The 41,318-nt window shown below is 68.6% G+C and carries 39 protein-coding genes and 1 pseudogene; 11 read left to right on the plus strand and 29 right to left on the minus strand.

Annotation, left to right across the window (positions count from 1 at the left end; translation table 11 throughout):
- Window positions 1-118: 118 nt before the first annotated feature.
- Window positions 119-367: pseudogene (locus Tchar_RS08020) on the plus strand (TSUP family transporter); the annotation flags it as partial.
- On the opposite strand, the gene mrdA reads toward Tchar_RS08020, so the two are convergent.
- Genes mrdA through Tchar_RS08040 form a run of 4 tightly spaced genes read right to left on the minus strand, consistent with a single transcriptional unit; the run spans window position 349 to window position 5,037 of the window.
- Complete coding sequence (gene mrdA / locus Tchar_RS08025; protein ID WP_144328547.1) at window positions 349-2,322, minus strand: penicillin-binding protein 2; 1,974 nt, start codon at window positions 2,320-2,322, stop codon at window positions 349-351. The pseudogene Tchar_RS08020 and the gene mrdA overlap by 19 nt on opposite strands.
- Window positions 2,323-2,332: 10 nt before the next feature.
- A complete protein-coding gene (gene mreD, locus Tchar_RS08030) occupies window positions 2,333-2,857 on the minus strand; it encodes a rod shape-determining protein MreD (RefSeq protein WP_144328548.1) in 525 nt (174 codons plus the stop codon).
- Window positions 2,854-3,744 (minus strand): rod shape-determining protein MreC, encoded by an 891-nt coding sequence (mreC, locus tag Tchar_RS08035; RefSeq protein ID WP_144328549.1) that lies wholly within the window; start codon window positions 3,742-3,744, stop codon window positions 2,854-2,856. The genes mreD and mreC overlap by 4 nt, the downstream gene beginning before the upstream one ends.
- A 48-nt stretch (window positions 3,745-3,792) precedes the next feature.
- Complete coding sequence (locus tag Tchar_RS08040; RefSeq protein ID WP_328592040.1) at window positions 3,793-5,037, minus strand: rod shape-determining protein; 1,245 nt, start codon at window positions 5,035-5,037, stop codon at window positions 3,793-3,795.
- On the opposite strand from Tchar_RS08040, the gene gatC reads away from it, so the two are divergent.
- Genes gatC through gatB form a run of 3 tightly spaced genes read left to right on the plus strand, consistent with a single transcriptional unit; the run spans window position 4,960 to window position 8,295 of the window.
- Window positions 4,960-5,259 (plus strand): Asp-tRNA(Asn)/Glu-tRNA(Gln) amidotransferase subunit GatC, encoded by a 300-nt coding sequence (gene gatC, locus Tchar_RS08045; RefSeq protein ID WP_144328551.1) that lies wholly within the window; start codon window positions 4,960-4,962, stop codon window positions 5,257-5,259. The two genes, Tchar_RS08040 and gatC, sit on opposite strands and share 78 nt — an antisense overlap.
- A complete protein-coding gene (gene gatA, locus Tchar_RS08050; protein WP_144328552.1) occupies window positions 5,256-6,788 on the plus strand; it encodes an Asp-tRNA(Asn)/Glu-tRNA(Gln) amidotransferase subunit GatA in 1,533 nt (510 codons plus the stop codon). Before gatC ends, gatA begins: the two co-directional genes overlap by 4 nt.
- Before the next feature lie 4 nt (window positions 6,789-6,792).
- A complete protein-coding gene (gene gatB / locus Tchar_RS08055) occupies window positions 6,793-8,295 on the plus strand; it encodes an Asp-tRNA(Asn)/Glu-tRNA(Gln) amidotransferase subunit GatB (RefSeq protein ID WP_144328553.1) in 1,503 nt (500 codons plus the stop codon).
- A 30-nt stretch (window positions 8,296-8,325) separates the two neighbouring features.
- Here gatB and Tchar_RS08060 read toward each other — a convergent pair whose 3' ends face one another.
- The 16 genes from Tchar_RS08060 to Tchar_RS08130 all read right to left on the minus strand — a co-directional run bounded on the left by Tchar_RS08060 (window position 8,326) and on the right by Tchar_RS08130 (window position 22,586).
- Complete coding sequence (locus Tchar_RS08060; protein WP_161595483.1) at window positions 8,326-9,015, minus strand: DUF4124 domain-containing protein; 690 nt, start codon at window positions 9,013-9,015, stop codon at window positions 8,326-8,328.
- Between the two features lie 109 nt (window positions 9,016-9,124).
- Window positions 9,125-9,829: an orotate phosphoribosyltransferase gene (pyrE, locus tag Tchar_RS08065; protein ID WP_144328555.1), complete on the minus strand. Its 705-nt coding sequence runs from the start codon at window positions 9,827-9,829 to the stop codon at window positions 9,125-9,127.
- A gap of 152 nt (window positions 9,830-9,981) precedes the next feature.
- On the minus strand, window positions 9,982-10,362 hold the full coding sequence (gene crcB, locus Tchar_RS08070; RefSeq protein WP_144328556.1) for a fluoride efflux transporter CrcB: 381 nt from the start codon (window positions 10,360-10,362) through the stop codon (window positions 9,982-9,984).
- A gap of 160 nt (window positions 10,363-10,522) precedes the next feature.
- Window positions 10,523-11,416, minus strand: a complete 894-nt coding sequence (locus tag Tchar_RS08075; RefSeq protein ID WP_144328580.1) for a 5'-nucleotidase — start codon at window positions 11,414-11,416, stop codon at window positions 10,523-10,525.
- A 14-nt stretch (window positions 11,417-11,430) separates the two neighbouring features.
- The gene (locus Tchar_RS08080) at window positions 11,431-11,907 is read right to left on the minus strand and encodes a hypothetical protein (RefSeq protein WP_144328557.1); all 477 of its coding nucleotides are present in this window, start codon (window positions 11,905-11,907) and stop codon (window positions 11,431-11,433) included.
- The gene (locus Tchar_RS08085) at window positions 11,904-12,203 is read right to left on the minus strand and encodes a nucleotidyltransferase domain-containing protein (RefSeq protein WP_144328558.1); all 300 of its coding nucleotides are present in this window, start codon (window positions 12,201-12,203) and stop codon (window positions 11,904-11,906) included. The genes Tchar_RS08080 and Tchar_RS08085 overlap by 4 nt, the downstream gene beginning before the upstream one ends.
- Before the next feature lie 149 nt (window positions 12,204-12,352).
- Window positions 12,353-13,135, minus strand: a complete 783-nt coding sequence (locus tag Tchar_RS08090; RefSeq protein ID WP_144328559.1) for a TylF/MycF/NovP-related O-methyltransferase — start codon at window positions 13,133-13,135, stop codon at window positions 12,353-12,355.
- Window positions 13,095-16,079 carry an O-linked N-acetylglucosamine transferase, SPINDLY family protein gene (locus Tchar_RS08095; protein WP_161595484.1) on the minus strand — a complete coding sequence of 995 codons (2,985 nt, stop codon included), beginning with the start codon at window positions 16,077-16,079 and terminating at the stop codon, window positions 13,095-13,097. Before Tchar_RS08095 ends, Tchar_RS08090 begins: the two co-directional genes overlap by 41 nt.
- The gene (locus Tchar_RS13740) at window positions 16,079-16,411 is read right to left on the minus strand and encodes a hypothetical protein (RefSeq protein ID WP_161595485.1); all 333 of its coding nucleotides are present in this window, start codon (window positions 16,409-16,411) and stop codon (window positions 16,079-16,081) included. The genes Tchar_RS08095 and Tchar_RS13740 overlap by 1 nt, the downstream gene beginning before the upstream one ends.
- A gap of 192 nt (window positions 16,412-16,603) precedes the next feature.
- The gene (locus tag Tchar_RS08100; RefSeq protein WP_144328561.1) at window positions 16,604-17,044 is read right to left on the minus strand and encodes a pilin; all 441 of its coding nucleotides are present in this window, start codon (window positions 17,042-17,044) and stop codon (window positions 16,604-16,606) included.
- A 323-nt stretch (window positions 17,045-17,367) separates the two neighbouring features.
- The gene (locus tag Tchar_RS08105) at window positions 17,368-18,951 is read right to left on the minus strand and encodes a sigma-54-dependent transcriptional regulator (protein WP_236640392.1); all 1,584 of its coding nucleotides are present in this window, start codon (window positions 18,949-18,951) and stop codon (window positions 17,368-17,370) included.
- Entirely contained in the window at window positions 18,948-19,313 is a 366-nt protein-coding gene (locus Tchar_RS08110; RefSeq protein ID WP_144328562.1) for a HepT-like ribonuclease domain-containing protein, read from the minus strand. Before Tchar_RS08110 ends, Tchar_RS08105 begins: the two co-directional genes overlap by 4 nt.
- Window positions 19,306-19,575, minus strand: a complete 270-nt coding sequence (locus Tchar_RS08115; protein WP_236640398.1) for a nucleotidyltransferase family protein — start codon at window positions 19,573-19,575, stop codon at window positions 19,306-19,308. Before Tchar_RS08115 ends, Tchar_RS08110 begins: the two co-directional genes overlap by 8 nt.
- Before the next feature lie 109 nt (window positions 19,576-19,684).
- Window positions 19,685-21,559: a sensor histidine kinase gene (locus Tchar_RS08120; protein ID WP_144328564.1), complete on the minus strand. Its 1,875-nt coding sequence runs from the start codon at window positions 21,557-21,559 to the stop codon at window positions 19,685-19,687.
- Window positions 21,531-21,776, minus strand: a complete 246-nt coding sequence (locus Tchar_RS08125) for a PP0621 family protein (RefSeq protein WP_236640393.1) — start codon at window positions 21,774-21,776, stop codon at window positions 21,531-21,533. The genes Tchar_RS08120 and Tchar_RS08125 overlap by 29 nt, the downstream gene beginning before the upstream one ends.
- 12 nt (window positions 21,777-21,788) lie before the next feature.
- Window positions 21,789-22,586 (minus strand): cytochrome C assembly family protein, encoded by a 798-nt coding sequence (locus tag Tchar_RS08130; protein ID WP_144328565.1) that lies wholly within the window; start codon window positions 22,584-22,586, stop codon window positions 21,789-21,791.
- A 25-nt stretch (window positions 22,587-22,611) separates the two neighbouring features.
- Between Tchar_RS08130 and ffh the strand changes: the two genes are divergently transcribed.
- The 3 genes from ffh to Tchar_RS08145 all read left to right on the plus strand — a co-directional run bounded on the left by ffh (window position 22,612) and on the right by Tchar_RS08145 (window position 25,302).
- On the plus strand, window positions 22,612-23,985 hold the full coding sequence (gene ffh / locus Tchar_RS08135; protein ID WP_144328566.1) for a signal recognition particle protein: 1,374 nt from the start codon (window positions 22,612-22,614) through the stop codon (window positions 23,983-23,985).
- Window positions 23,986-24,229: 244 nt separating this feature from the next.
- The gene (locus Tchar_RS08140) at window positions 24,230-24,853 is read left to right on the plus strand and encodes a hypothetical protein (RefSeq protein ID WP_144328567.1); all 624 of its coding nucleotides are present in this window, start codon (window positions 24,230-24,232) and stop codon (window positions 24,851-24,853) included.
- Between the two features lie 230 nt (window positions 24,854-25,083).
- Complete coding sequence (locus Tchar_RS08145) at window positions 25,084-25,302, plus strand: nucleotidyltransferase family protein (protein WP_144328568.1); 219 nt, start codon at window positions 25,084-25,086, stop codon at window positions 25,300-25,302.
- Here the strand turns inward: Tchar_RS08145 and Tchar_RS08150 are convergent.
- A complete protein-coding gene (locus Tchar_RS08150) occupies window positions 25,295-25,831 on the minus strand; it encodes a dihydrofolate reductase (RefSeq protein ID WP_144328583.1) in 537 nt (178 codons plus the stop codon). The two genes, Tchar_RS08145 and Tchar_RS08150, sit on opposite strands and share 8 nt — an antisense overlap.
- Window positions 25,832-25,960: 129 nt before the next feature.
- On the opposite strand from Tchar_RS08150, the gene alaS reads away from it, so the two are divergent.
- Entirely contained in the window at window positions 25,961-28,600 is a 2,640-nt protein-coding gene (gene alaS / locus Tchar_RS08155) for an alanine--tRNA ligase (protein WP_144328569.1), read from the plus strand.
- Between the two features lie 11 nt (window positions 28,601-28,611).
- On the opposite strand, the gene Tchar_RS08160 is transcribed toward alaS, so the two are convergent.
- The 7 genes from Tchar_RS08160 to Tchar_RS08190 are packed head-to-tail and all read right to left on the minus strand — an operon-like array spanning window position 28,612 to window position 35,421.
- Window positions 28,612-29,178: a TMEM165/GDT1 family protein gene (locus Tchar_RS08160; RefSeq protein WP_144328570.1), complete on the minus strand. Its 567-nt coding sequence runs from the start codon at window positions 29,176-29,178 to the stop codon at window positions 28,612-28,614.
- Between the two features lie 36 nt (window positions 29,179-29,214).
- Window positions 29,215-30,192, minus strand: a complete 978-nt coding sequence (locus Tchar_RS08165; protein WP_144328571.1) for a pseudouridine synthase — start codon at window positions 30,190-30,192, stop codon at window positions 29,215-29,217.
- A gap of 14 nt (window positions 30,193-30,206) precedes the next feature.
- Window positions 30,207-31,406 (minus strand): bifunctional diaminohydroxyphosphoribosylaminopyrimidine deaminase/5-amino-6-(5-phosphoribosylamino)uracil reductase RibD, encoded by a 1,200-nt coding sequence (ribD, locus tag Tchar_RS08170; protein WP_144328572.1) that lies wholly within the window; start codon window positions 31,404-31,406, stop codon window positions 30,207-30,209.
- Complete coding sequence (gene trmB, locus Tchar_RS08175; RefSeq protein WP_144328584.1) at window positions 31,387-32,181, minus strand: tRNA (guanosine(46)-N7)-methyltransferase TrmB; 795 nt, start codon at window positions 32,179-32,181, stop codon at window positions 31,387-31,389. Before trmB ends, ribD begins: the two co-directional genes overlap by 20 nt.
- A complete protein-coding gene (gluQRS, locus tag Tchar_RS08180; RefSeq protein ID WP_144328573.1) occupies window positions 32,169-33,134 on the minus strand; it encodes a tRNA glutamyl-Q(34) synthetase GluQRS in 966 nt (321 codons plus the stop codon). Before gluQRS ends, trmB begins: the two co-directional genes overlap by 13 nt.
- A gap of 17 nt (window positions 33,135-33,151) precedes the next feature.
- Window positions 33,152-34,291: an NAD(P)/FAD-dependent oxidoreductase gene (locus Tchar_RS08185; RefSeq protein WP_144328574.1), complete on the minus strand. Its 1,140-nt coding sequence runs from the start codon at window positions 34,289-34,291 to the stop codon at window positions 33,152-33,154.
- Between the two features lie 38 nt (window positions 34,292-34,329).
- Window positions 34,330-35,421 carry a LysR family transcriptional regulator gene (locus Tchar_RS08190; RefSeq protein ID WP_144328575.1) on the minus strand — a complete coding sequence of 364 codons (1,092 nt, stop codon included), beginning with the start codon at window positions 35,419-35,421 and terminating at the stop codon, window positions 34,330-34,332.
- Window positions 35,422-35,554: 133 nt separating this feature from the next.
- Here Tchar_RS08190 and Tchar_RS08195 point away from each other — a divergent pair, with 133 nt between their 5' ends.
- The 3 genes from Tchar_RS08195 to dnaE all read left to right on the plus strand — a co-directional run bounded on the left by Tchar_RS08195 (window position 35,555) and on the right by dnaE (window position 40,596).
- Entirely contained in the window at window positions 35,555-36,304 is a 750-nt protein-coding gene (locus Tchar_RS08195) for a pirin family protein (RefSeq protein ID WP_144328576.1), read from the plus strand.
- An 85-nt stretch (window positions 36,305-36,389) separates the two neighbouring features.
- Window positions 36,390-36,944 carry a flavodoxin family protein gene (locus tag Tchar_RS08200; RefSeq protein WP_144328577.1) on the plus strand — a complete coding sequence of 185 codons (555 nt, stop codon included), beginning with the start codon at window positions 36,390-36,392 and terminating at the stop codon, window positions 36,942-36,944.
- A gap of 85 nt (window positions 36,945-37,029) precedes the next feature.
- The gene (gene dnaE / locus Tchar_RS08205) at window positions 37,030-40,596 is read left to right on the plus strand and encodes a DNA polymerase III subunit alpha (protein ID WP_144328578.1); all 3,567 of its coding nucleotides are present in this window, start codon (window positions 37,030-37,032) and stop codon (window positions 40,594-40,596) included.
- Between the two features lie 51 nt (window positions 40,597-40,647).
- Here dnaE and tolA read toward each other — a convergent pair.
- Window positions 40,648-41,318, minus strand: a 671-nt coding sequence (gene tolA, locus Tchar_RS08210; RefSeq protein WP_236640395.1) for a cell envelope integrity protein TolA, incomplete at its 5' end; no start/stop codon positions are given.

The raw sequence follows: 41,318 nt of genomic DNA on the forward strand, positions 1-41,318 counted from the left end.
ATGCTTGCTCGTGGTCATGGTTTGCCCTCCTTCAGGGTTCAAGGTCGATCTCGCAATCAACCTCTTACCATGACCACCCGCCCGCTTACTACCCCAGGCGATTTTGCACACAAGTCAGCACACTACCGCCTCGGCCAAGCTGCTCAATACCACCTCCAACGTGGCGGCGGTGGCGCTGTTTGCCTGGAAAGGGCACGTGTGGTGGCACTATGGGGCCGCGATGGCGCTGGCCAACGTGGCCGGCAGCCTGCTGGGCGCGCGCCTGGCGATCAAGCACGGGGCCGGCTTCGTGCGCGGGGTGTTTTTGCTGGTGGTGACGGCGTTGATCGCCAAGACCGCCTGGGACGCCTACGGTGCCGTGCTTTGAATGGGTGGCGGCCAGGGTACGTCGGCGATTCGGCGCGGGGTGCCGATGGGAGCGGCGCTTTGGCCGCGCTGGGTGGCGGCGATGTCGTCTTCGCTCGGGTACAGGCCCAGCAGCAGATAGTCGAACACCCGGCGCGCGATGGGGGCGGCGTGGGCGGCGCCAAAGCCGGCGTTTTCCACGATGACGGCCAGCGCGTAGCGCGGCGCCTCGGCGGGGGCGAAGGCCACGTATAGGGAGTGGTCGCGTTGAAATTCAGCCAAGCGGCGTGCATCGTATTTTTCGCGCTGGCCGATGGTGACGGCTTGCGCCGTGCCGGTTTTGCCGCCGCTGCGGTAGGGTGCGCCGGCAAAGGCGCGCGCCGAGGTGCCTTCGATGGGCACTGCCGCCATCGCCTCCAGCACCACCTGGATGTTTTCGGGGCGCAGCGCCAGCCGCTGGCCCGCCGGTGGCACGCGCGTGGCGGGCGCCGCGGACTCGGCCCCGGGCGCTTGCGTGTCCATCACCACGTGCGGGGTGGGCCGCTGGCCACCGGCGGCCAGCGTGGCCATCGCGGTGGCCAGCTGCAGCATCGTGAAGCTGTTGTAGCCTTGACCGATGCCCAGTGAAATCGTCTCACCCGGATGCCAGCGTTGCTGCTCGGCGCGGCGGTAAGTGGCGCGTTTCCAAGCCGGGCTCGGCAGCACACCACGCGCTTCGCCCGGCAGGTCGATGCCGGTGAGCTGGCCAAAGCCCAAAGGGGCCATGAAATCGTGGATGGCCTGCACCCCCATCTCATGCGCCAAGGTGTAGTAGTACACATTGCTGGACAGTACGATGCTGCGCCGCAGGTCCACCGGGCCCAGGGCGGTCTCACCATGGCTGCGAAAGCGGTGATTGCCCAGGACCCAGTAGCCGGGGTCGTTGACGACGGTCTGCGGCGTGCGCAGACCCAGCTCCAGCGCCGCCAGCGCCATGAACGGCTTGTAGGTGGACCCGGGCGGATAGGTGCCGCGCAGCGCGCGGTTGAACAGCGGCCGCTCGGGCGCGTCGTTGAGGCTGCGCCAGGTGTCGGCGTCGATGCCATCGACGAACAGGTTGGGATCAAAACTCGGCATGCTCACCAGCGCCAGCACCTCGCCGCTGTGCACGTCCAGCGCCACCAGTGCGCCACGCCGCTGGCCGTACAGGCGCTCCACCAGATGCTGCAGCCGAATGTCCAGCGACAGGCGCACGGTCTCGCCCGGCTGCGGCGGCGTCATGTCCAGGCGGCGCACCGCCCGCCCCGTGGCCGACGTTTCCAGGCGCTCGAAGCCGGTGCGTCCATGCAAGCGCTCCTCCTGGGCCGCCTCCACGCCCAGTTTGCCGATGTGCGTGCTGCCGCGGTAGTTGGCCACGCGTTCCTCGGGCCAGTCTTCCATCGCCTCCCGATCGCGCTGGCTGATGCGGCCGATGTAGCCAATGACGTGCGCCGCGGTCGGCCCCAAAGGGTAACGCCGCTGTTGGCGCGCCTGGATGTCCACCCCAGGCAAAGCCCACAGGTGTGCGGCCACGCGTGCCATCTCGTCTTCGCTCAGCCGGGTTTTCAGCGGTATCGACTCGTGGCGCTTGGACTCGGCCAACAAGCGCCGGAAGCGCTGCAGGTCGCGCGGGGTCAGCGTCACCAGTTCGCCAAGTCGCTGCAGCGTTGCGTCCAGATCGGGCGTGCGCGCCGGCACGACCTCCAGCGCAAACACCGGCAGATTTTCCGCCAGCACGATGCCGTGGCGGTCGACGATGCGCCCGCGCGGCGGCACGATGGGTACCACGGCGGTGCGGTTGCCCTCGGCTTGTTGCGTGTAGCGTTCGTGCTCGCGCACCTGCAGATGCCAGGCCCGCAGCGCCAACAACGCCAGGGCTGCGACCACCGCCGCCAGCGCCAGCCAGGCGCGCCAGCGAAAGCGCACGATGCGCAGATCGGTGTCGTGAACAGCGGCCATCGGGCAACGCTCACAGTGGGCGCGTCTCGTCCGGGTCGGGCGCGCGGCGTTGCGGCGCCAGCAACACCCAGGTGGCGGGTGCCCACAGCAGGGCCGTCAACACCGGCGCCAACGCCAGCGCCAACGGTGGCTCGCCATGGCCGGCGAGCCACCGCACCAGGGCCTGTACCGCGGTGGCCACCAGAAACAGCGGCAGCACGTGCAAGGTCTGGCCACGCAGGCCAAACCACGGCACGCGCCGGTGCAAGGCCACGGCCAAATAGCCCATGATCGTGTAGGCCAATGCGTGCTGCCCCAACAGCACCCCTTGGTGCACGTCCACCAGCAAGCCTGCCACGAAGGCCACCCCCACGCCGATACGCAGCGGTTGGTGGATGGTCCAAAACACCAAGGTCAGCGCCATCCAGTCGGGCAGCCAAGGGGCCGCCGTGAGTTGCCCCTGGGCCATCTGCACGGCCAGTGCCGCCACCAGCGAGCCCCACACGAAGGCGGGGTTGGCCGGCAGCAGTAAGGTCTGTCCGCGAGGTAGCATCATGGCCGGCTCTCTGGTGCCGGGGGTTGCCCGTCGGTGGACGGCAGGCGCAGTACCAGCACGTGCTGGGCGTCACCCACGCGTGCCGCCGGCTGTGCCTGAACGTCGGCGAATCCCTCGCCGCCAGCAGTGCCAACATGGCTGATGGTGCCCACCGGTAGCCCCGGTGGGTACACACCGTCGAGCCCGCTGGTGACCAGCACGTCGCCCACCTCGGTGGGGGTGTGCAGGGGCACGAAGCGCAGCGCCAGCGCGGGCACCTCGCGTTGGCCCGTGCCATAGGCCAAATGGCGCTCGCCGGTGCGGGTATTGAGCACTGGCACCGCCAGTTGACGGTGGATCAGCAGCGTGACTTCGCTGGTGGCGGGGTACACACGGGTGACCTGCCCCAGCACGCCGAAGCCATCCAGCACCGGCGCCCCCAACGAGACCCCGTGTAGACGGCCACGGTCGATCACCACGCCGGGTACATAAGGGTCGGGCAGCACATGCAAAACCTCGGCTGCCAGTGCCGTGGGTGCGCTGCGCTCGCGCAGTTGCAGCAAGCGCCGCAGCGCCCGATTTTCCTGCGCCAGGTATTCCACCAGGCCCGCCCGTTCGGCTTGCTGCATCAGCAAAGCGCGCGCTTCTTGCGCGTCGCGCTGGGCGGCCTCCAGTGTGGTGAAATAGTGTCCGGCCCACTGCAGCGCGCGCACCGGCTGCAGCACCACCCACTGCACCGGCGTCAGCGCCAGCGCCAGTGCGCTGCGCACAGGCGCGGCCCACTGCAGGCGGGCGTCCACCACCATCAGCAACACCGCCAAGGCGCTGAGCAACCACAATTTGGTGCGCGCCGGTGTGCCCTGCTTGAAGAAGGGCGGGGGGGTGCGATCGACGGTGCCCAGCGGCATGGCAGTGCGCGCGGTTGCGGCCGGCGTGGCGCGGGGCCGAGCGGCGCCTTATTCGTGGGTGAAGATACTCTGCCCGAGTCGATCCATCTGCTCCAACGCGGTGCCGCAGCCGCGCACCACACAGGTCAGCGGGTCTTCGGCCACGAACACCGGCAGTCCGGTTTCTTCGTTGAGCAAGCGGTCGAGGTCGCGCAGCAGCGCGCCGCCGCCGGTCAGCATCATGCCGCGATCAGCGATATCGGCGCCCAGCTCCGGCGGCGTTTGTTCCAGCGCCGTCTTGACGGCGCTGACGATATTGTTGATCGGGTCGGTCAGCGCCTCCAGCACCTCGTTGGAGCTGATGGTGAAGCTGCGTGGCACGCCTTCGGCGAGGTTGCGCCCCTTGACCTCCATCTCCTTGACTTCCGATCCAGGGAAGGCGCTGCCGATGGTCTTTTTGATCAGCTCGGCGGTGGGCTCGCCGATCAGCATGCCGTAGTTGCGGCGGATGTAGTTGATGATGGCCTCATCGAACTTGTCGCCGCCGACGCGCACGCTGCCCTTGTAGACCATGCCGCCCAAGCTGATGACGCCGACTTCGGTGGTGCCGCCGCCGATGTCCACCACCATCGAGCCGGCGGCCTCGGCCACCGGCAGCCCGGCACCGATCGCCGCGGCCATCGGTTCCTCGATCAGGTAGACCTCCGAGGCACCGGCGCCCAGCGCCGACTCGCGGATGGCGCGCCGCTCCACCTGGGTGGAGCCGCAGGGCACGCAGATGATGATGCGCGGGCTCGGGCGCAGCATCGAGCGCGGGTGCACCATCTTGATGAACTGCTTGAGCATCTGCTCGGTGACGGTGAAGTCGGCGATCACGCCGTCCTTCATCGGGCGGATGGCTTCGATGTTGCCCGGCACCTTGCCCAGCATGGCCTTGGCCGCATGGCCGACGGCCTGGATGGTTTTTTTGCCGGTGGGGCCGCCCTCGTGACGAATGGCCACCACCGAGGGCTCGTCCAGCACGATGCCCTTGCCGCGCACGTAAATGAGCGTATTGGCCGTGCCCAGGTCGATGGCAAGGTCGGTCGAAAAGTGCCGACGCAGGGATTCGAACATGGTGTGTAGTGTCCTGTGCGGCCTGCCTGCAAGGGTGGGCGCCAGGGCATACGGGCAGGCTTGATCGAGAAACCCGGGATAATACCGCAACGAACCGTCCTCTACCGTTTTCACACCACCATGTCTTTGACCCTGACCGACGTCGAACGCCTGGCCCGGCTGGCGCGGCTGGCGCCCGACCGCGCCCAGGCCGAGCACTGGCTGGGCCAGCTCAACGCTTTTTTCGCTATCGTCGAGCGCATGCAAGCGGTTGACACCGCTGGCGTGGCGCCGCTGGCGCACCCGGCCGAGTTGTTTGGCGAGGTGGCGCTGCGCCTGCGCGACGATGTCGTCACCGAGCCGAACCGGCGTGCCGAGTACCAAGCCTGTGCGCCCGCCGTCGAAGATGGTCTGTACCTGGTGCCGAAGGTGATCGAATGAGCGCGGCACTGCATGAATGGGGGGTGGCCGAGCTGGCCGAGGCGCTGGCACAGCGGCGCGTGAGCAGCGTGGAAGTGACGCAGGCGCTGCTGGCGCGCGTGCAGCGGCATGCGGCGCTGGGGGCCTTTTTGGCCGTCGATGAGGAGGCGGCGCTGCGTCAGGCGCGTGCCGCCGACGAGCGGCTGGCGCGCGGTGAGCGTGCGCCGCTGCTGGGCGTGCCCATCGCCCACAAGGACGTGCTAGTCACGCGCGACTGGCCGACGACCGCGGGCAGCCGCATGCTGGCCGGCTACCGCAGCCCATTCGACGCCACCGTGGTGGCGCGGCTGGGCGCCGGCGGCGATGGCCACCCCGGCGCGGGTGCGGTGACGCTGGGCAAACTCAACTGCGACGAGTTCGCCATGGGCTCGGGCAACGATCTGTCGGCCTACGGGCCGGCGCGCAACCCGTGGGACCCGAGCCGCGTGCCCGGCGGCTCCTCGGGCGGATCGGCAGCGGCGGTCGCCGCGCGCCTGGTGCCGGCGGCCACTGGCACCGACACCGGCGGCTCGATCCGCCAACCGGCGGCGTTTTGCGGCGTCACCGGCATCAAACCCACCTATGGGCGCTGCTCGCGCTACGGGCTCATCGCCTATGCGTCCAGCCTCGATCAGGCCGGGCCGATCGCGCGCTCGGCACGCGACTGCGCGCTGCTGCTGTCGGCCATGGCTGGGCCCGATCCGGAGCGCGACTCCACCAGCCTCGATCATCCGGCCGAGGACTACGCGCGCGGGCTGGACGAAGCGCTGCCCGGCGCCAGCGCCGCGCGCCCGTTGCAGGGTCTGCGCATCGGCGTGCCGGTCGAGTATTTCGACGACCGCTGCAGCGCCGACGTGCTGGCTGCGGTGCGCGCTGCGCTGGCCGAATTCGAGCGGCTGGGCGCGACCTTGGTGGAGGTGCGCTTGCCGCGCACCGAACTGGCCATCCCGGCCTACTACATCATCGCTCCGGCGGAGGCCAGCTCCAACCTCAGTCGCTTCGACGGCGTGCGCTACGGCCACCGCGCCGCGCAGTACGCCGATCTGTTTGAAATGTACTGCCGCACGCGCGGCGAAGGCTTCGGGCCCGAAGTGCAGCGCCGCATCCTGATCGGCACCTATGTGCTGTCGCACGGCTACTACGACGCCTACTACCTCAAGGCGCAGCAGATCCGGCGCCTGATCGCGCAAGACTTTTTACACGCCTTCGAGCGCTGCGACCTCATCGCCGGCCCGGTGGCGCCCACGGTGGCGTGGCGCATCGGCGAGAAGGCCGACGATCCCGTATCGGCCTATTTGGCCGATATCTACACCCTGCCGGCGTCGCTGGCCGGCTTGCCCGGCATGAGCGTGCCCGCCGGCTTTGGCGCCGATGGGCTGCCCGTTGGCTTGCAGCTCATCGGCCCGCACCTGGCCGAGCGGCGCCTGCTGCACGCCGCGCACCAATTCCAGCGCGCCACCGACTGGCACACGCGCGCCCCGGCCAGCGTCCCTTCCTCGCCCCAGGCCTGACCCCATGAGCCACGCATCGTTTCTCGTCCAGGGCTACGAGGTCGTCATCGGCTTCGAGACCCACGTGCAACTGTCCACGCGCAGCAAGATTTTCAGCCGCGCCGCCACCGCCTTCGGCGCCGCCCCCAACACCCAGGCCTGCGCGGTCGATTTGGCCCTGCCCGGCACCTTGCCGGTGATGAACCGCGCCGCCGTAGAGTGCGCCATTCGCTTCGGGCTGGCGGTGGGGGCCTACATCGCGCCGCGCAGCGTGTTCGCGCGCAAAAACTACTTCTACCCCGACCTGCCCAAGGGCTACCAGATCAGCCAGTACGAAATCCCGGTGGTGCATGGCGGCGAGCTCGGCTTCTTTTTGGAGTGGGGCAAGGGGGCGGATACACAGCGCCTGTGGCGTACCGTGCGCCTGGTGCGCGCGCATCTGGAAGAAGACGCCGGCAAGAGCCTGCACGAAGACTTCCACGGCATGAGCGGCATCGACCTCAACCGTGCCGGCACCCCGCTGCTGGAGATCGTCACCGAGCCCGACATCCGCTCCAGCGCCGAGGCGGTGGCCTACGCCAAGGAACTGCACAAGCTCGTCACCTGGATCGGCATCTGCGACGGCAACATGCAGGAAGGCTCGTTTCGCTGCGACGCCAACGTCAGCGTGCGCCGGCCCGGCCAGCCCCTGGGTACCCGGCGTGAAATCAAAAACTTGAATTCATTCAAGTTCATGCAGCAGGCCATCGACTACGAGGTGCGCTGGCAGATCGAGCAGTTGGAGGAGGGGCGCGCCATCGAGCAGGCCACGGTGCTGTTCGACCCTGACAGCGGCCAGACGCGCGCCATGCGCAGCAAAGAGGACGCCGCCGACTACCGCTACTTCCCCGATCCCGACCTGCCGCCGCTGGTCATTGCCCACGACTGGGTCGAGCGTGTGCGCACGACCTTGCCCGAGCTGCCGCGCGCCATGGCCCAGCGTTTCGTGCAACAGTATGGCTTGCCCGAGTATGATGCCGCCCTTCTCACGCAGTCCCCAGCCATGGCGGCCTACTTCGAGGCCACCGTGGCCGCAGGCGCCGCGCCGAAGGCGGCCAGCAATTGGATCATGGTGGAGCTGGCGCGGCGCCTCAACGCCGCCGACCTGGGCATCGAGGCCTGCCCGGTGATCCCGCAGGCGCTGGCGGTGCTGCTGGGCCGCGTGGCCGACGGCACCGTCAGCCACGCCGCGGCCAAGCAGGTGTTCGATGCCTTGTGGGCCGAGGGGCCTGCCGCCGACCCCGCGGCCCAGGCGGCGCGCGTCGATGCCCTCATCGAGGCCAAGGGCCTCAAGCAAATGAACGACACCGGCGCACTGCAAGCCATCGTGGCGCAGGTGATTGCCGCCAACGAGAAAAACGTGGCCGAATACCGTGCCGGCAAGGAGAAAGCCCTCAATGCGCTGGTTGGCCAAGTGATGAAGGCCACCCAGGGCAAGGCCAATCCGCAGCAGGTCAACGAGCTGTTGCGCCGCGCGCTCGGTGGCTGAGCGCGGCGCCGGAGGCACAGCCGGGCGCGCCTAGCGCCGCTGCTGGGCGGTGTCGTTGCCGGCGTTCGTCGCCGCAGCGCTCCACAGCCGCTCCAAGGTGTGCCGCTCGGCCTCGAAGCGCTCGTCGATGCGGCGGCGCTCTCGCTGCAGGTCGGCAATGAACTGCGCCTGCTGCAGGCGCTGCTGGGCGTTTTGCGCCAGGCGCTGCTTCAGCGCGGCCGGCGCGCGGGCCGGGTCGCGTCGATAAAACGCCAGCTCCTCGTCGATGCGCTCGCGCTCGTGCTCCAGCGCTTGCGCGTAGGCCTGGGCGGCTTCCAGGGTCGATTGGACTTGCTGCAGGGCCGCCTCGTGCGCACGCTGGTGGGCTGTGGCATCCGGGTAGCGTTGCAGTAACAGCGATTCGCGTCGCCGCTCGTTCGCCTCACGCGTCGCTGCCACGGCTTGCTCCCGCTGGCGAGCTGCGGCGCGTTCGCGTTCCTCCGCCGAGGGCGGCGGGGTGATCACGCGGCGCACGGTGCCCGTTGGTCCCAGTTCGCGCTGCTCGCGGTCACTGCACTCGGGTATCGGCCGGTCGGACGACAGCAGTCGCCCTTGCGCATCGATGCAGGTATAAATGCCGCGGGTCGAGGGGGTCGTTTGCGCGCCCGCAGCGGCAGCGTGCAACGCCGTGACCGCAACGACGGCAACGCCCGCCAACAATCGGGCGCGGCGGCAGGTCACGATGGCCAGGGGTGTCCGAGGCAGGCACATGGGCGATGTATGGTGCGACACGATGCCGAACGGCGCAGGCCACGAGGTGCGTCGGCCGCCTGCGGTGTGCGAGCCCCCCTTACGCCACCCCGTAGCGGGCGCGATAGGCCCACACTTGGGCTTTGTATGGCGCCAGCTCCGAATCGGCTTGTTGCTCCAGATAGTGCAGCAAATCGTCCAATTTGGCAATGGCGCATACCGCCAGGCCCAGCTCGCGCTGCACATACTGCACCGCGCTGTACGGCACGTCGCGCACCGTGCCGTCGGGGCCGACTTCGGTGGCCATTTCCTGTCGGTCCAAGGCAATCGCCATCGCGTGCGGCGTGGCGCCGGCGCCACGGATGAGCGCGATCGACTCGCGCGCCGCGGTGCCCGCGCTCATCACGTCGTCGATGATGAGCACCCGCCCGCGCAGCGGCGTGCCCACGAGTAGGCCCCCTTCGCCGTGGTCCTTGGCCTCTTTGCGGTTGAAGGCAAAGGGCGCATTGTGGCCGCGCCGCGCCAGTTCCACCGCCACCGCCGCCACCAGCGGAATACCCTTGTACGCCGGGCCAAACAGCATATCGAAGGCGATGCCGCTGTGCAAAATGCGCTCGGCGTAGCACTGCGCCAGCTGGCCCAACTTGGCACCGTCGTCGAAGCCGCCGGCGTTGAAAAAATAGGGGCTCAGACGCCCCGCCTTGGTTTTGAACGTGCCAAAGCGCAGCACCCCAGCGTCCAGGGCAAACTGCACGAAGCGCTGCGCCAGCGCGTCGGACTCGGGGGCGGAGTGGGCAGATGACATCGACGAAGGCAGGTGGCAAACCGAGCGTTGGGCCCCGATTGTAGGGGCGCATCGCGCCGCGCCCCGGGCGGTTCTGCGCAGGCGTTGGACCTGCCGGGTGCTGTGGCTGCCATGGGCCCGCCCAGCGCTGCAGGAGCCGCGGGTCGTCGCACTCAGGCGCGCAGCCAGGCCCAGGTGGCAAACCCCAAGGCCGTCAGCGCCAGCGACCCGCCCACGTGCAGGCCCATCGCCAGCAGGGCCCAGCCCAGACGGCCTTGTTGCAGGAGGCTGACCACCTCCACCGAAAAACTGGAAAACGTCGTCAGCCCGCCCAGCAGGCCGGTCACCAAAAACAGTCGCCACACCGGCGCCACCTCGGGGTGGTGCAGCAGCGCGGCCACGACGACGCCGATTGCGTAGCCGCCCATCCAGTTGGCGGCCAGCGTGCCCAGCGGCAAATGGGGCAGCACGGCATTGAGCGCCAACCCCAACCACCAACGCAACAAGGCACCGACGGCCGCGCCGCTGGCCACGGCAAGTATCGACGACATCATGGGGCAATTATCGCCCGCTTGCGCGGCGCCGCGCCACGCATCCCCGCCCGCTGCGGCCGGTGCTCCGGCGGCGGCCGGTGTCCCATGCAGTGCCCGGGTCGCGCCGCTGGGTGCCGCTCGCGCGGGCTGCGCCCCAGCGCCGCTGTCGCGGGCCCCGTCGTCAGCCACCCACCACCCCGGCTGCCACGTGGCCAGCGGGCACGTGTTCGGCGGCGCTGGCGACGTGACGCGTCTGGTCGTCGAAAAAGAAGTCCGGCTCGAATTCGCGCAAAAACTCGCCCTTGGGCAGTCCGCCCAGAAACAGCGCTTCGTCCACCTCGATGCGCCAGTCCATCAGCGTGCGGATGGCGCGCTCGTGGGCCGGTGCGCTGCGCGCCGTCACCAGGGCGGTGCGGATGCGCATGGCCTCCGTCCCCTCCTGCTGCAAGCGGTGCAGCGCCTGCAGCAGCGGCTTGAACGGGCCGCCCGGCAGCGGCTGCGTCACCTTGCTGGCCTCGTGTGCCTGAAAGGCATCCAGCCCCTCGGCCTGAAAGACGCGCTCGGCCTCGTCGGAAAACAGCACCGCATCCCCGTCGAAGGCGATGCGCACCTCGTGCGGGTGGGCGTCCGAGGCGCGCTGGGCGTGTGGGTACACCTGCGCCGCGGGAAAGCCGGCTTGCAGCGCGGCGCGTACATCGTCCAGATTGGCCGACAGGAATAGGTTGGCACGCAACGGCCGCAGATAGCGCCAAGGCGGCGCCCCGCGCGTGAATACCCCGCGCAAGATGGGCAGCCCGTAGTGCGCCGCCGAGCGAAATACGCGCAGCCCCGACACCGGGTCGTTGCGCGACAGAATCACCACCTCCACCCGCTGCGCCTGCGCGTCGTTGAAGCGCAGCAGCTTGTGCACCAACGAAAACGCCACCCCGGGGCCGGCGGGCTCATCCAGCCGCTGCAGCTGCAACTGCATGTACGCGCGGTCGTCGCCCTGCTCGAAGACACGGTTTTCCGCCTCGAAATCGAACAGGGCGCGCGAAGAAATGGCCACCACCAGGCGGTCTTGCAGCGCGGGCATCATCGAAAGCGGCTTCACAGGGGGGTGAGTCGGCGTCGTGTCTCCTCGACTAGGCGCTGGGCAGTCGATATCAGCAAGGTCACCCGTTGATGGGCCGTATTCAAGGCGTCAACAAGCACATCTTCATCCAGCTCATACTCGTGGATCAAACGGTTGCGCAGCTGCCGCGTTTCCAGCCAGCCCTCGGCGTCCTGCAACCAGCCCCACTTTTCCAGTAGCCGAAGGTTATCGATCATGGGGCCCGGAGCATTCCCAACCCAGCGTAGCAAAGCGGGTATCAACTTGTCCCCCAACGTGTCCTGCAGTCTGCCGAAGCGGGCAACGAACGCGTCCACGCTCTCGGCCCCTCGCTCGTCCTCACGCAAGGAGGCGACCCGCTCCGCAGTGAAGGGGCGCTGGAACAGGTAGGCGTCGGTCGCTCGCAATTGCTGCACCTCGCGCTCCACGACTTCGCACAGTTGCAGCAAACGTTCACGGTCTCTATCGGTCACAGCAATACTCCCTGCTCGTGGGCGACGCGGTGGACGGGCCGTGGCGGCAGGTTCGGTGCTTCCAGCACGATGTCGATGTGCTGCTCGCCCAGCGCCGCCTGCAGCCGCGCGCCCAAACGGCTGGCCAGCAGGGCGGGGTGCGCGATGGGCTGGGCGACGGTGACGAGCAAATCGATATCGCCGCCCCGTGCGCCGTCGTCCACCCGCGAGCCGAACAGGCGCACCTGAACCTGCGGGCCGAAGACGGCCCGCGCCTCATCGACGATGCGCTGGGCGTGATGGGGATCTAGCCGCATGGTGCCGATTCTGGCACAGTAAGCGCCACGCCGGCGCTGCAGTTGCTGGCCGTGACGCGCCCAGCAGCCGGCGTTTGTCGCAGAAGGTCGGTGCGGGCTGCGACAACCGCAGGCGCCGTGACAGGGCGATCACCGCCACGCATACCTCGCTATCGTTTGAATACCAAGCCTTGTCCCGTGGGCAGTGGCATCACGCGATAGTTTCGGCTTTGAAACCACTGATCTTCGGCCAGTTTTTGTGCCCGATACACGCCCGACCATTCGTAATCATCAAGGATGATCATACCGCCGGGCACGACGCGGTCGAAAAGAACATTCAAGACCGCGATCTCGGCTTCCGCGTGATTGAGGTCGATATGCAAGTAGGCGATACGCTGTGGCGCGCCTTGCTGAAAAGAATCAGGCAACAGGCCTTGTATCAAGCGCACCTGTGGATAGGCCTGGAAGCGCTCGCAGATGGCGTGAAAAAATCCTGGTGCCTGTCCGGGGAAGGCGTGACCTTCTACAGGGTTATAATCGAATGTATCATAACCCCAAAATGTTTTGGGGAATTGCGGGCCGCCCAGGTAGTCAATGACGGTTTTGACGCCAGTGCCGGCATAAACGCCACACTCGACGAAATCGCCTTCGAGGTGAATGGCATGCGCGGCGGCGCAAGCCAATATATAGCGACGCCATAATATGGCTTCGTCTGAATCATTGATTGCATTATTTTGCCAGGCGGTGACGAAGTGAGGATCCTCTAGTGGAGATACATTGCGGCACCAGGTAAATAGATTATCGCCGAGGTAATAACCGGGGGCCACCAACTGACGCGCTTCATCCAATAGGGCATGGAAACGTTCAGGATCGGTAATGCCCCAGGAAACGGTTGTCTGAAAAATCTTAAGCTCATCGGCAGGGGGTTGAGGCAGCGGAGGCAATGGTATCATGCGGAAAACCTCTGTCAAAAAGTGTTCGAACCAGGAGCAGTTGATTGGTGTCCTTTACAGGTATCGACATAATGGTGTCGTCACTTTCCAAGTCGGCCGCTGAATCGAATCCATAGCGTTCGATTAGATGTGCAGAGGCGTCGGCGGTATGCAACCATGGTGTGTCGTCGGTTTCATCGATGATAAGTTCCAGATGCTGCGCGGTTGTCAAGCGCAGCCGTTGCTCGCGTCCCAGCCGATAGACCCATTCCTCCCACGGCAGACTGGGAATACCCACCAAATGCCAGTCGAGCGCCACGGCCTCGCGCGGCAGTGCGAGTAGGGTGGCCTTGCCCATCGCCAGCCAACGCCCATCTAGGATGGCCCATCCGTTGTCGATGGCCTGCAGCGACGCCCCGCTTTTGCGCAGTTCGACCGTCGCGCGACCCATCTGGGCGGCCACCGCGTAGCAGGAGACCTTGTCATCAAACGCCGCACGGCGCCAGTGTAAACGATTCCATTGTCGGGCGCCGCCGAAGGAGACCACGTCGCCGTGGCGCAGCGCTTCTTCGCAGGCAAGCAAGGCGTTTGCGGCCACGATGCGCACGCCAGCGCTGGCGAACAGCACGAAGTCCACCGGCGTTTCGTTCAGGTCATGCAATACGCGGTCGAAATCCCAGGGCAGCGTGGCCGTGCAGCAGGGAAAAAAATGAACGTGGGACGCCTGCTCGCCCAGCGCCGTTTGCCATTGCCGGCGGCACTCATCAAAGCGCTCGTGATCGCGCGCTTCGATCACGATGGCCCAGCGAGCGGTCGCTACGGGGCTGGCGACGTTCGGCCGCCCGTCGGCGCCCATCATCGCATCGATCCAGCGCACAAGCCAGGTGAGATAGGTACGATCGATCGAATCGGACGTGTCATCGGGCGCGACGCGCGGGCGCCAAATGGCCAAGGTGTCACGCGCATCCAGCGCCAAAGCGGCACGCAGCAGCGCAATCAGAGCGGCGGCTGTATCATGCGCCGCGTTTGTCGTTTCAAGCAGCGCCTGGGTTTCGCGCAGGATGCCGGCATAATCGCCGTCGAGTTCGCGTTGCAAAATCGGCAGCAGGCGCGCTGGTAAATAGTGTGGATCGAGGCGCAGTGCGTAGTCGATGATGCGGCGCGCCACGTCGCTTTGCCCGTGTCCCCAGGCTTGATAGGCACGCCGCGTGATTTCCTTGACGGGCAGGTGCGGCGGGGGAAACGCCGGGCGCGGTGGTGCACCGCTGGCGGCCGCCTGCCACCATTCGCGATAAGCGGTTTCAACCTGGCGGCAGTAACGCTCGCCATCGCCGAGCGCCGTGGCGGCAAAGCGTTGCGCGGCTTCCGCGCGGAAGCGACGCACGATGGTGCGCTCGCGGTACAGCGCCACGGCACGCTCGACATAAGTATCCCAGTCGGCGACCGCGCACTCCGACAGCCCGACGTTGCACAACATGGACAAGCCCATGCGGGAGCGCAGTCCATCACCATACCGGCTGACCATCGCAACGCCCATGTACAGCGCAAACGCGCTGGTGGTGCCGCCGTTGAATGGGTAGGTGTCGAGCAGCACATCGATTTCGTTGAATGAAGCGAGAAACTCATTACTTGGTACTGGGTCAACCAGTTGCAAGCGGTTGACATCGAGCCCAGCGCGCTGCGCCCGACCGAGAAAAGCCCGCTGTGCCGCCGGATCGATGAAATTAGGCGAGCGCACCAGCAGCCGTGCGTCGGGGCACTGACGTAAAATGTCGGCCCATACCGATAGGATGGTGGTGGTGACTTTGGATATGTTGCCCACCGACGCAAAGGTGAACGTCTGGCCGGCGTCGCACGGCGGCTGCGTGCGGCGTTGCGTGACGGGCCAATATGGATCGAAGCACCAGAATGATTCCGGTAAACAAAAAGGCGCCTCGGTGTAGAATTGATCGAAATACGGGCCGGGCGTGATGTGGCGATCGCTGAATTTACCGTCGATGCTGGTCAGGCCAGTGGTCGGTGGATAGCCCAGGCCGGTCAATTGAATGCGCGCCAGGCGGGTCTTTAACAAATGCAGACGATTGGTGGATGTGTGTCCAGCGAGCTCGACCAGGATATCGAGGTCGTGCGAAGCGATGAGACTGAGCAACTGCTGATCGCCCATTTCGCCGACCGCGTGAAAATGATCGACACAAGCGCGAATGACGTTCGTCAGTTCGTCGCTGGTGGTGAAATCATGGTACGCGTAAATTTCAAAGCGCTGGCGGTCGTGGTGCTTCAGCAGTGGATAAACAAAATAAAAGACGGAATGGTTTCGAAAATCGGGCGACCAGTAACCGACGCGAAGGCGCCGATCGGCGCGGCGTTGCGCTTTCGCAGGGCGCGCGGGCACGGCTGGATCAGCGGCCAAGGGTGGCAAGGTTTGTGCCCAAAAATGGTGTTCGGCGGTCAGGGTCGATTCGGGTATCTCGGCATATGCGCTGTCAAATAGCCAAGCCTCGGCCTGCAACGGGTTGTCGAATGCCTTCAGCCACGCACGCAGTCCCGCTTGGCGCGCTTTTTCAACGTCACCGCGGCTGTGCAGCAGCGTGGCCAGTACCTGGTCCAAACCAGGAAAATGCGGGTCCAACAGCGGCATCCGCCGAATCAGCTGCCAAGCATCATCGCTGCGATGTGCTTCGGCCAGAATACTGGCTTGGTTGATGAGCGCGGGGGCAAACGTATCGTTCAGTGCCAACGCCAATTCGAATTGCTGCGCCGCCCGCGCTTTGTCGCCGATCTGGGCCCAGCACAGGCCCAGGTCACAGCGAGCGGCCGCATCATCGGGGTGGCGGCGCAGGTATTTCTCCAGGTACGCGATAGCGGTGCGAAAGTCGCGCGCCTGCAGCGCTGCCCGAGCGCGCTGCAGCCCAGAGGGGCGTTGCAGAAGGCGGCGCAGGCGCTCCCAAAATGATGTCTGCGCCATCATTGCGTTTTGGCAGGAGCGCCCGTGCGCCGGCGGCTCAGTTCCACGAGTAAGGCTTCGGTGGCGATGCGAATGAAGGACTCGGGGTAGCCGAAGTCGGCCAAGCGCGCGCGCAAGCGATACAGCAAAGCGACCTTGCCCAGGTATCCGATACGTTTGCCCTGCTGCGCCTGCAACGCCAGCGCGCAGGCGTGCTCGATGGTCCGCGTGATTTTGTTCGCCGATACCACCCCGGCTGGCGCCGTCAACAGCGCGGCGGGCAGCGTGTGGTGGATGTAATCGACGATGCGCTGTGCCAGCGACCATTCGGTGTCAAAGGACCACCAAGCCATGCGTTGCCTCGAAGTGGAAGGGTAAACGGGTGGATGGGGGAGGGTGCTACCGTCCATCAAAACCCAGGGGCGCGCCGGACAAAGCGGCAGATATACCGAGCGCCGCGGCGACCTGTAGACGCTGCGGCGCGCGCCAGTGATCCAAACGCCTGCGGAGTGGACGCCACGGTGCCCACTCCGCACCACGACACATCAACCGCGACAGCTGCCGGGCATGTACTTCGCCGGCGTTCCGCTGCAACGCCAAGTCAACGTTTGACCTGCAGCGGGCGCCGAGCCAGTCATCGTGATACTCACGTTGCTTGGAGCACCCAGAGCACTTGATGCGCCGGCAACGGTGACTGCTACTGCGCTGGCAGCTACCGAGGATACGCCTCCACCCAATACTTTCCCATAAGGTGTGATCGAGCAGGCTGATGCGACTGATGCCAGCGCAGGAAAGCTACCATTTGCCTGGTACGTCTCGGTCAGGCACGTACGCACAGAGCTCGCGGCCAAAATCAGCTCAGAGACCTTGGCGCGCACCGAATAGTCCTGGTAAGCGGGCAATGCGACCGCCGCCAGAATACCGATGATCGCGACGACGATCATCAGCTCGATGAGCGTGAAGCCCTGTTGTAAGCGTCGTTTCATGAAGAACCTCCATCCGGTTAAGGGTTGCGTGGGTATGACCTCGAGGATATCGTGGTCAACCCTGATCATGCAAGAAGCGTGCCATCGGCAGGGGCGGCGTGCGCGGCGCACGCGGCCACGGGTGTCGAGCGCCGCGTAGCCCGTTGACGTCGTCCTGCCAGCGCCACTGGCAGCAAAACTTCACGTCAAATATTGATGCGGCCGCAGACAGCCGGTGCGCGCGGGGGCGCGCATCCCTGAGGATGCATGGGCTGCGGTGTTGTCGGTATGCGGGGCGTGCCGGTCGGGGGGCAGGGCGCGGCCGGCCGGTTCCCCCAACCCGCTCACGCCAACCCCAAGCGCTGCATCCAGTAACGCAGCTTGGCCAGTGTCCAGCCCAGTTCGCGCGCGGTGCGGGACTGGTTCCAGCGGTTGCGCTGCAGCAGGGCTTCGAGCTGCGCGCGCGGCAGCGGCGCCGTGGCCGCATCGCTGACGCCGGGCGTGCCGGGCGCTGCTGGCTCGGCGCTGCCGCCTGCGTCGGTTTGGGGGGTGTGGCCCGGGGTCGCGGCCTGCTCCCCCTGGCTGGCGGTGGCGGCGCCGCTGGCAGCGGGGAATGGGCCGTGGTGGGCTGGCCCGCCGCCGGCGGGCGCGGCCAGGCTGGCTGGCAGGTCGAACGCGTCGGCGTCCAGCGCCGGGCCGGGGTGCAGGGCGAGCGCGCGCTCCAGCAGGTTTTCCAGCTCGCGCACGTTGCCGGGGAAGGGGTGGCGTTGCAGCCGTTGCACGGCGGCGGCGGTAAGGGTGGGCGCGCTCGCCCAGCCATCGCGCCGCGCCAACTGTTGCAGGATGGCGGCGGCGATCGCGGGCAGGTCTTCGATGTGCGCGCGCAGGGCCGGCGCGTGGATGGGGATGACGTTGAGCCGGTAGTACAGGTCGTGCCGGAAGTGGCCGCTTTGCACCAGCCGGGCCAGGTCTTTGTGGGTGGCGCTGACGATGCGCACGTCCACCGCTTCTTCGGCGGTGGCGCCCACGGGGCGCACCGCGCGTTCCTGCAGGGCGCGCAGCAGCTTGACCTGCATCGGCAGCGGCAGGTCGGCCACTTCGTCCAAAAACAGCGTGCCGCCGGCCGCCGCTTGAAAGAGCCCCGGTTTGTCGCTGCTGGCGCCGGTGAAGGCGCCGCGGCGGTGGCCAAAGAGTTCGCTCTCGAGCAGTTCGGCGGGGATGGCGCCGCAGTTGACGGCGACGAAGGGGCCGCTGGCGCGGTGGCTGCAGGCGTGCAGCGCGCGCGCAATGAGTTCTTTGCCGGTGCCGGACTCGCCGGTGATGAGCACCGGGGCCATGGTGCGGGCCACGCGGGCGATGGTGGCGCGCACCGCCTGCATGGCGGCCGATGCCCCCACCAGGCGCTGCAGGGCCGCCGGGGTGCTGGCCGCGGCCGATCCGGCAGCATCGCCCGGCGCCAATGCGGGCTCCGCGTCTGGCCCACTGGGGCCGGGGCGGTCGTCGGCGCCGGCTTGTCCGCGGTGGGGGGGCACGGCGCTGGCCGCTGCGTCGGCGCCGCGCGCTGCCGCCAGCGCGGTGCCGATGGCCTGCCGCAGCCGCGCCGGGGTGACGGGTTTGGTCAGGTAGTCGAACGCGCCGGCCTTCAGGGCTTCCACCGCGTTGTCGGCCGAGCCGTAGGCGGTGATGACGAGCGCGCGTTCGCCGCGCCGCGCGGCGGCCAGCTCGCGCAGCAGCTCCAGTCCAGTGCCGTCGGGCAGGCGCATGTCGGTCAGCACCGCCGCATAGCGCCGCTGGGCCAGCCGCTGGCGCGCCTGCGCCAGGTCGCCCACGGCGTCCACGTCCAGCCCCACTTTCACCAGCGCCATTTGGTAGAGCTGGCGCAGGTCGGGCTCGTCTTCGACGATCAGAAGGGCGGGGCTGGAGGTCAATTTTGTGAACCCTCCCTGCTATCGTTTTTTCCCAAGAGTGCCCGAACGGCATTGAGCAACGCTGGCAACTCGTCGTGGATGGTATTCCACACGATCAGCAAGTCGACACCAAAATAGGCATGAATGAGGAGGTTGCGGAAATCCTTGATTTCCCGCCACGCAATGTCAGGGAATTGGGACGTCAGCGATTGCGGGAGTTTGCCAGCCGCTTCTCCGATAATTTCGAATTCCCGGATTACGGCTGACTGGCGTAGCCGCTCGGAGCGAAAGGTATCGAAGTCGATATCGGCCACATAGCACTGGATGGCTTCTCCTGCCTCGAGGATGTCTTGCAGATAAAGAATAGGGGGGCGCTCATGCATACAGCGCTTCGCGTTCGACATGGGCGCGGACGGCGGGTTTCAAGGCGTCGAGCGTGGCCAGATCGACGCGTGCCCCCAGGGCCTGTTCCAGGAAGTCACGCAGCCGGAAGAAATTGCGCAACGTGTGGTGAGAGGGGCGAAGCTGGACGAGCAGATCCACATCCGAGTCGTCACGGGCCTCTCCGCGCGCCGTGCTACCGAAAACGGCGATCGCTTCTACGCCAAAGCGGTCTGACAGCTCGGCGTGATGTTGGCGCAGCACGGTCAAAACGCGGGCGCAGTGCATGGATGGAGCGGAAAGCTGACGTGGTCGAAATGGTAGCAAAGGCGCGGCGGACCGTATACGTTTCTGCGAGACCTCCGTTGCCGCACTACCGCAAGGGCATCCGCACCACGAAGGCGTTGCCGGCGCGCTGGGCGCGCAGGCTGCGTTCGTAGCCCAGGTCGGCATGGTAGCGCCGGCACAGCTCGCGCGACAGGTACAGCCCCAGGCCGCTGGAGCGCGGGTGCGCGCTGGCAAAGGGTTCGAATAGGTGCTCGCGCACCGTGGGCGCAATGTCCGGCCCTTCGCTCCAGACGGTCAGCAGCGCGTGGCCGCCCAGCAGCCGGGTTTCCACGCGGATGGCGCCCAGCGCGGCGCTGGCGTGCCGGTCGGCGTTGTCGAGCAGGTTGACCAGCACGCGCCGCAGGTGCTCGGGGTCGAAGGCGATGCGCGCCTCCCACGCCCCAGGCAGCCAGTGCAGGCGCTCGCCCTGCGGGTGTTGGCGCAGCCAGTCCTGCACGATGGCGGTGATGGTGGCGTCCAGTGGGATGGCCAGCGGCGCCTCGGGCGCGGCGGGCAGGCGCACCGCCTCCAGCACGTCGTTGACGGTGCGGTCGAGCCGCTGCACGTTTTGTTCGATGATGGCCAACAGTTGGCGCTGGGCGGGGGAGGGGTCGTCCTCGGCCAGCAGGGCGCTGGCCTGGGCGATGGCGGCCAGCGGGTTGCGGATTTCGTGCGCCACGGCGGCGGTGACGCGCCCCATGGTGGCCAGGCGCTCGGTGCGCAGCCGCTGCTCGATGGCGTGGGTGTCTTCGAGCAGTAGCACGGCCAGGCGGTCGCCCGCGTCGGTGACGATGGGGTGCAGCCGGGCGTGGATGCGGCGCAGCCGGCGCTCGCCCAGCGGCAGGTCGAGCGTGCGCTCCAGCACCGGTGCCGGTGCCGCTGCGGCAGTGGGCACAGCGGACAAGACGTCGTGTACCCAGTGCGCGAGCACGGGCCAGGCGGGCGTTTGGCGCACGGGCAGCCCGGCGAGGCCGGGGGTGGCCGCGCCGTCGTTGCGGGTGGCCTGGTCAGCGGCCACGGCCGCCGTGGCGACGCCGACCGCATCGACGCCGCCTGCCGTGGCGTGGGCGCCGGCGGATGAGGCAGCGGGGCGTGCTTCGCTGGGGTCGGATCGCGCCGGCTCACCGTGCAGGATGCGCTGCGCCGCTGGGTTGGCATACCAGGGGTGGCCCTGGGCATCCAGCACCACCACGCCTTCGCTGAGCCCGGCGGCGATGATGCGGTTGACGTGGCTGTGCAGCTCGGCCAGCTGCCGGCTGCGGCGCGCGGCGGCCTGGGCGCTGCCCAAGCGCGCCGTCAATTGCCCGGCCAACCAGGCGGTGGCGAACAGCCCCGTGCCGGCGATGGCGGCCTGCAAGGCGTCGCCGCTGCCCCAGTTGGCGGGCGTCTGTCGCCATAGCGGCGCCAACAACACCAGGGTGCCGGCCGCCGCCACCCCCAGCGCCAGCAGGCGCGGCCCGACGACGGCGGCCAGCAGCACGGGCCAGACGAACAGCGGCACGAAGCTGACGCCGCCGGGCGCTGCCCAGTGCAGCACGGCGATGACGGCCAGATCGCTCCAGGCGGTGAGCACCCACGGCCAGGACAAAGGACGGCGCACCGATGGCGTCTGGGTCGGGCGGGGTGGCCGAAACACCAGCGTCGCCGCCGCCAGCAGCGCCAGCGCGCCACACATCGCCACCAGCCACCCCGCCCCGTTGCCGGCCCGCCAGGCGTGCCACTGCAGCGCCAACAACGCCAGCGCCAACAGCAGGCGTGCCGCCATCAGCAGCCGCCAGCGGCGCAGGGGCATGGCGTCGTCATCGTGGCCGTTGCCGGCCCAGGCTTCGGCCGCCGCGCTGCCCGGCGCCACCACCCACGACGGTGCAAAGTCCGTGGCGTCGGCGGGGTACTCAGCCTTCGGCGAGGCGGCGGTGTTCATCGTTGCAATAGGGCCCCAAGGTGCCGCGCACGGCCTCGTTGGCGGGCAGGTGCACGCCACAGTGACGGCAGCGCAGCATGGGGGCGGGCGGTGCAGGTGCGGGTGGCGCCGCGGGGCGTTGGCGGGCGGCGCGTTCGGCGCCTTCGGCCTGACGCTGATGACGCCACCAGACGTAGCCCAGGACGACCACCGCCAACACCAGCAGCCACTTGATCATGCGCACCTCTGTTCAGACGCCGCGGCGCAAAATCACTTCGAGCACGAAGTGCGAACCCACATAGGCCAGCAGCAGCAAAACGCCCGCTGCGTACAGCATACGCACCGCCAGCCGCCCGCGCCACCCCCAGCGCCAGCGGCCCCACAGCAAGGCCCCCAGCACCGCCCACGACAGCGCGGTAAAGACGGTTTTGTGGGTGATCCAGCCGGCGGTGGGGTGCAGCAGTGCGGTCAACACCCATCCGGCCAGCAGCGTCAGCGTCAACAGCACGAAGGCGGCGGCGACGAAGCGAAAGGTCAGGCGCTCCAGCGCCAGCAGGGGCAGCCCGGCCGGGGTGGCGGCGCCACGGCGCAGGCTGGCTTCGGTGCGCTGCATCATCCAGCCGTGGGCCACCGCCACGCCCAGCAGGCCGTAGGAGGCAAAGCCCAGCGCCCAGTGCAGCGGCAGCCATGGCGAGGGCAGCCCGGGGTAGGCGCTACCCGGAAACAGCAGCGTCAACAGCACGGCCGGGGCCCCCAGGCCGGCCAGGGTCCAGCGCGTGGCCAGCTGCGGGTACAGGCGGGTTTCCACCGCGTACACCGCCAGCACCAGCCAGGCGGTGACGGACAGCATGAGCGCGAAGCCGAAGCGCACGGGCTGCTCGGTAAACGCCGCCAGCAGCGCCAGCGCGTGCAGCAGCAGCGTGCCGACGGTGAGGGCGCGGGTGACGCTGCGGCCAGCGCGCGCCGCCCCGGCCGCCAGTGCGGCATAACCCGCCGCCGCGCCCCACGTCAGCACGGCCGTCCACCAGGGGCTCACCGGTACAATCATTCGCTTAGTGTAACGAAGGCCCGCCATGGCATCCGCGCTCACCGAAAAACTGTCGCGCCTGGTCAAGGAGATTCGCGGCCAGGCCCGCATCACCGAAAGCAACGTGCAGGACATGCTGCGCGAGGTGCGCATGGCGCTGCTGGAGGCCGACGTGGCGCTGCCGGTGGTGCGCGACTTCATCGCCCGCGTCAAGGAAAAGGCGCTGGGGCAGGAGGTGGTGGGGTCGCTGACGCCGGGGCAGGCGCTGGTGGGCATCATCCACAAGGAGCTGGCCGCCACCATGGGCGCTGGGGTGGCCGACCTGAATCTGGCCACGCAGCCGCCGGCGGTGATTTTGATGGCCGGCCTGCAGGGCGCCGGCAAGACCACCACCACCGCCAAACTGGCCAAATGGCTCATCGAGCGCCGCAAGAAAAAGGTGCTCACCGTCAGTGGCGACGTGTACCGGCCAGCGGCCATCGAACAGCTCAAGACGGTCACGCGCCAGGCCGGCGCCGAGTGGTTTCCCAGCTCGCCCGAGCAGCAGCCGCTGGCGATTGCGCTGGCGGCGCTGGCGTATGCGCGTACCCATTACTTCGACGTGCTGATCGTCGACACCGCCGGACGGCTGGCCATCGACGAGGCGATGATGCGCGAGATCCAGGCGCTGCACGCGGCGCTCAAGCCGGTGGAGACGCTGTTCGTGGTCGATGCCATGCAGGGCCAAGACGCGGTCAACACGGCCAAGGCGTTCGCTGCCGCGCTGCCCTTGACCGGCATCGTGCTGACCAAGCTCGACGGCGATGCGCGCGGCGGCGCGGCACTGTCGGTGCGCGCGGTCACCGGCGCGCCGATCAAGTTCGCCGGGGTGAGCGAAAAGATCGACGGCCTGGAGTTGTTCGACGCCGAGCGCCACGCCGGGCGCGTGCTGGGCATGGGCGATATCGTCGCCTTGGTGGAGCAGGTCACCGCCGGCGTGGACCTGCAACAGGCACAAAAACTCGCCGCCAAGGTCAAGAGCGGCGGCTTCGATCTGGAGGATTTTCTGGAGCAGATTCGCCAGATGAAGAAGATGGGGGGCTTGTCCAGCCTGCTGGACAAGCTGCCGACGCAACTGGCGGCCAAAGCCGGTGAAGCCGACCTGAGCCGGGCGGAAAAAGACATTCGGCGCAAAGAAGGCATCATCTGCGCGATGACCCCTGAGGAGCGCCGCCGGCCCGAGATCATCAAGGCCAGCCGCAAGCGCCGCATCGCAGCCGGGGCGGGGGTGCCCGTGCAAGAGGTCAACCGGTTGCTCAAAGAGTTCGAACAGATGCAGGCCGTGATGAAAAAAATGAAAGGCGGCGGCTTGATGAAGATGATGAAGCGCCTGGGGGGCTTGAAGGGCCTGGGTGGCCTGCCGGGGCTGCCCGGGCGTTGAGGGAGGTGATCCGGGCATTGTCCCGGACCGAGGGCTGGTGCGGTTTGGCTTTCGGCGCGGTGTTGTGCCGCTGCCGGCCGTGTGCGTCTTGCCGGCACCGTTGGCTGGCGTGGGTCATGAAATGGTCGGCCGCAGACGAGCGAGGGCCGCGGGGATGCTGGGAGCCTGTCCTTCGGTGGGGCACCCGTGGCGCTTGATGTAACGCAAGGCGCGGGCAGGCGCGGCCCGGTACCATGCGCATACCGTGTGGTTGTTGGAACTTGCGCTGGCCGTCGTGGCCCTGCTGGCTGCCCTGCTGGTGCAGCCGTGGCGCTTGCTGCGCGGCCCGCTGCTGACACCGACGCTGGCGGCGGTGGCGCTGTTGCCGTGGTTTTGGCTGCTGCCGCAAAAGCTGCCGCAGGGCATGGCGGTGCAGTTTTCCGGCGCCAGCCTGCTGGTGCTGATGCTGGGCTGGCCGCTGGCGGTGCCGACGCTGGCGCTGGTGGCGGTGCTGGTGTGGGCACTGGGCGCGCAGCCGTGGCTCGCGGTGCTGTCGCAATTTACCTGGGTGGGGCTGGTGCCCGCTACCCTGGCCCTGGCCATCGGCTGGGTGCTGCGCCGCTGGTTGCCGCCCAATCCCTTCATCTACACGCTGGGCCGGGGCTTTTTGGGCACGGCGGTGGCCTTGTTTGCGTCCGGCGCGCTGTACGAAGGCATCCACCACCTGATGGGCGGCGTGACCCTGCACGACGCACTGGTGGCGCGCTGGCTGATGGCCTGGGGCGACGCTTTCCTGACCGGCTTGTTTGCGGCGGTGTTCGTGGCCTTCGCCCCGCAGTGGCTGGCCACCTGGTCCGACGAGCGCTATCTGCGTCCGCCGGCGCGCTGACGCCGACGGATGGCGCCCGCCCCGTCGGCTGCGCTACGTTGGACCGGGTGATGGTGCGCACATGGCTCGTCGAGGTTGCAGGAGGTACCGCACCGCCGGCGGCGATCGCTCGCTTGTAGAATGAAATTATGAGGCGCGACGATGCCATCGGCCAGATCGATCCACGGGATCGCGCGGCCCTGATCCGCATTTTGCAACCGCTGGTGCGGCAGTACGGCGCCCAAGTGTAGTTGTTTGGTTCGCGTGCCCGGGGGGATGCGCGCCCGACCTCCGACATCGACCTGGCGCTGAAAGCCCCGATGGCGATCGATCCGACGGTCCTAGCGCACGTGCGTGAGGCGCTGGAGGAGTCGCACATTCCGCTGCTGGTCGATCTGATCGATTACGAGGCCGTGGCGGAGCCGCTGCGGCGCGCCATCGACGCCGAAGGGGTCGCGTGGATCAACTGACCCGCTCGTAGGTGACGAAGGCAAAGGGCAGGCCGTCGGCGCTGCGGTGGGACTCGCGCGCCACCTCGCGCCACGCCGGCCCCAGGGTGGGGGCGTAGGCGTCGCCCTCGTAGGCACGGTCGATTTCGGTGACGACGGCGCGCTGCGCCCAGGGTTCGGCTTGGGCATACACCTGGGCGCCGCCGATGACCCAAACTTCCGCCGGCGGCTGACCGTCGGCGCCGCGCAGCGCGCGGCAGTGTGCCAGCGCCGCCTCCAGGCTGGCCGCCGGCACGGCCCCGGCCGCCTGCAGCGCAGCGGCGCGGTCCGGGTCGCGCGTCAGCACCAGGTTGACGCGGCCCGGCAGCGGTCGAAACCGCGGGGACAGCGACGCCCAAGTGGTGTGCCCCATGATGACCGGGCAGCCCTGTGTGAGCCGGCGAAAGTGGGCCAAGTCTGGCGGCAGATGCCAGGGCAGCGCAGGCTGCCCAGCGCGGGTGCAGCCGATGACGCCGTTGGCGGCGCGGGCATAAATCAGGTTCAGTCGCATCGCGGCCGCAGCATAGCGCAGTCGGGCCGGCACGGCTGGCGGACGGGCCGCGCCAGCCGCCGCGGCGTGGCGAGCGGCGCCCCGATGGCCCTCGTAAAATGAAGGGTTACCCCAATCCTTTCGACCGACATGAGCCAAGCCGCCGACCGACCGTTTTTTTCCGTGGCCGACATCCGGCGCACGTTTTTGGACTTTTTTGCCCAGCGCGGCCACACGGTGGTGCCGTCCAGCCCACTGGTGCCGGGCAATGACCCGACGTTGATGTTCACCAACTCGGGCATGGTGCAGTTCAAGGATGTGTTTCTGGGCACCGACCGGCGTCCCTATGTGCGCGCGGCGTCGGTGCAGGCGTGCCTGCGCGCCGGCGGCAAGCACAATGACTTGGAAAACGTGGGCTACACCGCGCGCCACCACACGTTTTTCGAGATGCTGGGCAACTGGTCGTTTGGCGACTACTTCAAGCGCGAGAGCCTGAAGTGGGCCTGGGAGCTGTTGACCGAGGTCTATAAGCTACCGGCCGAGCGCCTGTGGGCCACCGTCTATATCGACGATGACGAGGCCTACGACGTCTGGACGAAAGAAATCGGCCTGCCACCCGAGCGCGTGGTGCGCATCGGCGACAACAAGGGTGGCAAATACCAGAGCGACAACTTCTGGATGATGGCCGACACCGGTCCCTGCGGCCCGTGCTCGGAAATCTTCTACGACCATGGCCCCGAGGTGCCGGGTGGGCCGCCGGGCAGCCCCGACGCCGACGGCGACCGCTACATCGAAATCTGGAACAACGTGTTCATGCAGTTCGACATGCAGCCCGACGGCTCGGTGCGGCCGCTGCCGGCGCCCTGCGTGGACACCGGCATGGGGCTGGAGCGGCTGGCCGCCATTTTGCAGGGCGTGCACAGCAACTATGAAATCGATCTGTTTCGCACCCTGATTGCGGCCGCTGCGCGCGAGACCGGCGCCAGCGATCGGGACAGCCCCAGCCTGCGCGTGATCGCCGACCACATCCGCGCCACCGCCTTCCTGGTGGCCGACGGCGTCATCCCAAGCAACGAGGGGCGCGGCTACGTGCAGCGGCGCATCATCCGCCGCGCCATCCGCCACGGCTACAAACTGGGCCGCACGGCGCCGTTCTTCCACAAGCTGGTGCCCGACCTGGTGGCGTTGATGGGCGAGGCCTACCCCAACTTGGCCGCTCAGGCGCCGCGCGTGATGGAGGTGCTGCGCGCCGAGGAAGAGCGCTTCTACGAGACGCTGGCGCACGGTATGGAGATTTTGGACGTCGCGCTGGCCGGTGGCCAGACCGTGCTGCCGGGCGAGGTGGCCTTCAAGCTGCACGATACCTACGGGTTTCCGCTGGACTTGACGCACGACGTTTGCCGCGAGCGCGGCGTGGGGGTGGACGTGGCCGGCTTCGAGGCGGCGATGGAGCGCCAGAAAGCCCAGGCGCGCGCTGCCGGCAAATTCAAGATGGAGCGGGTGCTGGACTACGCCGGCCCGGCCAATGCCTTCGTTGGGTACGACGAGCTGCAGGCGGCGGCCAAGGTGGTGGCACTGTACGTGGACGGCACGCCGGTGGCCGAGCTCAAGCACGGCCAAAGCGGCGTGGTGGTGCTGGATACCACCCCGTTTTATGCGGAAAGCGGCGGCCAGGTGGGCGACGCTGGCGTGCTCGTCAGCGGCTCGGCGCGCTTCGAGGTCACCGATACGCAAAAGATCAAGGCCGATGTCTTCGGCCACCACGGCACGCTGGTGCAGGGGACGCTGGCGGTGGGCGACCATGTGCAGGCGCAGGTGGACCTGGCGCGGCGCGCCGCCACCATGCGCAACCACTCGGCCACCCACTTGTTGCACAAGGCGCTGCGCGAGGTGCTGGGCGAGCACGTGCAGCAAAAAGGCTCACTGGTGGATGCGCAGCGCACGCGCTTCGATTTCTCGCACAATGCGCCGCTGACGGTGGAGCAGTTGCGCGCCATCGAGGCGCGCGTCAACGCCGAGATCCTGGCCAACACCGACACCCAGGCGCGCCTGATGGATCTGGAGTCGGCCAAAGCAGACGGGGCCATGATGCTGTTTGGCGAGAAGTATGGCGAGACGGTGCGCGTGCTCGACATTGGCAGCAGCCGCGAGCTGTGTGGTGGCACGCACGTGCGGCGCACCGGCGACATCGGTCTGTTCAAGATCGTTGCCGAGGGCGGGGTGGCAGCCGGCATCCGCCGGGTCGAGGCCGTCACCGGCGACAACGCGCTGGCCTACGTGCAAGGGCTGGAAGCGCAGATGCAGGCCGCAGCCGACGCGCTGCGCGCGCCGGCCACCGATGTGGTGGCGCGCATCGGCCAGTGGCAGGAACAAATGCGCGCGCTGGAAAAGGAAGTGGCCGCCCTCAAAGCCAAGCTGGCCGCGCTGCAAGGCGGTGAGCTGGCGGCGCAGGCGGTGGACGTCAAAGGGCTGAAGGTGTTGGCGGCGCGCGTGGATGGCGCCGATGCCAAGACGTTGCGCGAGACGGTGGATCAGCTCAAAGCCAAGCTGGGCCACGCCGTGGTGGTGCTGGCCAGCGTGGACGCGGGCAAGGTGCAACTGGCCGCTGGTGTCACCCCCGACGCCGTGGCGCGCGGGCTCAAAGCCGGCGAGCTGGTCAACGCGGTGGCGCAACAGGTGGGTGGCAAGGGCGGCGGCAAGCCCGACCTGGCCATGGCCGGCGGCACCGATGCCAGCCGGCTGCCGCAGGCCCTGGCCAGCGTGGTGGACTGGGTGGCCGCGCGCGCCTGAGTGCGGCGCGCTCAGGCCCCCAGCAAGGCCCACAGGCCCAAGGCGGCCAGCAGCGCCGCGGCGCCCAGGTGGATCGCACGCACCGGCAGCCGGTGCGCCAGGCGGTCGCCCAGCCAGACGGCGGGGGCGTTGGCCAACATCATGCCCAGCGTCGTGCCCAGCACCACCGCCGTCCAGGCCTGAAATTGCGCGGCCAGCGCCACCGTGGCCACTTGCGTCTTGTCGCCCATTTCGGCGATGAAAAACAGCAGCGTGGTGGTGCCGAACACGCCCCAGCGGCTGCGGCGGTCGGCGTCGGCGTCCTCGTCCAGCCGGTCGGGTATCAACATCCACACCGCCATCGCCAGAAAACTCACGCCGAGTGCCCAGCGCAGCACGTCGGCGGTGAGCCAGCGTGCCAGCAGCACGCCGATGCCACCGGCCAGCGCGTGGTTGAGGACGGTGGCCGTCAGAATACCCCAGACGATGGGCCAGGAGCGCTGGTAACGCGCTGCCAGCACCAGCGCCAGCAATTGGGTTTTGTCGCCGATTTCGGCCAGTGCCACCAGCGCGGTGGACAGCAGGAAAGTGGTGAACATGGTCAGGCAGCGGTGAAAGAAAAACCGGGCGCGGCGTCACGGCGCGGGTGTGACCGAGCCGACTGTGTCGGGCCCGCTGAGCCGCAGGCGGCTGTGAAATTGCCGTCGCTGGCCGGTGATGGGGTCGTCGAAGGCGATGGCCTGGGCCAGCAGTTGCAACGGTGTCGCGTAGTCCGGGGGATCGTCCGGCCCGATGCGCACCACTGGATACCACGGGTCACCGACGATGGGCAGGCCCAGGGCGCACAGGTGGACGCGCAGCTGGTGACGCTTGCCGGTGACGGGGCGCAGCCGGTAGCGCGCCCAGCGCCCCTGCGGGCCCAGACGCTGCAGGGGTTCGATCCAGGTTTCGCTGTTGGGTGGCAGCCCCTCCTCGGGGGCGGCCTCGCGCATGCGAAAGAAGGCGTGCTCGTCTTCGCGCAGGTGGCTGAGGCGGCGCTGCGGCCAGGGCAGATCGTCGCGCCAGGGGGCGATGGCTTCGTAGATTTTTTCCACGCGCCGCTGGCGAAACAGGCGCTGGTAGGCGTCGCGCTCGGCGGCGCGCACGCTCAGCACCACGAGCCCTGCGGTGTCGCGGTCGATGCGGTGCAGCGGGCTGAGTTCCGGCAGGTTTAGCGCGCGCCGCAGCCGCACCAGCAGGGTCTCGCGCACATAGCGCCCGCCGGGCGTCACGGGCAGGAAGTGTGGCTTGTCCACCACCACCAGGTGCGCGTCGCGAAACAACACCTGTTCCTGGAAGGGAATCGGGGGCTCGTCCGGCAAGTTGCGCCAGTAATACACGCGCTGGCCATGCAGATAGGGGGCGTGTTCGTCGAGGGGGCGGCCGTCTTCGTCCAGTACCTGGCCGGCGCGCAGGCGCGCCAGCCACTGGGCGCGCGAGGCGCCGCGCAGCCGCTCGGCCAAAAAGTCCAGCAGGGTGGGCCACGGGCAGTGGCGCAGCCGCGGCAGGGCCACGCAGCTGGGCGCGACGCCGTCGCGCAGCGCCAAGGCCGGGTTTTTGGGCGGGCGGGCCATGGGGCGAGGGCGACTCAGAGCACAGCGCTGGGTTCGACCAGCGCGGGGGTGCGGCCCGGCACGCGCGCCAGCACCCGTATGTCCGGGCCGACGCTGTGCACCGACACGAATGCGAGTGGCCAGCCGTCCTCCAGCCGCGTCAGCGGCCCCAAGGTCGTCAGGCCCGCGCCGGCGCCGAGCAGGCGCGGCGCCAGATACAGCAGCAGCTCGTCCACCCCGCCGGCGCGCCACCAGGAGGCGTTGAGTTCGGCGCCGGCTTCGATGTGCAGTTCGTTGACGTCGCGCGCAGCCAGGTCGGCCAGCACCGCAGCCAGATCGACCTTGGGGGGGCCACCCGGGGTTTTCGGGGGGCCGGGGCGGTCCACGATGGTCACCCCCATCGCCTGCAGGGCATCGCGCTTGGTGCGCTGCGCGGCGCTGGGGTGGGCGCCCAGCGCGGTGTAGAGCAGCGCCGCCCCAGGCGGCTGCAGAATGCGCGCCGTCGGGTCGATGTCGAGCGCGGAGTCCAGCACCACGCGCAGCGGCTGGCGCGCGCTGGGCACCAGGCGCACGTCCAGGCGCGGATCATCACGGCGCACGGTGCCGATGCCGGTCAGAAGCGCGCCGGCGCGGCGCCGCCAGGCGTGCCCGTCGGCGCGGGCCGCCTCCTCCGTGATCCACTGGCTGACGCCGTTGGGCAGGGCCGTGATGCCGTCCAGCGACGCGGCGATCTTCATGCGCACCCAGGGCCGTCCGTGGCGCATGCGTTGCCAAAAACCGATGTTGCGCTCGCGTGTGGCCAGCGCGGCCGGATGATCGGTGGGCAGTACCTGCACGTCGATGCCGGCGGCGCGCAGGCGCTGCACGCCGGCGCCGGCCACGCGCGGATTGGGGTCGATGGCGGCGATGACGACGCGCTCGACGCCAGCGGCGATGAGGGCATCACAGCACGGTGGCGTGCGCCCGTGGTGGCTGCAGGGCTCCAGCGTCACCCAGACGGTGGCGCCGCGCGTGTCGGCGCCGGCAGCCTGGGCGGCGCGCAGGGCCATGATTTCGGCGTGCGCGTCGCCCGCGGCTTGGGTGTGGCCGTCGAAGCAGCGGCCATCGCGCGTGCGCAGCCGAGCGGCTACGCGCGGGTTGGGGTCGGACAGGCCCTCGGCGTGCTGGGCGAGCGCGTCGAGCTGCGCCCACCAAGCGGCATCGGTGGCTTCGGTCTCAGGTGGGCAGGGAGTCATCACAGCGCCGAAAAATCAGGTCCCACACACCATGGCCCAGGCGTAGGCCGCGCTGCTCGAATTTGGTGGGGGGCCGGTACGCGGGACGCGGTGCATAGCCACCCAGCGCGGGATCGGTGCTGGCGTTGACCAGCAGCGGTTCGGCCGTGAGCACCTGCAACATCTGCTCGGCATAGGGCTGCCAGTCGGTGGCCAGGTGCACATACGCTCCCGGCTTGAGACAGCTGGCCAGCAGCGCCACGAACGGCGCCTGGATCAGACGCCGCTTGTGGTGGCGTTTTTTGTGCCAGGGGTCCGGAAAGAAGATATGCACGCCATCGAGCCCGCGCTCGGGATGCGTGGCCGACCACGCTGGCAGCATGTGCTGCAGCACTTCCACCGCGTCGTGCTGGACGATGCGGATGTTGGTCAGCCCCAGCTCGCCGATGCGCTTGAGCAGCGCGCCCACGCCGGGCTCGTGCACTTCGCAGCACAAAAAATTCTCGTCTGGTCGCAGGCGCGCGATGTGCGCCGTGGCTTCACCCATGCCAAAGCCGATCTCCAGCACCAGCGGTGCGCGCCGGCCGAAAGCCGCTTCGGCGTCCAGCGGCGCGGGCGCAAAGGGCAGCACGAAGCGCGGCCCCAGCGCCGCCAGTGCTTTGGCTTGGCCAGTGGTGGTGCGCCCGGCGCGGCGCACGAAGCTGCGCACGGTCTTCGGGTAGGGCACGTCGGCGGGCGCGGCGCCCGGTTGGGACACTGTGGGAGGGGAGGTGTTGGAAACCGTCACGGGTCCGATTGTAGAGAGCGCGCCGGGCCGCCGTCGGCGGCGCGGCGGGGTGCGCTGTCGGGCAGGCGCCAGCGCTGACCCCAGGCCTCGATCCAGCTGTGCAGGGTCGCTTGCAGCGTGGGTCGCGGCGGCGGCAAGTCCAGCACGGTGGCGGCGGCGGCCAGAGCCGCCAGCGGGTCGCGCACATCCAGCGGCTGCGCCCCGTTTTGCTTGGACAGTTTTTCGCCATTGGGCCCGAGCACCAACGGGGTGTGCAGGTAGCGCGGCGTCGGCAGGCTCAGCGCGTGTTGCAGCACGATCTGGCGCGCGGTGTTGTCGGCCAGGTCTTCGCCGCGCACCACGTCGGTGACGCCTTGCGCGCCATCGTCCACCACCACTGCCAGCTGGTAGGCCCACAGGCCATCGGCGCGCTTGAGCACGAAGTCGCCCACTGCGCAGGCCACGTCTTGCGCCTGCGCGCCCAAGCGGCGGTCGTGCCAGTGCAGCGGCACGGGCAGATCCAACGCGGCGACGATACGGCCGACGTGTAGCCGCCAGGCGCGCGCGGGCCGCCCCCGCAGGCCCCCCTGTTCGGGGCGGCAGGTGCCCGGGTAGGGCAGGGCCTGGTGGCGCGTGCGTGGCATCCCGCGCGCTCGCCACGCCGCTTCGATATCCTGGCGGGTGCAGGCGCAGGGGTAGGCCCAGCCGGCGTCGATGAGGCGTTGCAGCGCCTCGGCGTAAGCGCCGTTGCGTGCCGACTGGTGCCACACTGGCGCATCGGGTCTGAGCCCACAGGCGGCCAACTGGGCCAGGATCTGGGCGTCCGCACCGGTGATGCAGCGTGGGCGGTCCACGTCTTCGATGCGCACCAGCCAAGTGCCATCGTGCGCGCGCGCATCCAGCCAGCTGGCCAGCGCCGCGACCAGCGAGCCGGCGTGCAGCAAGCCCGTGGGCGAGGGGGCGAAGCGACCGCGATACACCATCGCCGCCAGGGAGCCGTTCAGAGAGCGCGTCCGGTTTCGAGTACGCTCAACGCCAGCTCCAGGCCCGACAAAAAGGCGTGTTCGACCCGGTGGCCCAGACACCAATCGCCGCACAGGCCCAGCCCGCTTGGCGCATCCCACAGGCAGGGCTCACCCAATGGGCGCTGGGTTTGCGCGTAGCGCCAGCGGTGGGCCACCGCGTGTTCGGGTGTGGCGGCGATGCCGGTGAGATCGGCGAAAGCACGCAGCAGCTTGGCGGTGACGCGCTGCGGGTCGTCTTCCAGATGGTCGGCCGACCAGGACGGGGCTGCCTGCACGACCCAGCGCGCCACCGCGCCGCGTTCCGGTTTACTGGTTTCGCGCGCCACCCAGGCGATGCGGTGATGATCGCTGCGCGCGGCATCCCAGGGCGGACCCCAATCGGGCGTCTGCGGGGCCTGGGGCCAAGCCAGCATCAGCGTCCAGCACGGCGCCACCCGCACTTCGTCCTGCAGCCGCTCCTGCCACGCGGCGGCCACGGCGCTGGCGTGCAGCAGGGCGGCGGCCTGCGGATGCGGCAACGCCAGCAGCACGGCATCGAAGCCGCCGTGCACGGGTGGGGTGTCGTCGCTGGCGCGCACATGCAGCTGCCAGCGGCGCGGCGTCAGTGCATCGGGTTGTAGCGCCAGCACCTCGGCTGACCACCAGCAGCGCTGCCCTTTGCCTTGTTCCAGATCTTGCGCCCAGTATTTGACCAAGGCGCTCATGCCCGGCACTGCCACCCAGCGGGTTTCGCCGCCGGGCGGCGGGCTGACCAGGTGTTGGCCCTCGGCATCGAGCACGCGCACCCGGCGCGCCACCCAGGGCTGTACGGGCGCCGCGGTGGCGCGCAGCGCGTGCGCAAAGCGTTCGTCGCGCACGGTGAAAAATTGCGCGCCGTGGTCGAAGCCGCCAAATGGCGTGCGGCGGGTGGCCATGCGGCCGCCGGGACCGCGCGACTTGTCGAACACACTCACCTGCCAGCCGGCTTGGGCCAAGGTGCGCGCGGCGGTGATGCCCGCGATGCCAGCGCCAACGATGGCCACCCGCCCCGGGGCAGTGGTGATGGGACGGGGCGCGGGGCGGGTGTGGCGGCGCGGGCGCGCGACCTCGGCAGGGGGGCGGGGTGGACGGGGCATGGATGACGGCAACAAAACCAGGCGAGTCGGACGGCGCCTCACGAACCGGAATCTAGCAGAGTGGCGGTGGGCAGCGGCCGCGGGCAATGCATCAACAGGGCTTGGCGTGTGCGCGGCTGCGCCAGTTGCTGCAGCCACCAGCGCAGGGCGCGTCCGGCACCTTGGGGGCTGGCGGTGTCGGCGCGCCACGCGTAGCCGGTGCGGGCGGTGCGCGCCGGCAGCGTGGTGGGGCAGGCCACCAGCCGGCCCGCGTCCAGATACGGTTGAACCAGCGGCCGCGGCAGCCAGCCGCAGCCCAGACCGCGCAGCTGTGCCTGCAGCTTCATCTCCATGGTCGGCACGGTCAGGACGTCCTGCCCCGGCTGCAGTCCCAGCGTCAGACCGCCGTCGGGGGCGCTGTCGGCTACCGCGACGATGCGGTGCCCGCGAATGTCGTCTGGTGTCAGCGGCGGCTGCTGCTTGGCCAGCGGATGGTGGGGGGCGACGACGAACTCGAACGTCACCTCGCCCAGCGTGTGCAGCCGTACCTGGGCCGGCGGTACCGCATCGAGCGTGACGCCCAGGGCCAGATCGGCCTGCCCGCGCAACAGCGCGTGCAAGGTGCCCGACAGGGTTTCGCTGCGCAGGCGCAGGCGCGTTGGCGCTCCCAGTCCGTAGAAGGCTTCGCACAGCTCCAGCAGGGTACGGGCGTCGATGACGGCGTCGGCGGCGATCGTCAGCTCGGCCTCCCAGCCGGTGGCGATGCGGCGCACGCGCTGCGCCAGGGCGTCCCATTCGCGCAGCAGATGTGCGCTACCGGCCAGCAAGGCCGCGCCTGCCGGGGTGAGCTGGGCGCGGCGCGCGCGGCGATCGAACAGCAGCACATCCAGCGCTTCTTCGATTTGGCGCACGCGGTAGGTGAGCGCGCTGGGCACCACGCCCAGGGCGCGCGCCGCAGCCGCAAAACTGCCGTGCTGCGCCACCGCGGCCAGCCAGGCCAGCTGCTGCGGACCCAGCGCGGCGCGCGTCGCCTCGCCCGCGCCGGCCGCCGGCTGCGGCTCCGCGGCCGCTGGGTTCGCACTGGCGCGGGAGGTCACCGCGCGTACGCGGGCCGCAGCGCGACGGTCGGAGGAGGGGCGCAGGCGTGGCATGGGTCTTTATTTTGTTGCAAGTAGCCAGCCTATTTTCAAAAAAATTGAATACCGACGTCAATCTCTCGCCACCCTCGGCAGCGGCGACGCCGCTACAGTGGTCGCCAGTGACGAGCACGCCAGGAGACGCCCCATGATTTTTCGACGTGCCAGCGCCGAACGCGGCTGGGCCGACCACGGCTGGCTGCAGACGCGCCATTCGTTTTCATTCGCGGATTACGTCGACCCGCGCTACATGGGCTGGGGCAATTTGCGCGTCATCAACGAAGACGTGATCGCCCCCGGCACCGGTTTCGGCATGCATGGGCACCGCGACATGGAGATCGTGACCTACGTGCTGGACGGCGAGCTGTGGCACCGCGACAGCCTGGGCCACGTCGCCGCCATCCATGCCGGCGAGGTGCAGCGCATGAGCGCCGGCAGCGGCGTGCGCCACAGTGAATTCAGCGGCACGCAGGGGCCGACGCACCTGCTGCAAATCTGGGTGCACCCCACGGCACCCGGCGGCGCACCCAGTTATGAGCAAACCGCATTCGATCCGGCCGCCAAACGCGCGCGTTTGTTGCCGATTGCCGTCCCCGTCGACCAGGTGGCCGCGGTGGCCGCTCACGGCCCGCGTCCAGTGGGGTGGCGCGCCGACGCCGTGCTGTACGCCGGCTGCTTCGACGGCAGCGGCGAGGCCGCCACCCACACGCTGGCCCCTGGCCGACTGGCCTACGTGCACGTGGTGCGTGGGTCAGTGGCCATCAACGGTGCCCGCTTCGACGCCGGCGACGCCGCCCTGGTGCAAGAGGAATCGGCCCTACACCTGACCGACGGGCACGAGGCCGAGGTGCTGCTGTTCGACCTGGCGCCCGCCGCGCCGCTTGCCGAGCGCCTGTGACCCCGCCGGCTGCCCTCGCGACCGTATTTTTCCGTCGTTCGATCCGAACGATTTCGTCAACCCCACCTTCAGCAAGGAGTCCATCATGCCCCACATCGTCGTCGTTTATCACTCGGGCTACGGCCACACCCAGCGCATGGCGCAGGCGGTGGCCGAGGGTGCCAACGCACAGCTGATCGCCATCGACGCCGACGGCAACCTGCCCGATGGCGGCTGGGAGGCGCTGGATGCGGCCGATGCCATCATCCTGGGCAGCCCCACCTACATGGGCAGTGTGAGCTGGCAGTTCAAAAAATTCGCCGACGCCTCCAGCAAGGCGTGGTTCGTGCAAAAGTGGAAAGACAAGGTCTTTGCGGGCTTTACCAACAGCGCCACGATGAACGGCGACAAACTCTCGACTCTGCACTATCTGTTCACCCTGGCGATGCAGCACGGCGGCATCTGGGTGGGCACCGGCCTGATGCCGAGCAACACCAAGGCCGCGCAGCGCAACGACGTCAACTATGTCGGCTCGTCGGCCGGCGCGATGGCCACCACGCCGGCGGACGCCAGCGCTCAGGAGATGCTGCCGGGCGACTTGGAGACGGCGCGCCAATTCGGCCAGCGCGTAGCGCAGGTGACGGCGCGTCTGCGCGGCTGACGGCCCGCGCGCGCCGGGCGCCGGCGAGGCCGGCGGCAGCCGCCGCGCCCAGGTCCGGCGCGATGCGCTGCCTACAATCGGGCGCATGTTCGTCCACCTGCGCCTGCATACCGAATTTTCCATCGTCGATGGCACCACCCGCATCGACGACGCCGTGGCGCGCGCGGCTGCCGACGGCCAGCCCGCGCTGGCCATCACCGATTTCAACAACCTATTTGGTGGTATCAAGTTTTACAAGGCGGCGCGCGCGGCGGGGGTCAAGCCGCTGCTCGGTGCCGAGCTGCAATTGGCGGGGTTGGACGACGCTGCAGGCGCCGTCGGCGTCCCGGCCACGACGCCACAGACGCCGCCGCGCGTGCTGGTGTTGGTGCAGCACCACCGCGGCTATCTCAATTTGTGCGAGCTGCTGGCGCGCGCCTGGACGCGCGGCGTGGTGCGCGACCAAGCCTTCGTGCAATGGGCGTGGCTGCAGGAGCTCAGCGACGGGCTGATTCTGTTGTCGGGTGCAGCCGCCGGCCCAGTGGGGCAGGCGTTGCTGGCCGGTGACCAGGCGCGTGCTGCCGACTTGGCGCTGCGGCTGGCGCGGGCGTTTCCGCATCGCTTTTACCTGGAGGTGCAGCGCGCCGGCCGCCCCGCCGACGAGCCGCACGTGCAAGCGGCCGCGGCGCTGGCGGCGCGGCTGGGGTTGCCGGTGGTGGCGACCCACCCCATCCAATTTCTGCGGCCGGACGACTTCGAGGCGCACGAAGCGCGCGTGTGCATCGCCGAGGGCGATATCCTGGCCAACCCCAGGCGCGTGCGCCGCTTCACGCGCGAGCAGTATTTCAAGTCGGCCGCCGAGATGGCCGCGCTGTTCGCCGATCTGCCCAGCGCGCTGGCCAATGCGGTGGAGATCGCGCGCCGCTGCAACCTCACGCTCACCTTGGGCAAGCCGCGTCTGCCGGACTTTCCGATCCCGCCGGTGGACGGACGCCAGCTCGACACCGAAGCGTATTTCCGCCACGTGGCGCGCCAGGGGCTGGAGGAGCGCCTGGTTCAGCTCTACCCCGACGAGGCCGAGCGCGCGGCCCAACGTCCGCGCTATTTGCAGCGGTTGGCGTTCGAGCTCGACACCATCGTCCAGATGGGCTTTCCGGGCTATTTTCTGATCGTGTCGGACTTCATCCAGTGGGCCAAGAACAACGGCTGCCCGGTCGGGCCCGGGCGCGGGTCGGGGGCGGGCTCGCTGGTGGCCTACGCGCTCAAGATCACCGACTTGGACCCACTGCGCTACAACCTGCTGTTCGAGCGCTTCCTCAACCCCGAGCGGGTGTCGATGCCCGACTTCGACATCGACTTCTGCCAAGAAAACCGCGACCGCGTCATCGACTACGTCAAGGGCAAGTACGGCAAAGAGGCGGTCAGCCAAATCGCTACCTTCGGCACCATGGCCGCGCGCGCCGCCATCCGCGATGTCGGCCGCGTGCTCGACTTTGCCTACGGCTTCTGTGATGGTATCTCCAAGCTGGTGCCCAACAAGCCGGGCCTGAGCGTGACGCTGCAATACCCGCCCAACCCCAAGCCCGAGGGCGACAAAAACCACTACGCCATCGAGATGGAGCCGCAGCTGGCCGAGCGCATCGCGCGCGAGGAGGAGGTGCGCCAACTCATCGAGCTGGCGCAAAAGCTCGAAGGCATCACGCGCAACGTCGGCATGCACGCCGGCGGGGTGCTGATCGCCCCTGGCAAGCTCACCGACTTCTGTCCGCTGTACCAGCAGCCCGGCAGCGACGCCACCGTCAGCCAGTACGACAAGGACGATGTGGAGGCCGTCGGCTTGGTGAAGTTCGACTTTCTTGGCCTGGCGACGCTGACCATTTTGGAGCTGGCCAAGACCTTCATCATCGAGCGCCACCCCGAGCAGCGCGACTTCGCCTTCGAGCGCATTACGCTGGACGACCCGGCCACCTATCGTTTGTTCCAGGAGGGGCGCACCGAGGCGGTGTTCCAGTTCGAATCGCGCGGCATGCAGGCCATGTTGCGCGACGCCAAGCCCAGCCGGCTGGAAGACCTCATCGCCCTCAACGCGCTGTATCGCCCTGGGCCGATGGACCTGATTCCGAGCTTCGTGGCGCGCAAACATGGGCGCGAACCGGTGGAGTACCCGCACCCGCTGCTGGAGCCGGTGCTGGCCGAGACCTACGGCATCATGGTCTATCAGGAACAGGTGATGCAGGTGGCGCAGGTGCTGGGCGGCTACAGCCTGGGCGGCGCCGACCTGCTGCGCCGCGCCATGGGCAAGAAAAAGCCCGAGGAAATGGCCAAGCACCGCGAAATCTTTCGCGCCGGCGCAGCCAAAAACGGCATCGACCAAGCCAAGGCCGACGAAGTGTTCGACCTGATGGAGAAGTTCGCCGGCTATGGCTTCAACAAATCGCACGCCGCGGCCTACTCCGTTCTGGCCTACTACACTGCTTGGTTGAAGGTGCACTATCCGGCGGAGTTTTTCTGCGCCAACATGACGGTGGAAATCGACAACACCGACAAACTCAAGGTGTTGGTCGAGGACGCACAGGCGCTGGGTTTGCGCTTCGAGGGGCCGGACATCAACCGCGGCGTCTACCGCTTCGAGCCGGTGGGCGAGCGCGATATCCGCTACGGGCTCGGCGCGATCAAGGGCACCGGCCAGCAAGCCATCGACGCCATCGTCGCGGCGCGCCACGGGCGCGGCGGTGGTCCGCACGGCCAGCGCACCGGCCCCTTTGCCAGCCTGTTCGACTTTTGCGCCCGCATCGACCGCACGCGCGTGAACAAACGCACCGTGGAGGCGCTCATCAAGGCCGGTGCGTTCGACGGCATTGAGCGCAACCGTGCGGCCTTGCTGGCTTCGCTGGACCGTGCTTTCGAGTGGGCCGCGACGTTGGAGGCCAATGCCTGCCAAGGCGGTCTGTTCGACGAGTTCGGGGCCGGTGCAGGTTCGGGCAACGAGCCGCCGCCGCTGGCCGACGCCCTGCCGTGGACGGTGAAGGAACGTCTGGGCCACGAAAAAGCCGCGCTCGGCTTTTACTTCTCGGGCCACCTGTTCGACGAGGTCGAGGCCGAGGTGCGGCGTTTCGTCAAGGTGCGCCTGAGCGACGTGGTCGACAGTCGCGAGCCGTTTCTGGTGGCCGGCATCGTCAGCGATCTGCGTGTCATCAACGGCCAGCGCGGCAAAGTGGCCTTGTTTACGCTGGACGACAAAAGCGCGGTGCTGGAGGCCGTGGCCGACGAAGCGGTGCTGGCGAACCAGCGCGCCGTGCTCAAAGACGACGAATTGGTGGTGGCCCAGGTGCTGGCCCAACCGGATCGTTTTTCGGGCGGTTTGCGGCTGAAGGTGCAGCAGCTGTGGGATCTGCCGGCGGCGCGCTGTCGCTTCGGCAAATTTTTGCGCATCGTCGTTGCCGAACACGCGCCCGACATCGCGACGCTGGTACGGGAATACCCGCCGCGGCGCGAGGCGTCGGAGGTGGGCGAGTGGGTGCGTGCACTGCCGGTGCGGGTGTGGCTGTGGCGTCCCTATGCGCGTTGCGAGCTGCAATTGGACGAGCGCGCCCAGTTCTACCCCAGTGACGCGGCCTTGGCGCGTTGGATGGCGCAGGCGCACGAGCGGCGCGTCGAAGTCGTCTATGAGTGAGCGGGGCCGCTGCGATGCGGCGCGCCAGTGGCGCAGTCGGCGGCGAGGCCCTCACTCCTGCGGCCGAAAGCCCAGGATCAAGGTCGGTGGCACGCGGCCGTTTTCGTCGCGCGGCAAACGTGCCGTGCGCTCGATGGCGCGCAGCACCGCTTCGTCCCAGGCACGGTGGCCGCTGGAAGTGAGCAAGCGACTGCTGACGATGGTACCGTCGGGCAGGGTGCGGACCTCCACCTCGGCGCGCGGGTTGCCGGGTACCGTGTCGGTGAAGACGATGTGCGGTCGGATGTGCGCCACCAGCCGCCCCGCGTAGCTGGCCGATGGGGCGGCGTCGCGCTCGGCGCTGCCACGCGCCGTCGGCGCCCCGCTGGCGCCGGCCTGACCCAGGATGCGCTCCAGGTTGCGCTGGCGCTCGGCCTCCAATAGCGCTTGTTGCTGGCGCTCACGCTCGGCGCGCTCACGGGCGGCCTGCTGTTGCGCCAAGCGCTCGCGCGCCGCTTTTTCCTGCGCCGCCCGTGCCGCCTGCTCACGCGCCTGGCGTTCGCGTTCGGCTTGCTCGCGTGTGGCGCGTTCCCGCTGCGCGCGCTCGGTGGCCAAGCGCTGGGCGGCCTCGCGCTGGCGCTGCACATCTGGCTGCCGTTGCACGGCGATGTCGGCGTCGCGCGAGCTCGCTTCCCCACTGGGGGGCGGCGCCGACATCGCCGTGCAACGGCAGCCAGATGTGC

It is taken from the genome of Tepidimonas charontis (genome assembly GCF_007556685.1).
Classification (GTDB): domain Bacteria; phylum Pseudomonadota; class Gammaproteobacteria; order Burkholderiales; family Burkholderiaceae_C; genus Tepidimonas; species Tepidimonas charontis.

Bases quoted from the DNA above. Each gene is read 5' to 3' on its own strand.
- Tchar_RS08075 (WP_144328580.1), bottom strand. From the start codon at position 11,416: ATGCCCGCGCTGCAAGACCGCCTGGTGGTGGCCATTTCTTCGCGCGCC.
- pyrE (WP_144328555.1), bottom strand. From the start codon at position 9,829: ATGTCATCTGCCCACTCCGCCCCCGAGTCCGACGCGCTGGCGCAGCGC.
- Tchar_RS08095 (WP_161595484.1), bottom strand. From the start codon at position 16,079: ATGGCGCAGACATCATTTTGGGAGCGCCTGCGCCGCCTTCTGCAACGC.
- mreD (WP_144328548.1), bottom strand. From the start codon at position 2,857: ATGATGCTACCTCGCGGACAGACCTTACTGCTGCCGGCCAACCCCGCC.
- Tchar_RS08185 (WP_144328574.1), bottom strand. From the start codon at position 34,291: ATGCCCCGTCCACCCCGCCCCCCTGCCGAGGTCGCGCGCCCGCGCCGC.
- gatC (WP_144328551.1), top strand. From the start codon at position 4,960: ATGTCTTTGACCCTGACCGACGTCGAACGCCTGGCCCGGCTGGCGCGG.
- Tchar_RS08200 (WP_144328577.1), top strand. From the start codon at position 36,390: ATGCCCCACATCGTCGTCGTTTATCACTCGGGCTACGGCCACACCCAG.
- Tchar_RS08150 (WP_144328583.1), bottom strand. From the start codon at position 25,831: ATGCGACTGAACCTGATTTATGCCCGCGCCGCCAACGGCGTCATCGGC.
- Tchar_RS08110 (WP_144328562.1), bottom strand. From the start codon at position 19,313: ATGCATGAGCGCCCCCCTATTCTTTATCTGCAAGACATCCTCGAGGCA.
- gatA (WP_144328552.1), top strand. From the start codon at position 5,256: ATGAGCGCGGCACTGCATGAATGGGGGGTGGCCGAGCTGGCCGAGGCG.
- dnaE (WP_144328578.1), top strand. From the start codon at position 37,030: ATGTTCGTCCACCTGCGCCTGCATACCGAATTTTCCATCGTCGATGGC.
- Tchar_RS08160 (WP_144328570.1), bottom strand. From the start codon at position 29,178: ATGTTCACCACTTTCCTGCTGTCCACCGCGCTGGTGGCACTGGCCGAA.
- crcB (WP_144328556.1), bottom strand. From the start codon at position 10,362: ATGATGTCGTCGATACTTGCCGTGGCCAGCGGCGCGGCCGTCGGTGCC.
- Tchar_RS13740 (WP_161595485.1), bottom strand. From the start codon at position 16,411: ATGGCTTGGTGGTCCTTTGACACCGAATGGTCGCTGGCACAGCGCATC.
- Tchar_RS08130 (WP_144328565.1), bottom strand. From the start codon at position 22,586: ATGATTGTACCGGTGAGCCCCTGGTGGACGGCCGTGCTGACGTGGGGC.
- ffh (WP_144328566.1), top strand. From the start codon at position 22,612: ATGGCATCCGCGCTCACCGAAAAACTGTCGCGCCTGGTCAAGGAGATT.
- Tchar_RS08125 (WP_236640393.1), bottom strand. From the start codon at position 21,776: ATGATCAAGTGGCTGCTGGTGTTGGCGGTGGTCGTCCTGGGCTACGTC.
- ribD (WP_144328572.1), bottom strand. From the start codon at position 31,406: ATGACTCCCTGCCCACCTGAGACCGAAGCCACCGATGCCGCTTGGTGG.
- Tchar_RS08165 (WP_144328571.1), bottom strand. From the start codon at position 30,192: ATGGCCCGCCCGCCCAAAAACCCGGCCTTGGCGCTGCGCGACGGCGTC.
- alaS (WP_144328569.1), top strand. From the start codon at position 25,961: ATGAGCCAAGCCGCCGACCGACCGTTTTTTTCCGTGGCCGACATCCGG.
- mrdA (WP_144328547.1), bottom strand. From the start codon at position 2,322: ATGGCCGCTGTTCACGACACCGATCTGCGCATCGTGCGCTTTCGCTGG.
- gatB (WP_144328553.1), top strand. From the start codon at position 6,793: ATGAGCCACGCATCGTTTCTCGTCCAGGGCTACGAGGTCGTCATCGGC.
- Tchar_RS08085 (WP_144328558.1), bottom strand. From the start codon at position 12,203: ATGCGGCTAGATCCCCATCACGCCCAGCGCATCGTCGATGAGGCGCGG.
- Tchar_RS08195 (WP_144328576.1), top strand. From the start codon at position 35,555: ATGATTTTTCGACGTGCCAGCGCCGAACGCGGCTGGGCCGACCACGGC.
- Tchar_RS08090 (WP_144328559.1), bottom strand. From the start codon at position 13,135: ATGATACCATTGCCTCCGCTGCCTCAACCCCCTGCCGATGAGCTTAAG.
- gluQRS (WP_144328573.1), bottom strand. From the start codon at position 33,134: ATGGTGTATCGCGGTCGCTTCGCCCCCTCGCCCACGGGCTTGCTGCAC.
- Tchar_RS08120 (WP_144328564.1), bottom strand. From the start codon at position 21,559: ATGAACACCGCCGCCTCGCCGAAGGCTGAGTACCCCGCCGACGCCACG.
- mreC (WP_144328549.1), bottom strand. From the start codon at position 3,744: ATGCCGCTGGGCACCGTCGATCGCACCCCCCCGCCCTTCTTCAAGCAG.
- Tchar_RS08100 (WP_144328561.1), bottom strand. From the start codon at position 17,044: ATGAAACGACGCTTACAACAGGGCTTCACGCTCATCGAGCTGATGATC.
- Tchar_RS08190 (WP_144328575.1), bottom strand. From the start codon at position 35,421: ATGCCACGCCTGCGCCCCTCCTCCGACCGTCGCGCTGCGGCCCGCGTA.